Origin of the sequence: Micromonospora sp. C28SCA-DRY-2 (assembly GCF_030519475.1) — a bacterium.
In the GTDB taxonomy this organism is placed as follows: Bacteria; Actinomycetota; Actinomycetes; order Mycobacteriales; family Micromonosporaceae; genus Micromonospora.
In genome coordinates this window covers 224,439-282,109 of the sequence record NZ_JAUMKD010000005.1, presented here as the reverse complement: position 1 = coordinate 282,109, position 57,671 = coordinate 224,439, and the positions used below count along the sequence as shown (strand labels likewise).

Below are 57,671 nucleotides of genomic sequence, written 5' to 3'. Positions count from 1 at the left end.
CCGGGCGGGGCCGCGGCTGGCGGCTGCTCCGGCGCGGCGGGCGGGTCGAGGGGCGGCGCGGTCACCGGACGACCGTAGTCCACGGCCGGCGCGGCCCGGCGCTCTGGTGGTGCACTCCGGGCTACCGCTCCGCCTGGGCGGCGATCACCTCACGGGCCAGCTGCCGGTAGTTGCGGGCGCCGGACGAGGCCGGGTCGAGCGTGGTGATCGGGGCGCCGGCGACGGTCGACTCGGGGAACTTGACGGTCTTGGTGATGACCGTCTGGTAGACCTTGTCGCCGAACGCCTCCACCACCCGCTGGAGCACCTGCCGGCAGTGGGTGGTGCGGCTGTCGTACATGGTGGCCAGGATGCCCTCGAGCTCCAGGTCGAAGTTGAGCCGCTCGCGGACCTTGTCGATGGTGTCCAGCAGCAGCGCGACACCGCGCAGGCTGAAGAACTCGCACTCCAGCGGGATGAGCACGCCGTGCGCGACGGTCAACGCGTTGATCGCCAGCAGGCCCAGCGAGGGCTGGCAGTCGATCAGGATGAAGTCGTACTCCTTGCGGATCGACTTGAGCACCCGGGCCAGGGCCATCTCCCGGGCGACCTCGTTGACCAGCTGGATCTCGGCGGCGGAGAGGTCGATGTTGGCCGGCAGCAGGTGCAGCCCGGCCACATCCGTCTTGATCAGGACGTCGTCGGCCGTGACGTCGTCCTGCATGAGCAGGTTGTAGACGGACAGGTCGAGGTTGTGCGGGTTGACCCCCAGCCCGACCGAGAGCGCGCCCTGCGGGTCGAAGTCGACCAGCAGTACCTTGCGGCCGTACTCGGCCAGCGCCGCGCCCAGGTTGATGGTCGTGGTGGTCTTGCCGACCCCGCCCTTCTGGTTGGCCATCGCGATGATCCGGGCCGGCCCGTGCCGGTCCGTCGGCATCGGCTCGGGGATCGGCTTGCGCATCGTGTAGGCCGCCGGATCCGCCGGCCCCAGGTCGTTGCCGAGCGCGGCCTGCTGCTCGCGGAGCTCCGACGTCCACGTCTCGGCACGGTCACCGTTGCCAGCCATGTCCTCGTTGCCCCCTCCCGACGACCACCCGGCGTCGGAGCCGACCGACGTCCTTCGCGGCGCCGCTGCGCACCCCGGTCGCATCGCCCCGCCAGGTCCGCGCCGATGCCGACTGTACGCCACCGGCCAGCAGGGCGTTCGGCACCCGCTCGGCGTGTCGGCCGGCGCGCTTGCCGGCCCCCGGCGCCCCGACGCCCGCACGTTCACCGGAAGAGTGCTCCCGCCGTCGGCCCGGCCACTCTTCCGGAGCACGGGCGCGGGTCTCCGGGCGGGGCCACCCGCGCGGGTCGTGGCGACGGGCCCGGTCAGCCGCGGGCACGGGGGTGGGCGGTGGCGTACACCTCGCGCAGCCGCTCCACGGTGACCAGCGTGTAGACCTGGGTGGTGGTGACCGAGGCGTGGCCGAGCAGTTCCTGCACCACCCGCACGTCCGCGCCGCCGTCGAGCAGGTGGGTGGCGTACGAGTGGCGCAGGGTGTGCGGGGAGACCGCCTGCGGCCCGTCGACCGGCAGACCGGCCCGCTGCGCCGCGCGGCGCAGGATGGTCCACGCGCCCTGCCGGGACAGCGCGCCGCCGCGGGCGTTGAGGAAGACCGCCGGGGTGCCCCGGCCGGCGGCGGCCAACGCCGGCCGGGCGCGCACCAGGTAGGCGCGCAGCGCCTCGACCGCGTACCCGCCGATCGGGACCAGCCGGGTGCGCCCGCCCTTGCCGCGCAGCAGCGCGGTCCCCTCGGCCGGGTCGAGGTCGTCCACCGCGGCGCCGACCGCCTCCGAGATCCGCGCCCCGGTGCCGTACAGGAACTCCAGCAGCGCCCGGTCGCGCAGCGCGAGCGGCGCGCCGTCGCCGGTGGCGGCCACCGGGCCGGCGGTCTCCAGCAGCCGCACCACGTCGTCGACCGGCAGCGCCCGGGGCAGCCGGCGCGGCGGGGTGGGCGGGCGCACGTCGCGGCTCGGGTCGGCCCCGGCCAGCCCCTCGCGCACGGCGAACCGGTGCAGGCCGCGCACCGCGCTGGCGGCCCGGGCCGCGGAGGACGCCGCCAGCGGCGGGTGCCCGTCCTCGCCGGCGCGCAGCCGGGCCAGGTGCGTCTCCACCATGGCCGGGCCGACGGCGGCGAGGTCGGCGACGCCCGCCGCGGCCAGCGTGGCGAGGTAGCGGTCCAGGTCCCGGCGGTACGACGCCAGGGTGTTCGCGGAGAGTCCACGCTCGACCGTGAGGTGGTCGAGGTAGCCGCGCACGGCGCGGCACAGGGCCGGCGCGGGCTCACCGCCCGCGCCGGCCCCGTCCGGTGCTCCGGTCAGCCCGCCGCCTCTCAGCCCAGCACGTCGGCCAGCGGGAGGACGCCCATGCCGTGCGCCTCGGCAACCGGGCCGTAGGTGACCTGGCCGGCGTGGGTGTTCAGGCCGAGTGCCAGCGCCGGGTCGCGGCGCAGCGCCTCGCGCCAGCCGTGGTTGGCCAGCTCCAGGGCGTACGGGAGGGTGACGTTGGTCAGCGCGTGGGTGCTGGTGTTCGGCACCGCGCCGGGCATGTTCGCCACGCAGTAGAAGATCGACTCGTGCACCTTGTAGACCGGGTCGGCGTGCGTGGTGGGGCGCGAGTCCTCGAAGCAGCCGCCCTGGTCGATGGCGATGTCGACGAGCACGCTGCCCGGCTTCATCCGGGAGACCAGCTCGTTGGAGATGAGCTTGGGCGCCTTCGCGCCGGGCACCAGCACCGCGCCGATGACCAGGTCCGCGTCCAGCACGGCCCGCTCGATCTCGTACGCGTTGGAGGCGACCGTCTGCAGGTGGCCCCGGTAGATCGCGTCGGCCTGGCGCAGCCGGGCGACGTTCTTGTCCAGCAGCAGCACCTCGGACTGCAGGCCGAGGGCGATCGCGGCGGCGTTCATGCCGGAGACGCCGGCGCCGATGACCACGGTCTTGGCCGCGTACACGCCGGAGACGCCGCCGGGGAGCACGCCCCGGCCACCCCCGGTGCGCATCATGTAGAAGGCGCCCACCTGCGGGGCGAGCCGGCCGGCCACCTCCGACATCGGGGCGAGCAGCGGCAGCGACCGGTCCGGCAGCTCGACCGTCTCGTACGCGATGCCGGTGACCTTGCGGTCCAGCAGCGCGTCGGTGCACTCCTTGGACGCGGCCAGGTGCAGGTAGGTGAAGAGCACCTGCCCCTCGCGCATCCGGTGGTACTCCTCGGCGATCGGCTCCTTGACCTTGAGCACCAGCTCGGCGGCGTCCCAGACCTCGTCGGCGCTGGCCAGGATCTTGGCGCCGGCGGCGGCGAACTCGTCGTCGGTGATGCTGGAGCCGACGCCCGCCCCGGACTCGACGAAGACCTCGTGGCCGTGGCGGGTGAACTCGTTGACGCCCGCGGGCGTGATCGCCACCCGGTACTCGTGGTTCTTGACCTCGCGGGGGATTCCGACCTTCACGATGCAGACACCTTCCTTCGGGGCCGCTCTCCCCCGACTGCTCGGCGCCACGGCGGCCCCTTTGCCACCGCGGTCCACCGGTCCCGCCGGCGGCAGTCTAGGCGCGTCGGCACCCGCCGGGGGCCAGCACAGTGACATCCGGTGACCGCCGACGCTGACGAAGTGTCAGGCGTCGCCTCGGCCGGCGGGGGTACGCCGCCTCATCCGTCAGGACAGTGTTCGTCCATTATCGTCCCACTCGCTGGATACCGCTGCGGACAGGACGAGAGTCGATCACTAAGGTGTCGCCTCATGACCACTCCTCCTTACCAGCCCGGGTATCCCCAGGGCGTTTCCGACAAGAGCAAGGTGATCGCGGGCGTCCTGCAGATCCTGCTGGGCTTCTTCGGTGCCGGCCGGTTCTACATGGGCGACACCAAGACCGGCGTCATCCAGCTCGTGGTGAGCATCGTGACCTGCGGTCTCGGCAGCATCTGGGGCCTCATCGACGGCATCCTGATCCTGGTCAACGGTGGTGTCGACGGGCAGGGTCGCCCGCTGCGCGACTGACCCGACCCGGGGACGACGACAAAGGGGCCGTGCGGCGTACCGCACGGCCCCTCTCACGTACCCCGCCGGCGCACCGGCCCGAGGTCCGGGCTCAGCCCGGCACCGGCGCGTCCGCCCGGCGCAGCACCGACCAGCCGGCGTCCCGGGCCCGGGCCGCGGCGAGCAGCCCGGCGACGCAGGACGCGTTGGTGATCTCGCCGGCCAGGACCATGCCGACCGCCTCGTCCAGGCCGAGCCGGACCACCTGCAGGTCGGCCTCCTCGTCGCGGCGCTCGTGCCGGGACTCCGCCGGCACCTCGGTCAGCTCCCGGGCCAGGAAGACCCGGACCAGCTCGTTGGTGAAGCCGGGCGAGCTGTACAGGTCGACCAGCACGTCGAGCCGCCCGGCGACGAGGTCGACCTCCTCGGCCAGCTCCCGGGCCGCCGCGGCGGCCAGGTCCTCGCCGGTCACGTCGGTCAACCCGGCCGGCAACTCCCACAGGTGCCGCCCGACCGGGTGCCGGTACTGCCGGATCAGCACCACCTGGCCGGCGGCGTCGAGCGCCACCACGGCCACCGCCCCGACGTGCCGGACGTAGTCGCGCACCGCGGTGCCGCCGCCCGGCATGGTCACCTCCTCGCTGACCACGTCGAAGATCCGCCCCCGGTAGCGCTCCTCCCGGGAGCGCACCTGGTAGCGGTGCTCGACCGCGCTCATGAGGCGGCCGCCGCCCGGGCGGCGGCCGAACCGCCGTTCTGGGCCGCCGCGCTCGCCGCGGCCTCCAGGTCGACCGGGAGCTGGTCGGCCTCGGAGTAGGTCACCGCCGCCTTCACGAACGCGGCGAAGAGCGGGTGCGGCCGGGTGGGCCGGCTCTTCAGCTCCGGGTGCGCCTGGGTGGCCACGAAGAACGGGTGCAGGCCCCGGTCCAGCTCGACGAACTCGACCAGCCGCCCGTCCGGGGAGGTGCCCGAGATGTGCAGCCCGGCCTTGGTCAGCGCGTCCCGGTAGGCGTTGTTCACCTCGTAGCGGTGCCGGTGCCGCTCGCTGACCTCGGTGCTGCCGTACGCCTCGGCGACCAGCGACCCCTCGGCGAGCTTCGCCGGGTACGCCCCGAGCCGCATGGTGCCGCCCAGGTCGCCCTTGCCGGCGACGATGTCCTCCTGGTCGGCCATGGTGGCGATGACCGGGTGCTTGGCCTCCTCGTCGAACTCCAGCGAGTTGGCGCCGTCCAGTCCGGCCAGGTGCCGGGCCACCTCGATGGTCATGCACTGCAGGCCGAGGCAGAGCCCGAGCAGCGGGACACCGTTCTCCCGGGCGTAGCGGGCCGCGCCGATCTTGCCCTCGATGCCGCGCACGCCGAACCCGCCGGGGATGACGATGCCGTCGACGCCGGCCAGGGCGGCCGCCGCGCCGGACGGGGTGACGCACTCGTCGCTGGGCACCCAGCGCAGCTGCACCCGGGCCCGGTGGCCGAAGCCGGCCGCCCGGACCGCCTCGCTCACCGACAGGTACGCGTCGGGCAGGTCGACGTACTTGCCGACCAGCGCGACGGTGACCGTGTGCCGGGGCTGGTGCACCCGGTCCAGCAGGTCGTCCCAGCTGCTCCAGTCCACGTCCCGGAAGGAGAGGCCGAGCCGGCGCACCACGTACGCGTCCAGCCCCTCGCGGTGCAGCACCTTCGGGATGTCGTAGATGCTCGGCGCGTCCGGGGCGGCGGTGACCGCCTCCCGGTCGACGTCGCAGTAGAGCGACAGCTTCTGCTTGACCTTGTCCGGGATGTCCCGGTCGCAGCGCAGCACCAGCGCGTCCGGCTGGATGCCGATGCTGCGCAGCTGGGCCACCGAGTGCTGGGTCGGCTTGGTCTTCAGCTCGCCGGAGGGCGCCAGGTAGGGCACCAGCGAGACGTGCAGGTAGAAGCAGTTGTCCCGGCCCAGGTCGTGGCGGACCTGCCGGATCGCCTCCAGGAACGGCAGCGACTCGATGTCGCCGACCGTGCCGCCGACCTCGGTGATCACGACGTCCGGCACCTGGCCGTCGTCGTCCGGGTCGGCCATGGCCGTGATCCGCGCCTTGATCTCGTTGGTGATGTGCGGGATGACCTGGACGGTGTCGCCCAGGTACTCGCCGCGCCGCTCCTTGGCGATCACCGCCGAGTAGATCTGGCCGGTGGTGACGTTCGCCTTGCCGGACAGCGCCCGGTCCAGGAACCGCTCGTAGTGGCCGACGTCGAGGTCGGTCTCGGCGCCGTCCTCGGTGACGAAGACCTCGCCGTGCTGGAACGGGTTCATGGTGCCCGGGTCGACGTTGAGGTAGGGGTCGAGCTTCTGCATCACCACGCGCAGCCCGCGCGCGGTGAGCAGGTTGCCGAGGCTGGAGGCGGTGAGGCCCTTACCCAGCGAGGAGGCGACGCCCCCGGTGACGAAAATGTGCCTGGTCGTCCGTGCTGAAGGGGCCAAGGCCTGCTCCCGTGTCGTCCGTCGCGGTCGTGCAGACCGCCGTGCCGATCAGCCAAGTGATCACGCGATCCACGGGATTCCACGGTAACACCTCACCGGCGGTGTGCCGGTGCCGCACCCGAGGTAGGCGCGGTTCGGCGTCGGGCCGGGGCCCCCGGTCAGGAGGTCGCGACCTCGGTGGACGAGCGGGCGGCGCGGCCCCGCTCCCCCGCCCGCGGCTCGCCGGCCGCCGCCCCGGACGACTGTTCCGTGGCGTCCGGAGCCGGCGCGGACGGGTCCGGGGTGGCGTCGGCGGACGGTTCGGCCGGGTCTGGCGTGGCCGGGGAACCGGACGGGTCCGGGGTGGCGTCGGGCGACGGCGGGCCCGGGTCCGGGGCGGCGCCCGCCGCGGCCTCGTCGCGCGGCCCGCCGGCCTCCGGCCGGGTCCGGTCGGTGGAGTGGTCGAGCACCCGCAGCGCGGACAGCGCCGCCATCGGCACCACCAGCGCCCCGGCCGCCCCGGCCACGTCCAGCGCGGAGCCGCCCAGCACCCCGCCGATCACCGCGGCGACGGCGGTGCCCGCCATCGCCGCCCGGACCGCCGGGTAGATGCCGAACAGCCGCATCAACCCACCCCACGGCTGGAGCAGGGCGAACCACACCAGCAGCGCGCCGGCCAGCGCCAGCACGGTCAGCGGGCTGTTGACCAGGGTCTCCACGTTGGCGGTGCTGGACCGGTGCACGGTCAGCCCGCCGGTGCCGTCGCCGAGCGCGGCCAGGAACCGGCCCAGGCTGCCCCGCTCCGGGGCGGGTCGGCGCAGGTCGAGCAGCGCCAGGCCGACAGTCACCGCCAGCCCGGCCATCGCCGCCCAGGCCAGCCGGCTCAGCGTCAGCCAGCCGCCGGCACTGATCACCGCGGCGACGCTCACCCCGGCGGTCAGCGCGATGGCGCCGATCGGGTCGGCGCCGAGGTAGGGGCTGCCGACGACCACCACCGCGGCGCCGCCGACGCTGGCCACCACGGCCGGCCGCCAGGAGCGGCGGACCCGCTGGGCGAGCCAGCCCGCGCTGAGCAGCGCGCCGGCCAGGAACGCCCCGAGCCCGACGGTGCCCAGGCCGGCGTACCGGCCGCCCTCCAGGGCCGAGTAGCCGACCACCCCGTTGAGCTGCAACCGGGCGCCGGTGACCACGTCCAGCCCGACGGTCAGCGTGGTCAGCCCGGCCACCGCGCCGAGCGGGCCGAGGGTCCCCGGGTAGCCGGGGGTGAGCCGGACGGCGGCGGTCGCCCCGACCACCAGCAGCACGGTCACCCCGGCGAACCAGGCGCCCGCGTGCTCGCCCCGCCACCAGGGCACCACGTCGGCGAGCAGGGCCGCCGGCACGGCCAGCGCGGCGGCGATCAGCAGCACCTCGACCACCGCCACGACCCGCCGCGACACCGGCTCGGGGCCGTACGGGCCGGCGTGCCGGCGGGCCCGGCGCAGCATCGGCAGCACCGCCAGGCCGAGCAGCACCTGGGCGGCGGCGAGCAGGGTGAAGTACCAGCCGGCGACCCGCCGCTGGGCGGCGGCCTCCCGGTCGGCGTCGGCCGGCTGGGCGATGGCGGTCGCCAGGTCGGCCGGCCGGTCGCCCACCGACTCGGCGGGCCGGCCCAGGAAGGGCCGCTCGGGCATCGGCCGGCCCAGCGCCGCGAGCGCGGTCGGCGCCAGGTCGACCAGTTGCAGGTAGCCCTCCCGACCGGTGCTCGCCGAGGTGAGCCAGCCGCCCTCCCAGCCCGGCCCGTCGGCGACCGCCACGTGCAGCCGGGACGGCACGTCGGTGTCGGAGACCCCGGCGACGAGCACCAGCGAGCGCGGCGGGCGGGCGGCGAGCACCCGGGCCAGCTGGGCGTCGGCCGCTCGCGCCGCCGCCTGCCGGGCCGCCGGGTCCTCACCGGCCACGGTGCCCAGGTCGACGATGCTCAGCACGCAGGAGCCGAGCAGGACGGCCGGGTCCCGTGGCAGCGCCGCGGCGTACCGGTCGACCCGACCGAACGGCCGGGCGGCCGCCACCGCCGCGCCCGGCCCGACCGCCACCGAGCAGCGCACCGACTCCGACAGCGAGCCCGGGACCGTGCCCCACGGCAGCCGCTCCTGGTTGTGCAGCACGACGCTCTCCTGGTCGGGCAGGTTCGCGCCGATGCCGTCCGGCTGCTCGACGGTGACCGCCGCCGGCGGGCAGGCGCCGGCCTGCCGGCTGCCGTTCCAGGCGGCGTAGCTGCCGGCGCCGAGGGTCAGCCAGCCGTCGACCGGGCAGGTCGGCCGGTGCGCGGAGCGCACCGACAGCGAGCCGATCGAGCCGCGTTGGGCCATCCGCCACAGCGTCGGGGTGGTCCGCGGGTCGACGTCCTCCCAGCGCAACCCGGCCACGCCGACCAGCACCACGTAGTCGGCGGTGCGCTCCGGGGCCTCCGTCTTCGGGCGGGCCGCCAGCGCGGTGACGCCGAGCGCCACCACGACCAGGGTGAGCAGCGCGGGGGCGAGTCTGCGCAGCATCACCGGCGTCCCGTCGAGGGGGCGTCGGCGCCGGGAGTGGCGGGGCCGGCCGCGTCCGGGGCCAGCTCGGCGTAGAGGCCGGCGAGCTGGGCCAGGGTGTCCGCCTCGGTGGGCCAGCCGGCGGCCCGGTCGGCGCCCCGCCGGGCCAGGTCGGCCCGGCGCGCCGGGTCGTCGAGCAGGTCGCGCACGGCCGCGTCGACCGCGTCCACGTCGCCCGGCGGAACCAGCACCGCGGCGTCGCCGACCAGCTCGGGCAGGCCACCCACGGCGGTGGCCACCAGCGGTACGCCGGCCCGCAGCGCCTCCTGCGCGAAGAGCTGGCGGGCCTCCCAGTCGCTGGTCACCACGGCCAGGTCGGCGCCGGCCAGCAGGTCGGCCACGTCGGTGCGGTGGCCCAGCAGGGTGACCGGGGCGCGGGCGGCGGAGATCCGGGCGGCCAGCGGCAGGTACGCCGGGCCGCTGCCGGCGATCACCACGACCGGCGGCGGGGTCCGGGTGCGCCACCGGGCGGCCGCGTCGACCAGCACGTCGTACCGCTTCTGCGGGTGCAGCCGGCCGACGGAGACGACCAGCGGCTGGTCGGCGGCGACGCCGAACTCGGCCCGCACGGCGACCCGGCGGCGGCGCGGCGCGGGCAGGGCCGGCGCGGCGACCGGGGCGAGCCGGGCGTCCGCGGCGCCCAGCGCGGCGGCCCGCGCCACCAGGTCGGCGGAGGCGCCGAGGGTGACCCGGGCGCCCCGGGCGACGATCCGCTCGACCAGCCGGGACAGGCTGCCGCGCAGGCCGCCGGCGAGCACCGCGTTGTGCCAGGTGACCACCAGCGGGACGGCCGGCCGGGCGAGCACCGCGACCAGGCCGGCCCGCAGGCCGTGGGCGTGCAGCACGTCGACCGGCTCGGTGCCGACCGCCCGGCGCAGCGCGGCCACCGCCCGCGCGTCGGCCGGGGTGGGGCTGGCCGGGATCTCCACCGGCTGGAAGCGGGCCCCGGCGGCGGTGAAGTCGAACTGTTCCTGGGTCGCGGCCGGGCCACAGACCAGCACCCGGACGCCGGCGGCGGTCAGCCCGGCGGCCAGCGAGCGCACGTGCTGCCCGACCCCGCCGGTGCTGGAGGCGAGCAGCAGGCCGACCGTCCCGCGCCAGCCGGGAACCGGTGCCGGTTGCGTCACCACGACCCCCTCCGCTCGGCGACCGCCAGCCGCCGGTCGCCCGTCCCGTGCCGTACCGGATTCACCGGGCACGACTCCCGTCGCCGGCCGTCCGGCCCGCGGGCGCCCGCCACGCGCTCACCGGGACACCGTCTCCTTCCCGTCTCCCCGCTCCGGGGGCACCCCGCCGGGCCGCCCCCCGCCGGCCCGCCGCCCCCGGCCGAGCCGGCGCAGCACCCCCGCGAGCAGCGGCTGCACGTCCCGCCGGTCCACCAGCCGGGCCACGGCGAGGAAGACCGCGCCGACCAGGACTCCGGACAGCATGCCCTGCACGAGTGCCGCGAGTGTCGTCGGGGTCCCGTCCCCGGCCGCCGCCAGCCAGTGTGCCGCCGCCGCACCGGCCGCCGTGGCCAGCACGCCGGCGAGCAGCCCGGCGCCACCGGCCCGGGCCGCCCCGGCGAGCGCCGCGGCCCCGGCCGAGCGGCGCACCGCGACCAGCAGCAGCCCGCCGAGGACCAGCATCCCGACCGAGTTCGCCAGCGCGACGGCCGGCACCCGGTCGCGCAGCGGCAGCGCTGCGCCGAGGGCCAGCGCCGCCGCCGGCACCACCAGGAAACCGGCGGCGATCGCGCTGGTCGCCGCCCGGGTCTCGCCCCGGGCGTACAGGGCGCGGCTCAGCAGGGCGAACAGCCCGTAGCCGAGCAGGCCGGGGGCGAAGCCGGCGACCGCGCCGGCGGCGGTGGACGCCGTCGGCGGGTCGAAGAAGAAGTGGCCGACCGGGACGGCCGTGCCGACCAGCGCCGCGGCGCCGAGGAAGCTGAACAGCAGCACCCCGCGCACCGCCGGGGCGAGCGTGGCGCGGTAGCCGTCCTCGTCGCCGGCCGCCCGGGCCGCCACCAGGGTCGGGTAGGCGGCGACCGCCAGCGGCACCGCCAGCACCGCCCAGGGCAGCAGGTAGACGGCCTGCGCCAGGTTGTAGACCCCGGGGTTGGCGGCGGCGCCGTAGGTGACCTGGTTGAGGCTGACGATCAGCGCGATCTGCTGGGCGGTGACGGTCACCGCCCCGGCCACCGCCAGCCCGCCCACCCGGGCGCGGGCCTCGGCGGGGAAGCCGAACCCGAACCGCGGCGCGAGCCGCAGCCGGCGGACCGGGATCAGCAGGGACAGCGAGAGCACCACCACGCCGGCCGTGGTGCCGGCCGCCAGGAACAGCTCGGCGCCCCGGCTCACGTCGGCGACCGTGGCCAGCCGCCCCTCGGCCGCGGTGAACCCGAGGTAGACCACGACCACGGTGAGGCTGGACAGCAGCGGTGCGATCACCGGCCAGGCGAACCGGCGGTGCGCCTGGAGCACGCCGGTGAGCACGATGCCCACCCCGTAGAGCGGCAGTTGCGGCGCGAAGACCCGCAGCATCCGCTCGCCGCTGTGCTGCTGGGCCGCGGTCAGGCCCTCGCCGAGCGCCCCGACCAGCGGCCCGGCGAAGAGCACCACCAGCAGCGCCAGCGGCACCAACAGGGCCAGCGTCCAGCTGAGCAGGGCGCCGGTGGTCCGGGCCACGGTCGCCCGGTCTCCCGCCGCGACCGGCCCGGCCAGCAGCGGCACGACCAGACTGGCCAGCGCCCCGCCGGCGACGATCTCGAAGATGACGTTCGGCACCTGGTTGGCGACGACGTACGTGCCGCCGAGGTCGGTGGGGGCCAGCGTCCAGGTGAAGACGGCGGTCCGGCCGAAGCCGGCGAGCCGGCTGAGCACGGTGAGGACGGCGATGAGCGCGGCCGCTCCAGCGACCCGGCCAGCGCCGGCGAGGGGTGCCGGTCTGGTCACGTCAGTCGGCGCGACGGCCCAGCGCGTCGAGTTCGCGCAGCCCCGGGGTGCGCTGGATGACCTGGGTGAAGCTCACCTTCTCGCTGGCCGCGGTGAGGCCGGCGAGCACGGCGAGCACACCGGCCCGGCCGACCGGGCCGGTGCGGGCGGCCAGCGCCACGCCGAGCAGCGCGCCGAGGGCGTTCGCGCCGCTGTCGCCGAGCATCACCCGCTCGCCGAGGTCGTCGGGGAGCATTCCGGCGGCGGCGCCCACCGCGCCCGCGGCGATCCCGCCGTGCGGGCCGCCGGCCAGCGGCGCGCCGAGCAGCAGGCCGGACTTCAGCGCCCGACCGGGGCGCAGGTCGAGCAGGTTGACCAGGTTGGCGGTGCCGGCCACCACCCCCGCGCCGAGCAGCACGTCCAGGCCGCGACCGAGCGCGCGGTGGCGCTGCCGGCGCGGGTGCGCGGCGATCCGGGGGTCGGTGGCGAGCAGGGCGGCGGCGCCGAGCCCGGCCGCGCCCACCCCGACGATCTTGACCAGGCCGGCGGTGACCCGCCCCTCGCGCAGGGCGGCGAGGTGCCCGGCGAAACCCTTGGCGGTCTTCTGCTCCGGCCGCCCCCCGACCACGTCGTCGTAGAGCCCGACCGCGCCCGCCCCGACCCCGGCGACCAGCGCGGCGGCGCCCGAGGAGGCGCTGGTGGCGCCGAACGCGCCCGCCCCCGCCGCGCCCAGCGCCAGGGCCGGCCCGGCGGCCAGGCTGACCGTGCGGCCGCGGAAGTTCGTCCGGTCCAGCGCCGGCCCGACCGGGGCGGTACGCACCTCGCGCAGCGCGTACCGGGCGGCGGCCGCCCCGGCCCCGGCGATCAGCAGTCGACCCAGCACGCCCACGCCGCTCCCCCGCTCCCCCACTCGGCGGCGGCCGTCGCGCCGCCCCTGCCCGCCCGGTTGCCGGCCGGCAGGCCGGACACCCGGGTACGTCCTTCGCTCACTGGGGCAGTCTAGGCAGCAGCGAGGCGGCGTTGTCGCCGACGCCGTACTGTCCGGCCTTCTTCTCGGTCAACTGCTGCACCAGCGCCAGGGTCGTGACCAGCTGGCCCTGGATGGTGTTGGCGTTGTCGACGGTGGAGATGGTCTGGGTCAGCACCGGGTCGCCACGCACGATGGCCACCAGGTTGCCGCCGGCCGAGCCGGTGCCGCCGACCACGATCGCGCCGGTGCGGTCGAACTGCTCGGCGACCTTGACCACCGACTCGTCCTTCTTGGCCGAGTCCTTGTCGACGTACGGCTGCCCGCTGACCACCACCACGGCCTCCGCCGACCCGGTCACCCGGTCCTCGGTGGTGAGGTAGCCGGCGTTGCTGTACGCGGCCAGCACCGCCCGCCGGTCGGCCTCGCTGACCGGGGCGGCCCCCGGCGACCGGTCGAGCAGCACGCTGGCCAGCAGGGCGCTGGAGGTCTCCACGCCGTGCCCGTTGCCGGGCAGGCCGGAGGTCGGCGCGCTGGTGGGGCGGGCCGCGGTCACCGCCAGCTCCAGCAGGTTGTTGTTGTTGTCCGGGTTGATGAACTTGTCCTGCAGGTCGACCCGGCCGGTGACGTCGGCGCCGGCGAGCTGGAGCATCTTCAGCACACCCTCGGTGTGGTCGCGCCCGGTGGGCAGGCTGAGCACCAGCACGCGCTTGCCGGTGAGCCGGCCGGGCAGGACGACCTGGGCCATCTCGGCCGCGAAGTCCTCCTCCATCTCCAGCTCCCGCTCCAGGTTGTTGACCGTCTGGCGCATCTGCTGGTTGTCCTTGCGCAGCGCGTTGACGTTCTCCTTGAGCGAGTCGGCCACCGGGCCGTTGAGGGCCGCCGTGCCGACCACCAGGCCGATCGCCAACGCCAGGAACACCGCGGTCAGGGACACCACGTGGTAGCGGAAATTGATCACGCTTGCAGCCTCTTGATCGTCGGGGAGCTAGAAGAGCTGGCCGAGCTGGAACACGAAATTGTCCCACCACTCGGAGACCACGCCCAAATACGCCTTGCCGACGGTGGAGACCGCCACGGCGGAGGCCATCGCGGCGACCGCCGAGAGGACCAGCAGCAGCAGCGAGGAGCCGGAGATGCTCTGCCGGTAGAGCCGGCTCACGCCCTTGGCGTCGACCAGCTTGCCGCCGACCTTGAGCCGGGTGAGGAAGGTCGATGCCATCCCGCCGCGCCCCTTGTCGAGGAACTCCACCAGGGTGGCGTGGGTGCCGACCGCGACCAGCAGCGAGGCGCCCTTCTCGTCGGCCAGCAGCATGGCGAGGTCCTCGCTGGTCGCCGCGGCCGGGAAGGTCACCGCCGGGACGCCCAGCCCGGTGACCCGGGCCAGCCCGGGCGCCCGGCCGTCGGGGTAGGCGTGCACGATCACCTCGGCGCCGCAGCGCAGCACGTCGTCGGTGACCGAGTCCATGTCGCCGATGATCATGTCGGGGGTGTAGCCGGCCTCGACGAGGGCGTCCGCGCCGCCGTCCACGCCGATCAGCACCGGCTTGAACTCCCGGATGTAGGGGCGCAGCACGTCCAGGTCGGCCTTGTAGTCGTAGCCGCGGACCACGATCAGGCAGTGCCGGCCCTGGATCTGGGTCTGGATCTCCGGTACGCCGACGCCGTCGAGGAGCAGGTCGCGCTCCTGCTTGAGGTAGTCCATGGTGTTGGCGGCGAACGCCTCCAACTGCACCGAGAGCCCCTCCCGGGCGTCGGCCATCGCCTTGGCCACCGTCTCGGCGTCCTGGAGGCTGCCGTGCGCCACCGGCTCGTCGCCGACGAACACGGTGTTGCCCTCGATCCGCACGACGTCGCCCTCGCGGATCTGCTCGAAGATGCTCTCACCCAGGTCGTCCAGGAGCGGGATGCCCGCGCCGATCAGCACCTCCGGGCCGAGGTTCGGGTAGCGGCCGGAGACCGACGGCTTGGCGTTGAGCACCGCGGCGACGCCGACGGCGACCAGCGAGTCGGCGGCGACCCGGTCCAGGTCGACGTGGTCGATGACCGCGATGTCGCCGGGACGCAGCCGCCCGACCAGCCGCTTGGTCCGGCGGTCGAGGCGGGCGGTGCCGACGATCCGGCCGGGTTCCGGGTTCCGGGTCCGGCGCAACGTGGGTAGACGCATCGTGACCATCCTGGCATGTGAGGCAGGGTTTGCTGTCGCGACATGCCTGAGCAGGGCCGCCTACCCAGGGAAGCACACCGGGGCGCGGCCCGGTGTGCCTGTGGTCACAATCGGCGGGGTCACGGCCGCCTTTCCCGGGCCGCCACCGCCAGCAACTCCTCGGCGTGGGCGATACCCAGATCCGAGTCCGGCAAACCGGCGAGCATCCGGGCCAGCTCGCGGGCGCGCTCGGTGTCCTCCACCACCCGGACCCCGCTGGTGGTGACCGCGCCCCCGGTGTCCTTGGCCACCACCAGGTGCCGGTCGGCGAACGCGGCCACCTGCGGCAGGTGGGTGACCACCAGCACCTGGTGGCTGCGGGCCAGCCGGGCCAGCCGGCGGCCGATCTCCACCGCGGCCTGCCCGCCGACCCCGGCGTCGACCTCGTCGAAGACCAGCGTGGGCGGGCCGCCGGAGCCGGCGAAGACCACCTCGATGGCGAGCATCACCCGGGACAGCTCACCGCCGGAGGCGCCCCGTTGCAGCGGCAGCGCCGGCGCGCCCGGGTGGGCCAGCAGGCGCAACTCGACCTCGTCGCCGCCGTCCGGGCCGACACCGACCTCGACCCCGTTGACCGGCAGCGTCGGCTCGGCCCGCCCGGCCGGGCGGGGCAACACCGCCACCTCGATCCGGGCGTGCGGCATGGCCAGCCCGGCCAGCTCGACGGTGACCTGCTCGGCGAACCGGGCGGCCGCCTCGCGGCGCGACGTCGACACCCGGCCGGCCAGGTCGGCCACCTCGCCGGCCAGCCGCTGGGCCTCCCGGTCCAGCTCGTCGAGGAGCTCGTCGGAGGTGTCCAGGTCGGACAGCCGGGTCCGGGCCCGCTCCGCCCAGGCGATCACCCCGTCGACGTCGTCGGCGTACTTGCGGGTCAGCGCGCGCAGCGCGGCCCGGCGCTCGTAGACGGTCTGCAACCGGGCCGGGTCGGCGTCGAGCGTGGCCAGGTAGGCGGAGAGCTCGGCGGAGACGTCGGCGACCAGGGTGGCCGCCTCCTCCAGCCGCGCCGCCAGCTCGCCCAGCGCCGGGTCGGTGCCGGCCTGCGCCTCCAGGGTGCGCCGCGCGGTGCCGAGCAGGGTGGTGGCGTCGGGCGTGTCGTCGGCCGCCTCCACCCCGCCGGCCACGCACTGCTGGGCCAGCCCGGCCGCGGTGCGCAGCCCCTCGGCGTGCTCCAGCCGCTGCGCCTCCGCCTTCAGCTCGTCGTCCTCGCCGGGCTGCGGGTCGACCCGGGTGATCTCGTCCAGGCCCAGCCGCAGCAGGTCGGCCTCCTGGTTGCGCTCGCGGGCGTTGCGCCGCCGGTCGGCCAGGTCGTCGACCACCCGCCGCCAGCCGGTGTAGGCCTCGCGCAGCGCGTCGAGCAGCTTCTCGTGCTCCGGGCCGGCGAACCGGTCGAGCGCGGCCCGCTGCTCGGCCGGGCGCAGCAGCCGCAGCTGGTCGGACTGGCCGTGCACGGCCACCACCTGCTCGCCCACCTCGCCGAGCATGGACACCGGCATGCTGCGGCCGCCCAGGTGCGCCCGGGACCGGCCCTCGACGGTGACCGTGCGGCTGAGCAGCACCGAGCCGTCCTCGTCCGGCTCGCCGCCCGCGTCGGTGATCCGGGCGTGCACCGTCTCGGCCACCCGGCCGGCCAGCCGCAGCCGCCCCTCCACCACGGCGCGGCCCGGCTCGGCCCGCACCCGCCCGGCGTCGGCCCGGCCGCCGAAGAGCAGGCCGAGGCCGGTCACCACCATGGTCTTGCCCGCACCGGTCTCGCCGGTGATGACGTTCATCCCGCCGGTCAACGGCAGCGTGGTGTCCTCGATGACGCCCAGTCCGGTGATGCGCAGCTCTTCCAGCACAGCACCCGACAGTAGACGCGGCCCCCGACAGTTGACCAGCCGGCGACGCCGGGGGCGGTCGGGGCGTCGTACAGTTCAGCCCCGTGTTGGACGTGATCGGCCTGACCGCGGACGAGGAGGAGCTGTACCGCTGCCTCGTCCAGCTCACCGTGGCCCGGGTCGACGAGCTGGCCCGGCGGCTGCGCCGCCCGCGCGCCGAGGTCGTCGCCCAGCTCGCCGCCCTGCGCGACCGGGGGCTGGTGCTGCCGACCGGACCCGACCCGGACGGGCCGGTGCGGCCGTTGGCGCCCGACGTCGCGCTCGGCGAGGCGCTGCTGCGCCGCCAGGAGGCGCTGGAGGCGGCCCGCGCGGCGGTCACCCGGCTGACCGAGGAGTACCGCGCCGGCCTGCGCCGGCACGACGCCGACCACCTGGTCGAGGTCATCACCGGCGCCGGGGTGCTCCGGGAGCGGCTGCGCGACCTGCAGAACTCGGCGCGCGACGAGGTGCTGTGGTTCTGCCGGGCCAACCCGCTGGCGATGCCCGGCGAGGAGAACGTCGAGGAGTTCGACGCGCTGGCCCGCGGGGTGCGCTACCGGGCCATCTACGAGCGGGAGATGCTCCTCGAACCAGGTGCGCTGGCCGACGTGGAGCGGGGCGTCCGCGCCGGCGAGCAGGCCCGGGTGCTGGACCGGCTGCCGGTCCGGCTGGCCATCGTGGACGCCCGGACGGCGATCTGCCCGCTGGTGCCCGACCGGGACAGCGGCGAGCCGACCGCCGCGGTGATCGGCAGCAGTCAACTGCTCGACGCGCTGATCGCCCTCTTCGAGAGCCACTGGCGGGTGGCGATCCCGCTGCGCTCGGCCACCGCGCCGGCCGGTGGCGACGCCGACGGGTACCAGCCGGACGCCGACGAGGTGCGGCTGCTCTCGCTCTTCGTGGCCGGGGTGCCGGACAAGTCCATCGCCTCGCAGCTCGGGGTGAGCCGGCGTACCGTGCAGCGCCGGCTGGCCGACCTGATGACGGCCGCCGGGGTGGACACCCGCCCCGGGCTGGCCTACCAGGCCGCCCGGCGCGGCTGGCTCTGACCGCCGGCGCCCCGCCACCGGCCGAGCCGCCGCCGGCCCCGCCACCCGAAGGCGGGGCCGGCGGCGGCGACTGGCCGCGGCCCGGTTACCGACCGGCCCTGGCGGGCGGTCGGACGGGCCGGCGGGGGCGTCCGCGCGGGTGAGGGGGGTCGACCCGCACGGACGCCGGCTCAGCGCAGCCCGTACGCGTCGATCACGGTCTGGTCGACGACGTTGCCGGCGCGGTCGGCGGCGTGCACCCGCAGCGACACCGCTCCCGTGCCGGCCGGCACCAGGGCCGTGTAGCGGGTGCCGGAGCCGAGCACCGGCACCGACCGCCAGGTCGCCCCGGCGTCGAACGACACCTCCACCCGCAGGCTGGTGCCCTTCGGCGCCGGTACGCCGGCCGGCTGGCGCAGCGCCAGGCCGAGCCGGTGGCCGTGCCGGCCGGACACCTCGCCGCGCAGGTCGGCCGGCACCTGGTAGTCCACCTGGAGCAGCGGCAACGGCTGCGCGGCGTCACCGGTCGGCCGGGCCGAGCCGAACTGCCAGCTCGTCTCGGTCCGGGTGGCCCAGCGCCACTCCTCCGACGAGCGGCGGGTGGTCAGGTCCAGCCGGTAGCGGGCCGCCTGTGGCGTGGTGGCCACGGGCGCCCAGCCGCCACCGAAGTCGGCGATCTGCTGCCCGTCCCGGCTGAGCCGGGCCTCGACCACGTCCTGCTCCTCGCTGGCGCCGGCGGTGCCGTAGTGCCCGCCGGCGTCGACGAACTCGGGGACCCGCAGGTCCAGGGTGTCCCCGGTACGCCGCGGCACCGGGGCGCCGGCGGCGGCCGGCACGGCCGGCCGGACCACCGGGCCGTACCAGGTCTCGGTGTCCCGGTCGGTGCCGGCGTACCGGCGGGGCTGCTGGGTCAGCCCGCCGAGCAGCCGCCCCCAGCTCGACCAGGTGAGCCGGTGCATCACCCGGTGCTGCCACCACGAGTCCCCGGCGCTGACCCACTCCTGCCGGGTGCTGCCGCTGCGCGCCGTCCGCTGGTCGTCGTTCCAGGAGTACTCCTGCCAGGGACGCCAACCGAACCGCTGCTCCTTGGTCCAGTCCAGCCCGCCGGTGTCGCCGTAGCGCGTGGTCACCTCGGCGGTGTTCGCCGCGGTCACCTTGTGCACGATCCGCTCGGGCACCCGGCCCTTCGACACCTGGAACACGTCGTACAGGTAGGGGCTGTCCACGGTCAGCGTCAGGTCCAGCGTCGCGCGCCCGGTGCGGGCCGCCGCGATCATAAGCTGGCCGTCGTCGTACGCGACCACCATGGCCGGGACGGGCAGCCGCTCGCCGACCGGGTTCCAGACCGTCCACGCGCTCCAGTCCGCCGGGCGGACGATGAGCACCACCGCCACGCCGGCCGCGGCGGCCGCGGCGACCTGCTCCTCCTCCGAGCGCTCCAGGTCGGTGCTCAGCAGCGCCGCGGCGCCCCGGGCCCGGGCCAGCTCGGCGGGGGTGCCGGTGCCGGCCCAGACCAGCGGCAGCTTCCGCCGCCCGGTGGGGGCCGGGGACTGGTGCAGCAGGTTGATGTCCAGCGGGCCGGCCACCTTGCTGACCGTGGCGTCCACCATCGGCTTGACCAGCTGCCAGCGGGAGGAGAACTCGAACTCGCCCGGCTGACCGGGCGGGTCGGGGTCACGTTGACCTGCTGGACGGTGCTGAACGTCATCACCCCGTGGTCGACCTGCCGGCCGTTGCCGAAGACGCGGTGCTCGTAGAAGCTGATCGCCGCGCGCTGCTCCGCCGGCTTCGGCGTCTCGATCCGCACCGGGGTGCCCTTGCGCGGGTCGAGCAGCACGGTGAGGTCCCGGTCGACCATCAGCTCCGGGTCGGTGACCAGGGTGATCTGCTCGTCCAGCGGCGCGCCGTGCTCGATCAGCGCCTGGAGCAGGTACGGCCCCTCCTCGACCTGCACCTGCACGTCGCCGCCGAAGGTGTAGAGGAGCCGGTCCGACTCGGGGTGCTCACCGAAGAGGGTGATGACCGGCGCCGGGCCGGGCTGTCCGGTGATGCCCAGCGCGCGCAGGGTGACGGTGTGCTGCGGGCCGCTGAGGGTGAGCCCGACGGCGGTCCGTACCGAGACGCCGCCCGCGCCGGTCGCCACCAGCCAGCCGCCGTGCGGGCCGCGGTCCAGCCTGGCCGGGTCGGCCTTCAGCGGCACGGCGACGCTGCCGCCGGCCGGCACGGTCACCTCGCTGGCGCCGACGGACACGCCGTCGGCCTCGGCCGCGCCGCTGTCCAGGTTGCGCAGCTCCAGGGCGAGCCGCAGGGTCTGCGCCGCCGCGGTGCCGTTGGTGTACGTGACGGTCCGCTCGGCGGCCGCGTCGCCGGTCAGCCGGCCGAAGTCGGCCGTCGCCGAGCCGTACACCCGCTGGCCCAGCGCCCGGGGCACGTCGACCCGGCCGCCGCCCTGCTCGAAGACGGTCAGCTCGGGGTTGCCCTTCGCCGTGCTGACCAGCGCGTCCTTGAGCTGTGCGGCGGTCCAGTCCGGGTGTTCCTGGGCGAGGATGGCGGCCGCGCCGGCCACGTGCGGGGTGGCCATCGAGGTGCCGGACGCGCCCGTGTACGCCTCCCCGACCGGGGTGCCCATGCCGGTGCCCGCGGCCCGGGCGGCGACGATGCCGACGCCCGGCGCGGTGATCTCCGGCTTCAGGCCGCTGTCGCCGAGCCGGGGACCACGGCTGGAGAAGTCGGCCAGCTGGTCGGCACGGTCCACGGCGCCGACGGTGAGCGCCGCGCTCGCCGCGCCCGGGGTGCCGACGGTGCGGGCCGCGCCCTCGTTGCCGGCGGCGACCACGAAGAGCGCGCCGGTCTGCGCGGTCAGGTCGTTGAGCGCCTGGCTCATCGGGTCGGTGCCGTCGGTGGGGCCGCCGCCGAGGCTCATGTTGACCACCTTGGCGCCGGAGTGGACGGCCCACTCCATGCCCGCGATGATCGCCGACTCGTAGCCGCTGCCGCCGTCGTCGAGCACCTTGCCGACGAGCAGCTTCGCGCCGGGCGCCACGCCCTTGCGCAGCCCGTCGGAGGCCGCGCCGCTGCCGGCGATGGTGGCCGCCACGTGGGTGCCGTGGCCGTGCCCGTCGCGGGCGCTTCCGCTGCCGGAGAAGTCCTGGCTGCCGGCGATCCGGCCGGCCAGGTCGGGGTGGTCGGCGTCGGCGCCGGTGTCCAGCACCGCGACCCGCACCCCGGCGCCGTCCCGGCCGGCCGCCCAGGCCGCCGGCGCGCCGATCTGCGGCACGCTGTGCTCCAGCGCCGGGCGGACCCGCCCGTCCAGCCAGACCTGGGCGATGCCGGCGCCGAGCCGGGCCGGGCCGGCGGCGGCGGTACGACCGGCCGGCGCGGCCCGCAGCGAGGTCCACAGGCCGCCCAGGTCGCCCTTGCCGACCCGCAGGGACGCGCCGTTGATGCTCTCCAGCGGCCGGGCGGCGGTGGCCCCGGCCAGCGGGCGGACCCGGCCGGCGGCGGGCTCCTGGTAGCGGACGATCAGCGGCAGCGCGCCCTGGTCGGCGTCGCCGTACCCGTCGGCCGCCAGTTCCTGCACGTCGAAGAGGTCGGGGTCGAGCACCCCGGCGGAGAGGTACGGCACGACGTCGCTGGGGACGACCCGCACCCCGCCGTCGACCTCGATGGTCTGGAAGGTGACCCGCTCGCGGCCGGGGCCGGGGCGGACGGTGGCGGCGACCCGACCCGGTGCGGCCGAGCTCAGCTCGACCTGGTCACCGGTGATCAGGGTGATCCGGACGGGCGCGGCGCCGCCCGGGGCGGGTGTGCCCGGGGTCGGACCGGTGGGTCGGGCGGGCGGGGCGGCGGACGCCGGGGCGGCGAGTCCGACCACCAGCGCGCCGACCGCGCCGGCGGCGAGCCAGCGTGGGGGCCAGTGCATGGGTGAGCTCCTCTACTCCAGGGCCGGCACCGGTGGGAAACCGACCGATCGGAGTCTGCGACGGAGATCATCGTGTGGTCACTAGCCGCGGTTGCCGCACCGGCGACATGTCGCCAGGTGGACACGCGCGCGAGGCCGGGCGTCGGCCCGGCGTTCACCGGTGGGCCGACGCGAGTCGGGCCGTTTCCGACGGCCGGCGCCGCCGGTCGAGGGCACTGTCGGCAGGCCGGCGCCGGTCGAGCCGGGCTGCCGGGGGCCGGACGGCCGGGGGTCAGCGGCGGGAGCCGCGCCAGCCGTGCACGGGCAGCCCGAACTTGGCCACCAGCCGGTCGGTGAAGGGGCGGGCCCGCAGCCGGACGATGCGCACCGGCAGCGCCCCGCGCCGCACCGTCACCCGGGCCCCGGGCGGCAGGTCGTAGACGCGCCGCCCGTCGCAGCTGAGCACCGCCAGGGTGGTGAACGGGTCGACGGTGATCGCGAAGGTGGAGGTGGGCGCGGTGACCAGCGGGCGGCTGAACAGCGCGTGCGCGCTGATCGGCACCAGCAGCAACGCCTCCACCTCGGGCCAGACCACCGGCCCGCCGCCGGAGAACGCGTACGCGGTGGAGCCGGTGGGGGTCGCGCAGACCACCCCGTCGCAGCCGTAGCGGGACAGCGGCCGGCCGTCCACGTCGACGAGGAGTTCGAGCATCTGCGCCCGCTCGCCCTTCTCGACGCTGATCTCGTTGAGCGCCCAGGACTCGATCGTCGGGCCGCCGTCGAACTCGGCGGTGACGTCGAGGGTCAGCCGTTCGTCCACCGTGTAGTTGCGGCCGACCACGTCGCGGACCGCGCTGTCCAGGTCGTCGATCTCGGCCTCGGCGAGGAAGCCGACCTTGCCGAGGTTGATGCCGAGCAGCGGCACCTTCGCCGGCCGGGCCAGTTCGGCGGCGCGCAGGAAGGTGCCGTCCCCGCCGAGGGCGAAGACGATCTCGGCACCCTCGGCCGCCTTCGGGCCGGTCACCGGGATCACACCGGGCAGGTCGAGGTCGTCGGCCTCCTCGGCAACCACCCGCACCTCGAAGCCGGCCGCGATCAGGTCGGCCGCCACCGCCCGGGCGTGCTCGGTGCTGCGCCGGCGGCCGGTGTGCGTCACCAGCAGGGCGGTCCGGCTCACCGGGCCGTCCGTTCCGACCCGGGCGCGGATCCGCCCCGTGCGTCCCCGCCGCTCGCGACCGCGCTCACCCGGCCACCTCCTCCGTCGCCGCGTCCGGCACGTCGCCGGACGCCGCCGGGCCGCCCGGCCCGGCCGCCACCACGGCCCGCACCCGCTCCGGGTCGGCCGGCGGTGCGTCCCGGCGTAACCATACGAAGAACTCGACGTTGCCGCTCGGCCCGGGCAGCGGGCTGGCGGCCACGTCGGCGAGGCCCAGACCGAGCTGCGCGGCGGCGGCCGCCACGTCCAGCACCGCCTCGGCCCGCAGCGCCGGGTCCCGGACCACCCCGCCCGCGCCGACCCGTTCCTTGCCCACCTCGAACTGCGGCTTGACCATCAGCGCCAGGTCGCCGTCGGCGCCGGTGCAGCCGGCCAGCGCCGGCAGCACCAGGCGCAGCGAGATGAACGACAGGTCGGCCACGGTCAGCTCGACCGGCCCGCCGATGGCCTCCGGGGTGAGCGTACGCACGTTGGTGCGCTCGAAGACGTGCACCCGGGCGTCGTTGCGCAGCGGCCAGGCGAGCTGGCCGTACCCGACGTCGACGGCGACCACCTCGGCCGCGCCGGCGCGCAGCAGCACGTCGGTGAAGCCGCCGGTGGAGGCGCCGGCGTCCAGGCAGCGCCGGCCGGCCACCCGCAGTCCGGGGCCGAACGCGGCCAGCGCGCCGGCCAGCTTGTGGCCGCCCCGGGAGACGTACTCCGAGCTGGGGTCCGCGCCGGTGACCAGCAGCGGGTCGGCCGGGTCGACCATCGCGGCGGCCTTGCGGGCCGGCACCCCGCGCAGCTGCACCCGGCCGGCCTCCACCAGCGCGGCGGCCTGCTCCCGGGAGCGGGCCAGACCACGGCGGACGAGTTCGGCGTCCAGCCGGTTACGACGTGCCATGGGTGGTTCTCCGGTCTCCTCAGGCCTGGTCGATGGTGGCGAGGGTCTCCCGCAGCGTCTCGTAGGCCGCCTCGTACTGCGCGATCTGGTCCGCCGGGGGCAGGCCCGCCGCGTTGGCCATCGCTTGGACGGCGGCGTCGACGGCGGGGTGGCGGGCCTCGCCGGTGTCGTCGATCACCGCCGGGCGCGGCGCGCCCGGTGGTGGCCCGGGTCGGGGGCCCGGTGGTGGCCCGGGTCGGGCGCCGGGCGGCGGCCCGGGGCGCGCCGGGCCGGTCACCGCGGGCCTCGACGGGTCGGCGCGGGCCTCACTCGGCACCGCCCGGCTGTTGCTTGCGCGGCGGCGCCTTCTTCACCGGCCGGGCCGGCTCGGCCCGGCCGGCCTCGTCCTGGGCCGGGGTGATGGTGGCCGGCGGCTTCTTGACCACTGCCTTCTTCGCGACCGCCTTCTTGGCCACGGCCTTCTTGGCCACCGCCTTCTTCGCGACGGCCTTGGTCGGGGCGGCCGTGGTCGGGGCGGCCGGTTCCGCCGCGCCCGCAGCCTCGGCACCCGGCGCCGCCTCGGCCGGCGCGCCCGCGGGCGCGGGGCCCGGGACCGGGCCGGACGGGCCGCCCTTGGCCTCGCGCAGCTGGCGCTCCAGCTCGTGCACCCGCCGGGTCAGCTCGGCGACCTCGTCGGCGGTGGCCAGGCCCACCGCGCCGAGGGCGCGGTCGACCTCGAACCGGACCAGCTTGGTCAGCGCCTCCCGGTTGGCGGCGCCGGTGGAGAGGAGTTCCTCGGCGAGGCCCTGGAGTTGGGCGGCGGTCGCCCCGCCGGAGCCGACGAGCCGGCGGACGGCGTCCTGGGCCTTCTTCCGGGGGGCCTCCGTCAGGCCCATGGCCAGCTCGAGGTAGGCGCGCCACGCGTCCTGCATGCCTGAGTCCTTCCGCGGGGTGGAGGTGTGCAGGTGTCACGCTACCGGGCCCGGCGGAGCACCTCGTGCGGTACGGTGCCGGGGACGGCGTGGCGAGCGGTGAGGGGGCGATGTGGCCAGCGTGGACGAGTGCCGACAGGCGTTGCAGGACCTGGCCGACCGGCTGGACCGCAACGCGGAGACGGTGCGGGAACGGGTCGACCTGGACCGCACGCTGGCCTGCCGGATCACCGACCTGGACACGGCCTTCCACGGGCGGATCGCCGACGGCCGGCTGGTCGAGATGACCGACGGCGACGACCCGAAGGCCAAGATCGCCCTGAGCACCAGCAGTGACGACCTGGTCGCCCTGGTCCGCGGCGAGCTGGACGTGACCCGTGCGGTGGCGTCCCGCCGGGTGTCGATCAAGGCGAGCCCGTTCGACCTGATGAAGCTGCGCAAGCTCCTCTGAGCGCCGGCGTCGGCCCCCGGCGGCTCCGGCTCGGCCGGGCCGCGCTCAGCCGGGCAGGCCGAGCGCGGTCAGGGCCGCGGCCGCCTCCGGCGACCCGGCGCGCACCGCCACCGGCCCGGTGGCCGACCAGGCGGCGCCGCAGAGCGCGGCCAGCGCGTCCAGCGGGCGACCCGACCCGGCCAGGTCCAGCCCGCCGTCGCGGGCCGCCACCGACCAACCCGTGGCGTCCGCCGGGCCCGGCACCCGGACCACGGCCGCCGGGTCGAAGAGCCCCGTCAGGTCCATCGAGACGTACGTGGGCCGGCGCCGCACCGGGGCGGCGAGCAGCTCGGCCGCGCCGCTGACCCCGGTCAGCACCAGCAGGCTGTCCAGGCCGGCCCGCCGGGCGCCCTCGATGTCGGTGTCCAGTCGATCGCCCACCACCAGCGTCCGGCCCCGGCCGGCGCGGCGCGCGGCGGTGGCGAACAGCGCCGGTTCCGGCTTGCCGACCACCACGTCCGGGTCCCGCTCGAGCGCGGTCCGCAGCGCGGCCACCAGCGACCCGTTGCCCGGCAACGGGCCCCGGCCGCTGGGCAGGGTCCGGTCGGTGTTGGTGGCGATCCAGGTGGCCCCGCCCCGGACGGCCACCGCCGCCTCGGCCAGGTCCGCCCAGCCGACCTGCGGGCCGTACCCCTGCACGACCGCGACCGGGTCCTCCTCGGCCGTGGCGACCGGGGTCAGTCCGGCCGCGCGCAGTTCGGCGCGCAGCGCCTCCGCGCCGACCACCAGCACCGCGCTGCCGGCCGGGAACCGGTCGCGCAGCAGTTCGGCGGCGGCCGCCGCGGAGGTCAGCACCTCGTCGGCGCGGGCCGGCACGCCCATGCCGGTGAGCAGGTCGGCCACCTCGCTGGAGCGGCGCGAGGCGTTGTTGGTGGCGTACGCCACCAGCCGCCCCTCGCCGTGCAGCCGGGTGACCGCCTCGACCGCGCCGGGGATCGGCCGGTCGATCAGGTAGATCACCCCGTCCAGGTCGAAGACGACGAGGGCGTACCCGTCGACCAACCGCTCCCCGTCGATCACCGCCGGTCCGACTCCGCGTCGTCCGCCGCGTCGGCGCCGGTCGCCCGGTCGCCGCCGGTCGGCACGCCCGTCGCCGGGCCCGGCTCCTCGCCGGCGGCCCGGAACGTCGCGGCCGGGACCCCGGCCGGCGCGTCGCCGGCGCTGGCCACCGACTGCGCCTCGGCCTCGGTCAGCTCATCCTCGGCCAGGTCGTCCGTCGGCACCTCCGCCGCCTGCGGCTCGTCGCGCCACTCGGCGGCGTCGACGTCCGACCCGTCGCCGGCCGCGTCGCGCTCGTCGGAGCCGGCCTGGTCGGCAGTGTCGCCCTCGTTGAGGCCGGCCTGGTCGCGCTCGTCGGAGTCGGCCTGGTCGGCAGTGTCGCCCTGGTCGGAGTCGGCCGCCGTGTCGCGCGGTCCGGTGCCGGCGAGGTCGCCGGCGTCGCCGGTGAGGTCCGCGTCCGGGGTGGCCGGCACGGCGCCGGGGGCACCCGGGCCGGCGGCGATCTCCTCCGCGGACTCCTCGTCCTCGTCGTCGCCCTCGATCAGCACGCCGTCGAGTTCGAGCAGCCGCTCCGCGGCGTCGGTCTCGCCATCGGTGTCCACCTCGGCGGCCCGGGAGAACCACTCGCGGGCCTCCTCGCGCCGCCCGACCGCCAGCAGGGCGTCCGCGTACGCGTACCGCAGCCGGGCCGCCCACGGCTCGGTCGCCTCGCTGGTCAGCTCGCGGACCTGGAGCATCGCCACCGCGGCGTCCTTCTGACCCAGGTCACCCCGCGCGCCGGCGGCCACGATCAGCAGCTCGATGGCGGTGGCCTGGTCCAGCTTGTCGCGGTCCGCGCCACGGAACAGGTCGATCGCCCGCTCCGGCCGGCCCAGGGCCCGCTCGCAGTCCGCGAGCACCGCCAGGTGGCTCTGCAGCCCGGTCATCCGGTGGTACGTGCGCAGCTCGGCGATCGCGGTCTGCCACTCGCCCGCGTGGTACGCGGCCAGGCCCACCGCCTCGCGGACGGCCGCGATGCGGGACGCGAGCCGCCGGGCGGCCAGCGCGTGCGCCAGCGCCTCGGCCGGGTCCTCGTCGATCAGCTGACCGGTGGCGACCAGGTGCCGGGCGACCGTCTCCGCGACCGGCTTCGCCAGCGAGAGCAGCTCGGCGCGGACGTCCTTGTCGAGGTCGGTCGCGACGATCTCGTCCGGCAGCGCGGGCCCGCGCTCGGCCGCACCGGCCTCGGGACGCTCCCGCCGCTCGTCGCGGCGATCCCCGCCCCGGTACCCGCCGTCGCGGTCCCCGCGGAACCCGCCTTCCCGGCGGTCGCCACCACGGAAACCGCCCTCACGGCGCTCGCCGCCCCGGAAGCCCTCCCGGTCACCGCCGCGGAAGCCGCCTTCCCGGCGGTCGCCACCGCGGAAGCCCTCGCGTTGGGCGCCGCCCTCACGGCGCTCGCCACCCCGGAAGCCCTCTCGGTCGCCGCCCCGGAAGCCGCCGTCACGGCGCTCGCCGCCACGGAAGCCGCCCTCGCGGCGCTCGCCACCACGGGAGTCACGGTCGCCACCGCGGAAGCCGCCCTCGCGGTCACCGCCACGGAAACCACCCTCGCGACGGTCCCCACCACGGAAGCCGCCCTCACGGCGGTCACCGCCACGGAAGCCCTCACGCGGGGCGCCGCCCTCACGGCGGTCGCCACCCCGGAAGCCGCCCTCGCGGTCACCGCCACGGAAACCACCCTCGCGACGGTCCCCACCGCGGAAGCCGCCCTCACGGCGGTCGCCGCCGCGGAAGCCCTCGCGGTCACCACCCTCACGGCGATCGCCGCCGCGGAAGCCGCCCTCGCGGTCGCCGCCCCGGAAGCCGCCCTCACGGCGCTCGCCGCCACGGAAGCCGCCCTCGCGGTCACCGCCACGGAAACCACCCTCGCGACGGTCACCGCCACGGAAGCCCTCACGCGGGGCGCCCTGCGGTCGCCACCCGGAAGCCGCCCTCGCGATTCACCAGCAGGCCGCCCTCGCGGCGGTCCCACCGCGGAAGCCGCCGCACGGCGGTCGCGCCGCGGAAGCCCTCGCGGTCACCCTCCACGGCGATCGCCGCCGCGGAAACCGCCCTCGCGGTCGCGCCCCGGAAGCCGCCTTCACGGCGCTCGCCCGCCGGAAGCCGCCCCTCGCGGTCACCTGCGAGCTTCACCCTCGCGACGGTCACACCGCCACGGGGAAGCCCTCACGCGGGGCGCCGCCCTCACGGCGGTCGCCACGGAAGCCGCCCTCGCGGTCGCCGCCCCGGAAGCGCCTTCACGGCGCTCGCCGCCACGGAAGCCGCCGTCACGGCGGTCACCGCTGACCCTCGCGGTCACCACCGCCCGGAAACCGCCCTCGCGACGTCGCCGCCCCGGAAGCCCTCGCGGTCACCGCCACGAGCCACCCTCACGGCGGTCACCGCCACGGAAGCCCTCACGCGGGCGCCCGCCCTCACGGCGGTCGCCACCCGAGCCGCCGCAGGTGCCACCGACCACCCTCACGGCGGTCACCGCCACGGAAGCCCTCACGCGGGGCGCCGCCCTCACGGCGGTCGCGCCCCGGGCCTCGCGGTACCACCACGGAAACCACCCTCGCGGCCGGTCCCCACCGCGGAAGCCGCCGTCACGGCGGTCGCCGCCGGAAGCCGCCCTCGCGGTCGCCGGCGCACGTCCGCCGGTAGCCGCCAGCAATCGCCATCGCGCGGCCCGCCGCGGAAGCCGCCCTCGCGGCGGTGCGCCGCCGCGCTGGCCGCCCCGGTCGTCCTGGGCACGGCTGTCACGCCCACCCGGGCGGTCGTCGTAACGGCGCGGGGCAGGTCTCCGCCCTGCGGTCCTGAACTCACTGGTACATCGCTACAGTTGCGCCACCTATGGCGCTACGCAGTCGAGGGCCGACGGATGGGGCGGCGGCCTCGGCTGGAGAAGGTAATCCGGCAGGGAGAAGGTGTCCTGCTCCCACACCCTCGCGGTGCAGTACCATCGGCGCTGGAGCAGCTTCCGGGTTCAGATAGCGGCCGGGCGTTTCCCCTCCGCCATGACCGCTAGCCAACTCTATCGACATATCAAACAACACCACCTGTCAGATTGTGTTGTTCGTTGTCGGGAGTTTACTGGTGGACGCGTAGCAGCTTGGTAGTCAAGTCACTCGGCCTGGCTGGTACTGCGATCAGCTACTGAACCCGTTACCGGGCTTACATTTCGCCTATCAACCCAGTCGTCTAGCTGGGAGGCGCACACCCAAAGGGTGGTGGGATACCATCTTGAAGCGAGCTTCCGCTTAGATGCTTTTCAGCGGTTATCCCTTCCAGACGTAGCTAACCAGCCGTGCCCACAAAGCGGGCCTCCTTCCAGCACGCACACCAGAGGTTCGTCCGTCCCGGTGATCCCCGCCGTACTAGGGACAGCCCTTCTCAAGTATCCTACGCGCGCACGGCGGATAGGGACCGAACTGTGTGCCGACGTTTCTAAGAAACCCAGCTCGCGTACCGCTTTAATGGGCAGGCAGCCCAACCCTTGGGGACACCGCTGCACAGCCCCAGGATGCGACGAGCCGACATCGAGTGCCAAACCATCCCGTCGATATGGACTCTTGGGGAAGATCAGCTGTTATCCCAGGGGTACCTTTTATCCGTTGAGCGACACCGCTTCCCACGCAAGTGCCGGATCACTAGTCCCGACTTTCGTCCCTGCTCGACCTGTCAGTCTCTGCGAGTCAAGCTCCCTTGTGTACTTGCGCCAACACCTGATTGCCAACCAGGCTACGGGGAACCTTTGGGCGCCTCCGTTACCCTTTGAGGCAACCGCCCCAGGTGGCTTCACACAGACACTGTCCCTGAACCGGATAACGGTCGAAGTTAGATACCCAAATCAACCAAGTGGTATTTCAAAGATTGCCTCCACCCATACCCTGGCGTATGGACTTCACCGGCTCCCACCTATCCTACACAAGCTAATTCGGATACCAATGTCAAGCTATAGTAAAGGTCCCGGGGTCTTTCCGTCCTGCCGCGCGTAACGAGCATCTTTACTCGTACTGCAATTTCGCCGGGCTGGTTGAGACAGTGGGGAAGTCGTTTACGCCATTCGTGCAGATCCGGAACGCGACAAGGAATTTCGCTACCTTGGGATGGTTATGGATTACCACCGCCGTTTACTGGCGCTTAAGTTCTCCGCTTCGCCCCGAAACTAACAGGTCCCATAACGTTTCCAGCACCGGGCAGGCGTCAGTCCGCCTTTGTCAATTACTTCTTCGCATGGACCTGTGTTTTTAGTAAACAGTCGCTTCCCCCTGCTCTCTGCGGCCATACAACGCGCTCCCACCCGCGCGGGGCGTCTCCGGCCCCCCCCCTTCTCCTAAGTTGCGAGGGCAATTTGCCGGTTCCTTAACCACAGTTCGCCCGATCGCCTCCCGGTATTCTCTACCCTGATACCTGTGTCGGTTTGGGGGTACGAGCCGCTCAGAACTCGCCAGAGGCTTTCTCGGCAGCATGGGATACCGCTGACTTCCACCTGAATCGGCTCGGCATCACGTCTCAGCCTTCATGTGCTGCGGATTTTGCCTACAGCACGGCCTACACGCTTACCCCGGCACAGCCACCGGCCGGGATCAGCTACCTTCCTGCGTCACCCCCATCCCCGGCTTGACTACTACCCGCCGGGTTCCCACGCTCCCCACCCTCAGCGAAGGTCTTGGATGGTTTGGGTGGTTAGCACAACGAGGTTCGTCAGGGGTCGCTCTTTCGCGGGTACGGGGAATATCAACCCGTTGTTGTCCATCGACTACGCCTCTCGGCCTCGCCTTAGGTCCCGACGTCCGGATTGGCGCTGGCCCTGGAACCTTGGTCATCCGGCGGAAGAGGGTTTCTGCGCACCCCTTCTTTCGCCTCATGCCTGCATTCTCACTCGTGCCGCGTCCACAACTCGATCACTCGGCTGCTTCACCCCGGCACGGCAACTCCCCCTACCCACCCACCTGCCTGGCTCGAAGAACTTCGCGAAGTACTTGTGGCCAGTGCCACAGCTTCGGCGGTGTGCCGGGCCTTGCATTGTCGGCGCGGAACCGCCCGACCAGTGAGCACAATACGCACTCTTTAAAGGGTGGCTGCTTCTCAACCCAACCCTCTGGTTGTCCTATGCGACCCCACATCCTTTTCCGCAGCACACGCTTAGGGGCCTTCTTTGGTGATCTGGGCTGTTTCCCTCTCGACTGAAGCTTATCCCCCGCAGTCTCACTGCCGCGCTCTCACTTACCGGCATTCGGAGTTTGGCTGATTTCGGTAGCTTGCCCGGGCCCCCCTAGACCGCCCGGTGCTCTACCTCCGGCAAGAAGCACGCGACAGCGCTGCACCTAAATGCATTTCGGGAGAACCAGCTAGCACTCCACGGGTTTGATTGGCCTTTCACCCCTAACCACAGGTCATCCCCCAACTTTCAACGTTGTGAGGTGGGTTCGACCCCTCCACGCGGTCTTACCCGCGCTTCCAGCCTGCCCATGGCTGAATCCGCTCCGCTTCGGGTCTAGGACTTGCGACTGAATCGCCCTATTCCGGGCTCGCTTTTCATGCAACTCCCCACAGCGGGTTAACCTCGCCACATGCCACTAACTCGCAGGCTCATTCTTCCAAGGCACTTCTTCGTCACCGCGCAAGGCTCCGACGGATTGTAGGCGAACGACGTTTCCAGGGTCCGCCGCTACTCCTGAGAACACCCACAGGAGATCAGCAACTTTTCACCTACCGGACTATCTGCCGTCTACGGTCAGCGCTTTCAGACTGTTCGGCTAGCCACTGACTTTTGTAACTCCTCACACGAGTGTCAGCTCGTGTAGCAGAATCTAACCCCCGCCACGCAACCTGACAGGTATCACACGCAGCCGGTTTAGCCTCCATCCGCTTTCAGCCGCCTACTCACGATCACTCTTTGTTTCTCTTCTACGGGTACTGAGATGTTTCACTTCCCCGCGTTCCCCACACACCTATGTGTTTCAGGTGCGGGTGACTGGACATGTCCAGCCGGTTTCCCCATTCGGACACCCCTGGGATCACAGCTCGGTTGACAGCTCCCCCAGGCCTATCGCGGCCTCCCGTCCTTCATCGGCTCGGTGCCGAAGGCGCAGCCACCGTTGCGCCCTTGACAACTTGACCACAAAGATGCTCGCGTCCACTCTGTTGCAATTCTCAACAAACGCAGCCAACCCACAGCCCACAGCCCCACACCAAACCCGGAAAGCAACCGCCGGCGGTACGCGCTTCCGAGACCAGGCCGCGCCTGGCACATGGTTCGAAGACAACCCAACGGTTGTTCTTGGGACCCAACAGGGTGCTAAACATCCGACTCCAGCAGCGCACCATCGGTTCGTTCCGCACGCACCCCAAGGGGCGTGTGTGCGAACCTCGGCCGTTGCCAGAGCTGAACTCGCCAGTGTCTCCGCCATCGACACCTGCGGTCGGGTGACGCGGGCTCCTTACCGACTTTCGTCGGAAGGTGCTCCTTAGAAAGGAGGTGATCAAGCCGCACCTTCCGGTACGGCTACCTTGTTACGACTTCGTCCCAATCGCCGGCCCCACCTTCGACGGCTCCCTCCCACAAGGGGTTGGGCCACCGGCGCAAGGGCATTTTTCCGGACTTTTCGTGACGTGACGGGCGGTGTGTACAAGGCCCGGGAGGAACGTATTCACCGCAGCGTTGCTGATCTGCGATTACTAGCGACTCCGACTTCACGGGGTCGAGTTGCAGACTTGATCAAGAACTGAGACCGGCTTTTTGGGATTCGCTCCCACCTCACGGTATCGCAGCCCATTGTACCGGCCATTGTAGCATGCGTGAAGCCCTGGACATAAAGGGGCATGATGACTTGACGCACGTCATCCCCACCTTCCTCGAAGTTGACCCGGCAGTCTTCGATGAGTCCCCGCCATAACGCGCGCTGGCAACATCAGACGAGGGGTTGCGCTCGTTGGTTCTAACCAACATCTCACGACACGAGCTGACGACAGCCGTAGCGCACCTGTGACCGCCCCCGAAGGACCCGACATCTCTGCCGGTTTTTGCGGCCATGTCAAACCCAGGTAAGGTTCTTCGCGTTGCATCCGAATTAATCACGCATGCTCCGCCGCTTGTGCGGGCCCCCGTCAATTCCTTTGAGTTTTGGCGCGGCCGTACTCCCCAGGCGGGGCGCTTAATGCGTTAGCTGCGGCACAGGGAACCGGAGAGGCCCCCACACCTAGCGCCCAACGTTTGGCGTGGACTGCAGGCCGCGTCGATACCATTTAGCCGCTTTAACTCTATGAAAAAATTAGTATCATTTACCGAGACCGCGCTGCCACCCCGATGGTACTCTGATATCATTTCACCGCCGCACCGGGAATTTATTACCCCTACCAGACTCTTATTTTGGCTGTCAGGCCCGCGGTTCAGCTGGGTTTTCATTCGACTTTTGATAATACTACAGGAAGACACTTCCCAGCTAATCCAGGACGCTGCTGGTCTTTTTTTTTTTTTTTTTTTTTGGCTGCTGTGATTGGCCAGCAGCTTCTTCATGGTACCCGTCTCCGCTGTCTACACCTTCTGAAAGGGTTTGGTTTCCAGACATCAACCACTGCATTAGCATCAGGCTTCTGTGTGCGATATTCCACTGCACTCCATTCGAGTCCAGGGCCATTCTCGAGTCCAGTGCTTTGATGAGTGCCTGCTCGATGACTGTCCATTGGCATGATGAGCCATCCACCCCACCAACAAGCTGATAGGCCGCAGCAGGCCATCCCAGGCCAGCTTTCCACCACCGGACATGCGACCAGTGGTCCTATTCGATGATAGCCCCGGTTTCCCCGGGGTTATCCAAAACCTAGAGGCAGGTTGCTCACGTGTTACTTTCACCCGTTCGCCGCTTTCAGGCACCCCGAAGAACGCACCCGCTCGACTTGCATGTGTTAAGCACGCCACTTGGCGTTCGTCCTGAGCCAGGATCGAAACTCTCAACAAAAACTTGTCGAACAGCAATCCGACAACAAAAGTGTTGCCCAAAGGAATCCCAACCAACCAACCCCCCAAAGAAGAGTCCAGCAGCCAGTCCGGGGTATAAATCAAGTCGGCACTGGCTTATCAAGCACCCTGTTGAGTTCTCAAAGAACAACCACACACCAGACCAGGAACCCCACACCGTGGAGCCCCACCGGGGCATCCTCTGCGTCCATCCACCCGCCCGCTCTCGCGCCGGGCACTTTACTACGTGCGGTGGTTTCCGCCGTGTCAAACCGGTATTTCGCGGTTTGCCATGCTTCCACCCGATTTCCGGGCACCACGAAGAGCGCGGCTGATAGCCGTTCCGTTCGCGGATTCGACAGGCCGGCCGCCGCGGTCTCCCGCTAGCTCGCCCGGTGCCCTGCCGGTCGTCAACCATACCCGGTCGGTTCCGCCTCACCAAATCCGCCCCTCGGCGAATCCGGGGCACCGCCCGGTCCAGGTCCCGATGATGTCAACCCATCGGAGCCTGAGGTTGTTCCCGCGCTCCGGCCTCTGGACTTTCGCCCTTTTCGTCCGTTCCGCGCTGGCAGAGAAAAAGTTACGCGCCCGGCGGATTGATCGTCAAATCCACCGGGCGCGTCCCGCGTCACACCGTCGACGTACGGCTATCTCTCCACCTCGACCCCGGCGAAGGACCGCTTGCCGCGGCGCAGCACCAGGTACCGGCCGTGCAGCAGGTCCTCGGGGGAGACCCGCGCGTCGACGTCGGTGACCCGGTTGTTGTTCAGGTAGACGCCGCCCTCCGCGATCACCCGCCGCGCCTCCTTGTGGCTCGGCACCAGCCCGGACTCGCGCATCAGCGCGGCGATGTCGGGCAGCTCCCCGCCCACGTGCACCAGGCCCGCCTCGGTGAGCGCGGCCCGCAGCGTCGCCGGGGTGAGGTCGGTGAGCGAACCCCGACCGAAGAGCGCCTGGCTGGCGGCGACCGCCTGGGCCATCTCCCGCTCCCCGTGCACCAGCGCGGTCAGCTCCTCGGCCAACGCCCGCTGGGCCAGCCGCGCCGCCGGACGCTCGGCGGTCTCCTTCTCCAGCGCCTCCAGCTCCTCCCGGGAGCGGAAGCTGAAGAACCGCAGGTACCGGTTCACGTCCCGGTCGTCGACGTTGACCCAGAACTGGTAGAACGCGTACGGGCTGGTCATCTCCGGGTCGAGCCAGACCGCGCCGCCCTCGGTCTTGCCGAACTTCGTCCCGTCCGACCGGGTGACCAGCGGCGTGGTGAACGCCTGGACCGGCCCGGCGCCGCGGCGGCGGACGTAGTCCACCCCGGCGGTGATGTTGCCCCACTGGTCGGAACCGCCGAACTGGAGCTGGCAGCCGTGCCGGCGGTGCAGCTCGAAGAAGTCGTTCGCCTGCAGCAACTGGTAGCTGAACTCGGTGAAGCTGATGCCGCTCTCCAGCCGCGCCTTGACCACCTCCCGGGCGAGCATCTTGTTCACCGGGAAGTGCTTGCCGACGTCGCGGAGGAACTCGACCACCGACATCTCGCCGGTCCAGTCCAGGTTGTTGACCAGGTGCGCGGCGTTCTCCCCGGTGTACGAGACGAACGGGGCGAGCTGGTCGCGGATCCGGGCCACCCAACCGGCGACCACCTCCGGTGGGTTGAGCGTGCGCTCGGCGCTCTCCTTCGGGTCGCCGATCTGCCCGGTCGCCCCGCCCACCAGCAGCAGCGGGCGGTGCCCGGCGAGCTGGAGCCGGCGGGCCGTGGCGACCTGCACGAGGTGGCCGACGTGCAGACTGGGCGCGGTCGGGTCGAAGCCCACATAGAAGGCCGCCCGGGGGCCGTCGAGCAGCGTGCGCAGCTCGTCGATGCCGGTGGAGTCCTGGATCAGGCCACGCCACAGCAGGTCTTCGGTCAGGGAGTCCCGCCCCGGCGGCGGGAGGCTGGTGTCGGTCACGGTCACCGATTCTCCCCCATCCCGGGCGGTGACCCGTACCGGGTTTGCCCAGCCGGTCCCCGATACGCTGGCGTTCCATGATCGAGGAGGGCTGCGTGGAGACGACGGAGATGGCGGGCGGCTTCGTCGCCCTGCTCGGCCTGGAGTTCGACGAGGTGAGCGGGGACCGGGTGGTCATCCGCTGGCAGGTCCGCCCGGAGCTGCACCAGCCGTACGGCATCCAGCACGGCGGGGTGTACTGCGCGGTGGTGGAGACGGCGGCCAGCGTGGGCGGCGCCCTCTGGTTGGCCGACCGCGGCCAGGTGGTCGGCGTGTCCAACCAGACCGACTTCCTGCGCGCGGTCCGCGACGGCGAGCTGACGGCGGTCGGCACGCCCGTGCACCGGGGCCGCAGCCAGCAGCTCTGGCAGGTGGAGATCACCGACGCGGACGCCCGGCTGGTGGCCCGCGGCCAGGTCCGGTTGCAGAACCTCTCCCCCGCCTGACCGCCCCCCGCCCGCCGGCGCGGCGGGTCCGGCGACGCCCGGGTGGGCGCGGGACACGACCCGAGGTCCGGCCGACCGGCGGCCAGACCGGGCCCGTGGGTCAGCCGCCCGCCCGGTCCAGCAGGGGCTCGGCGTCCGGATCCGGGTCGTCGCCGGTGGGCTCGGACCGGCGCAGCCGCACCTCGGCGATCGCGCGGTGCGCGATGCGGGTGACCACCAGGTCCCAGCCGTCGACGGTGACGCTCTCCCCCGCCACGGTGGGAATGTGGCCGAGGCAGGCGAGCACCAGCCCGGCGACGGTGGTGTAGTCACCCTCGGGTCGGCCGGGCAGTTCGACGCCGAGGTCCGGCAGGTCGTGCACCGGGAAGGTGCCGGGCAGCAACAGCGCGCCGTCCGGCTCGGTGCGCACCGCGCCCAGGTCCCGGTCGGTCTCGTCGTAGATCTCGCCGACGATCTCCTCGAGGATGTCCTCCAGGGTGACGATCCCGTCGACGGCGCCCCGCTCGTCGACCACCAGGGCGATGTGCTGGCGTTCCGCCTTGAACTGGCGCAGCGCGTCGACCACCGGCAGCGAGTCGGGCAGCAGCATCGGCGGCCGGACGCAGTCGTCGATCGGCCGGTCGTCCGGCACGCCGACCAGGTCCCGCAGGTGGATCACCCCGACCGCGTCGTCCAGGCCGCCGTGGCGTACCACCGGCGCCCGGGAGTGCCCGGACGCGGCGAGCACCAGCCGGGCGGCCTCCGCGGTGGTGCCACTGTCCAGCGTGAAGACCTGCAACCGGGGCACCAGCACGGCGCGCAGTTGCCGGTCGGCGATCTCCACCGCGCCGGCGATGATGGTCTGCTGTTCCTTGGTGAAGCCGTGGTTGCCGGCGACGATGTCGCGCAGCTCGTCGGGGCTGATCTCGTCGCGCTGCGGTTGCGGGTTGAGCCCCACCAGCCGCACCACCAGGTCGCTGGTGGCGCCGAGCGCCCAGACGGCCGGCCGGGTGACGGAGGCGAGCAGGTCCAGCGGGCGGGCGACCAGCAGCGCCCAGCGCTCGGGCACCTGCATGGCGATCCGCTTCGGGGCCAGTTCGCCGAAGACCAGGGTGACGAAGGTCAGCGCCAGGGTGACCACCACGATGGCGACCGGTTCGGCGGCGCCGCCGAGCGCGCCCAGCAGCGGCACCAGCGGCCGGGCCAGGGAGACCGCGGCGGCGGCCGAGGCCAGGAAGCCGGCGAGCGTGATGCCGATCTGGATGGTGGCCAGGAAGCGGTTCGGGTCGGTGGCGAGGCGGGCCAGCACCCGGCCGGCCCGGCTGGTGCGCTCCAGCCGCTGGACCTGGCTGTCCCGCAGCGAGACCAGGGCCATCTCGCTGCCGGCGAAGAGGGCGTTCAGGACGACCAGGACTCCGACCAGGGCCAGCTGGCTCCCGTAGCTCTGCACGCCCGGTTCTCCCTCGCACGGACCACGCCGATCGGCGCCGCCGGGCGGAGGCCCCGCCGGCGTACGCGCATCTGTGCCCCGCGGACCGGGCGGTGAATCCTGCTTCCGCCGTCCGGGTGACCCGGGCTACGCCCGCCCGCCGGCCGGCGGCGCCGGGAGGTCCAGCACGTACGCGCCGCCCTCCGGGCGGAAGCCGAGCCGGTGGTAGTAGGGGGCGACCATGCCGGGCGGGCTGACCACCCGGCGGAAGCCCCGGTCGGTGAAGAGCCGGCTGCGCCGGTAGACGAACTCGCCCGGGGTGAAGTCCCGGAACCGCTGGGTCACGTAGTCGAGGTCGATCTGGGCCACGCCGCCGGGTTCGGCGTGCGAGAGCACCACGCCGACCACCTCGTCCGCGCGGACCACCATAAAGGCCGAGCGCTCGGCGGCGGTGCCGGGCGGCCAGCGGAAGCCGGGGTTGAACCGGGCGATGTCGGCGCCGTGCACCCGCAGGGTGTGGGCGAGGAACTGGTCGTCGACGCCGACCTCGACCACCCGGTAGGTCTCCTCGTCGTGCCGGGTGGCCAGCATCTTCCGCAGATACCAGACGTTGATCACGGCCAGCACCACGTTGAGCCCGACCATCGGCCAGACGGCCAGCGCGGCGTTGTAGCCGATCAGCACCAGGCAGCCGAGCAGGTTGAGGGCGCGCAGTCGCAGGATGCGCGCCTGCAGCAGCGACCAGACCAGCAGCGCGGAGCCGGCCCAGCCGATCAGATCCAGCCAGTTCACCCCGCGAGGGTAGTGCCCGCGCCGGGCGGTGCCGGCGCCGGGAGCGGGCCGCGGACCGGGCGGGCGCCGCGGCGGCTCAGCCGGTGAGCTCCAGCAGGTACTCCTCGACGTCGTGGCCGCGGCCGGCGGCGTAGCCGTGGTCCTCGCCACAGATGACGAACCCGCACTTGCGCAGCACGGCGAGCGAGCCGGCATTGTCCTTGGCGGCCCGCGCGTGCAGCGGACGCTTGGGCACCTCGCGCAGCAGCGCGGCCAGGGCCCGGGTGGCGTAGCCGCGGCCCCAGTGCTGCCGGTCGATCCAGTAGCTGACCTCGGTGCGCTCGCCCACGGGGAAGGCGTGCACGTGCCCGACCACCCGGCCGTCGACGGTCACGGTGCGGGAGACGATCTCCGGATTGCCGCGCACCCGCTTCCAGTGGGCGGCGAAGCCCTCCCGGTCGGCCGGGTCGTCGACGGTGAAGGCGGCCATCCGGATCGCCTCCGGATCCAGCTGGTGCCGGTAGAACTCCGGCAGGTCGTCGTCGTGAACGGGGCGGAGCTGCAGGTCGGCGGTCACGGGCCCGAGGATAGGACGGGAGTGTGACATCCGGGACCTCCGGCCCGCCAGCCACCCCGTCCGGCCCTGTCCGGGCCGTCGCCGGCATTGCTACCAATGAATCGGATGCCGAGACGGCGGGCGGAGCGGAGGCCGGGATGTCGACGTACGGCAGGGCGGAGGGCGACCGGAGCCGGGCCACGGCGCGGCCGGCCGGTCCCGGATCCGACTCCCGTGAGGAGGTGCCGCGATGACCGCGATCTTCAACCCCACCGGGCCCGCCCCGCTGGCCCCACCGGTCCGGCCGGCGTCCGAGCCGCCCGGCCAGCCGGCGGTACGCGGACCCGTCGGCCCGGTGCTGGAGCTGCCCGGCACGCCCGGCGCCGCGCTGGTGCCGGTGACCCACCAGGGCCGCCCGGTCGGCGCGTTCGTCCTGTCCGGCGGGCGGGTGCGGTACCGGCCGGTGCCGGACCCGGACCGGTTGCTCGCCGCCGGCGCCGGCGTCCTCGCCGCCGGCCTGCTCGCCGCCGGGGTGGTCGCGGTCGGCCGGCGGCGCCCGCCGGCGATCGGCGCGGTGACCATGGGCCCGGGTGGCTGGGTGAGCCTGAAGGGGCTGCCCGCGCCCGGCCCGCGCGCCGCCCGGCCGGCGCGCCCCTGGTGGGCCCGGCTGCTGCGGGCGCACCGCCTCGTCGTCCAACGATGACCTGGTCGGGGTCGGCGGTTCGCCGGCCCCGACCCGCACCGGCCCCGGCGCCTGGCGGGGCCCCGGCCGTCCCGGACCGGACGCGCCACTCGCCCCCCGGTGGCGCTCCGGCCCGGGACGGCCCGTCCGCGGGCGGCATCGGCCCGCGGATGGTCCTCCGGCCGAGTACGGTCGGTGGCATGCGCCTGCCCACCGCCGCGACCACCGCGGGCTCCCTCATCGGCGGGTGGCAACTCGCCCGCCGCACCGGCAACCGTCCCCTCGGCGGCGTGGTCCTCGCCGCGGGCGGTGTCCTGGCCGGACGGGAGTGGGCCCGGCGGACCAGCCCCGCGGTGACGACGGCGCTGGTCGCCACCTACCTCGGGGCGTTCGGCCTGTCGCACCCGCTGGCCCGGCGCATCGGCGCCTGGCCCGCCGTGCTGGCCGTCTCGGCGCTCACCGCGGCCACCGCGTACGCCGTCGCGGACCGCCGCGATCCCCGCTGAGCACCACCCGGTCCCCCGCCGACGGATCGCACCCCGGTGGAACGGCGTGCCGGCCGGCGACGGCGGGCGGACAATGACCCGATGAGGAGACTGGTGGGCAGCGGAGTCCGACGTGCGCGCGGAGTGCGGGCGTCCGGCGCGACGGCGGTCGGCGCCCGGGCGGTCGGCGCGGCGGCGACCGGGGCGGCTGCCGTCGGCGCCCGGGCCGGCGGCGCGGCGTCCGTCGGCGCGCTGGCGATCGGCGCGCTGGCCACCGGGGCCGGCGCCGTGGCGGTGCTGGCCATCGGGCGGCTGGCGATCCGCCGGGCGGTGATCCGCGAGCTGCGCATCGGACGGCTGGAGGTCGACGAGCTGGTCGTGCGCCGCCGGGTGGACGTCCCCGGCGACGACTGACGGCGGCGGGCCCGCGCGGTGCCGCCGGATTGGCCGCCGCGCAGGGCGGGGCCGGTCGGCGCACGGGTGGCGCGGGTCAGCCCGCGCCGGGCTCCGGCGTCGGGTAGCCGTACAGCTCGATCAGCCGGCCCCGGGCGGCGTGCAGCCGGTCCACCACCACGCTCATGAACCGCGTGGTGAGCTGCCGGCCGAACGCGTCGTCGGACTCCATCAGCCGGCGCAGCCCGGCGGCGTTGAACTCCACGGCGGTGCTGCGGCGCACCGCCACCGCGCCGAACTGCCAGCGGTAGGGCGGGAAGAGCCAGGACCAGCCGAGCACCCCGCCCGGCCCGATCTCCTCGATCTCCACGTCACCCCGTCCGGGCACCTCGAAGTCGAGCGCCACCTGCCCGTCGCGGACCAGCCAGCACCGCTCGGCCGGCTGGCCGGCGCGGAACAGCCGGTGCCCAGGGTGCCAGACCACCGGGCGGGCGTACCCGGCCAACCGGGGCAGCCACGGCTCGGGGAGCCCGGCGAGGAAGGGGTGTGCGCGGAGCACGTCGAGGGTGGTCATCGCGTACCCCTCTCCGGTGGGTGTGCCGGACCGGCCGGTCGTCCCATTCGACCGCATCCGGGCCGGCGGCGCGAGGGTGGAGAGCGGGGCGGTGTGCCGCGGGGCGCGCGGCGAAGCGGCGGAGGGTGATGTGGCGACCAGGGTGGACGTGGACGTGGCGGTGGGCACCCCGATCGAGCCGACCGGCGGGCTCGGCTCGGCGGAGGCCGCCGCGCGGTTGCGCGCGGACGGGCCGAACGCGGCGTCGCCGCCGCCCCGCCGGCACCTCGCCGCCCGGATCCTGCACCAGCTCACCGACCCGCTGGTGGCCCTGCTGCTGGCCGCCGCGGTGGTCACCACCGTGCTTCGCGACTACCCGGACACCGCGGTGATCGTGCTGGTCGTGCTGGTCAACACCGCGATCGGGGTGGTCCAGGAGGTACGCGCCGACCGGGCCATCGCCGCGCTCGACCAGCTCGCCGCGCCCACCGCCCGGGTGCTGCGCGACGGCCGGGACGTGGTGCTGCCCGCCGCCGAGCTGGTCCGCGGCGACGTGGTGCGGGTCGAGGCGGGCGACGTGGTCCCCGCCGACCTGCGGCTGACCGAGGCCAGCCGGCTGCACCTGGACGAGTCGGCGCTGACCGGCGAGTCGGTGCCGGTCGGCCGGGACGCCGGCGAGGAGGCCAGCGCCGGCACGGTGGTCACCACCGGCCGGGCCACCGGCACCGTGGTGCGCACCGGCCCGGCCAGCGCGCTCGGCCGGATCAGCGCGCTGGTGGCGGCCACCCGGCCGGCCGCGACGCCGTTGCAGCGCCGGCTGACCTCGCTGGGCCGCGTCCTCGGGCTGGCCGCGGTGCTGCTCTCCGGGCTGGTCTTCGTGATCGGCGTGCTCGGCGGGCGGCCGGTGGTGGACATGGCGGTGACCGCGGTCAGCCTGGTGGTGGCGGCGGTGCCCGAGTCGCTGCCGGCGGTGGTCACCCTCGCCCTCGCCCTCGGCGCCCGCCGGATGGCCGGGGCCCGGGCCATCCCGCGCCGGCTGCACGCCGTGGAGACCCTCGGCTCGGTCACGGTGATCGCCTCCGACAAGACCGGGACGCTCACCGAGGGGCGGATGGCGGTGCAGCAGGCCGTCACCACCGACGGCGCCCGGTACGCGGTGACCGGCCGCGGCTACGCCCCGCACGGCGCGGTGCACCGCCGGGGCGAGCCGGTGGCCGTACCGGAGGAGCTGCGCCGGCTGGCCCGGGCCGGGCTGCTCTGCAACGACGCGACGCTGGCGCCGCCGACCGACGAGCGGCCGGAGTGGACCGCCGTTGGCGACCCGCTGGAGGCGGCGCTGGTCGCCTTCGCCGCGCGCTGCGGCCTCGATCCGTCGGCCACCCGGTCGGCCTGGCCGCGGGTCGCCGAGCACCCGTTCGACCAGGAGCTGCGCCGGATGACCACGGTGCACCGCTCCTGTGACGGCCGGTACCTGGTGGTGTGCAAGGGCGCGCCGGAGAACGTGCTGACCGCGTCCGTGCTGGACGCCACCGCCGAGGAGATCGCCGAGCTGACCGCCACCGCGCACCGGCTGGCCGGCGAGGGGCTGCGGGTGCTCGCGGTCGCGTCCGCTCTGCTGGGCGCGCCACCGGCCGACCCGGCCCGGCCGGCCGGGCTGCGGCCGATGGGGCTGGTCGCCGTCGGCGACCCGCTGCGCGCCGGCGCGGCGGACATCGCCGGCAGCTTCGACACCGCCGGGGTGCGGCTGGTGCTGGTCACCGGGGACCACCCGGCGACCGCCGCGGCGATCGGCGGGCAGCTCGGGCTCTGGCGCGAGGGCGACCCGCTGGTCCGCGGCGATGACGAGGACCCGGCCCGGGCGCATCCCGAGACCCGGGTGTACGCCCGCACCCAGCCGGAGCAGAAGCTGGACATCATCGCCGGTCTGCAGTCCCGGGGGCACGTGGTGGCGATGACCGGCGACGGCGTCAACGACGCCCCGGCGCTGCGCCGCGCCGACATCGGGGTGGCCATGGGCGGCGGTACCGAGGTGGCCCGGCAGGCCGCCGACCTGGTGCTGGTCGACGACGACCTGTCCACGGTGGCCGCCGCGATCGGCGAGGGGCGGCGGATCTACGACAACATCCGCCGGTTCCTGCGCTACGCGCTCTCCGGTGGGGTCGCCGAGATCGCGGTGATGCTGCTCGGCCCGCTGTTCGGGTTGGCCGTACCGCTGCTGCCGGCGCAGATCCTCTGGGTGAACCTGCTCACCCACGGGGTGCCGGGGGTGGCGCTCGGCGCGGAGCCGGCGGAGCCCGGCACGCTGCGGCGGGCCCCGCGCTCCCCGCAGGAGTCCGTGCTCGGCGCGGGCCTCGGCCGGGACGTGCTGGTCACCGGGGCGCTGATCGCCGCCGTGGTGCTCGGCGCCGGGGTGCTCGCCCGGCACTGGGACCGCCCCTGGCAGTCGGTGGTCTTCGTGGTCCTCGGCCTGGCCCAGCTCGGGGTCGCGCTCGCGGTCCGCGCGCCGCGCCCGCGCGGCGCCGGACGCGGCAACCTCGCCCTGCCGGTCGCGGTGGCGGTGTCGGCGCTGCTCCAGGTGGCCGGGGTGCTGCTGCCGCCGCTGCGGGAGCTGCTCGGCACCGCGCCGCTCGGCGCGGCGGAGCTGCTCGCCTGCGCCGCGGTGAGCGTGCTGCCCGGGCTGGTGCTGTGGCTGGCCCGCCGGCCGCGGGCCGCGGCGCCCGGCGCGCCGGGCGGCGGTGACCCGGTCCTCGACGGTGACCCGGTGGTCGAGGGCGAACCCGTGCCGGCGCGGTCGCGCTGATCGGCGACCGGCCGGTGGGGTTCACCCGGCCGGGGGCAGCTCGGCCAGCCGGCCCGCCTGCTCGTGGTACTCGGCCCCGGTGCGCGGGCAGACGTACCGGCCGTCGCCCTTGGCGACCAGCGGTTCGCCCGCCCGCCCCACCCAGCCCACCCGGCGGGCCGGAACGCCGACCATGAGCGCGAAGTCGGGGACGTCGCGGGTGACCACGGCACCGGCCGCGACCAGTGCCCACCGGCCGATCGCGACGGGTGCCACGCAGACGGCCCGGGCACCGATCGAGGCGCCCTCGCCGACCAGGACCCCGACCGCTGTCCAGTCCGCGCCGCTCTTGAGCCGCCCCTGCGGGGTCACCGCGCGGGGGTACTCGTCGTTGGTGAGCACCGCGGCCGGCCCGACGAACACGCCGTCGGCCAGCTCCGCCGGCTCGTAGACGAGGGCGTGGTTCTGCAGCTTGACGTTGTCGCCGAGCCGGACCCCGGGCCCCACGTACGCGCCCCGGCCGATCACGCAGTCGCGGCCGACCGAGGCGTCCTCCCGGATCTGGGCGAGGTGCCAGACGCGGGTGCCGGGACGGATGGTGGCCCGTTCGTCCACGTCGGCCGTCGCGGCGATCCGCACCCCGTCCGGCCGCGCCCGGTGGGCATCCGTCATGTCCGCCTCCTTCCCGCCGCGGCGATCCTATGCGGGCTGGGAACGGTAGACGCTCGGCGACAAAGCCGATGTCAGCAAGCCGACGCAGGACCGGGAACGAACCGTCCGAGGACGGCGGACAACCCGAACGGACCTGTCGACCCCGGCGGCACCGCCGGATTTCCGGCTGCGCTATGGCGTACCGGGCGACGGTGTGGCTAGCTTGCCGGACGGACGTCGCCCACCGATCCCCTCCGCGAACGCGCTCTGTCCCGCCTAGCGAAACGGATGCTCCGTGAACTCATCGCACGTCGCCGCCGACGACCCGATCGGTGTGGCCGTCGTCGGCGCCGGCTACTGGGGGCCGAACCTCGTCCGCAACTTCCAGGCGTCCACCGACTTCCGGCTGCGCTGGCTCTGCGACCTGGACGTGGGCCGCGCGGAGCGGGTGCTGGGCGGCTACTCGACCGTCCGGGCCACCGACGACCTCACCGCGGTGCTCGCCGACGACTCGGTCCGGGCGGTGGCCATCGCCACCCCGGCCGGCACCCACCTGGAGGTGGCGACGGCGGCGCTGCGCGCCGGCAAGCACGTGCTGGTGGAGAAGCCGCTGGCGGCGAGTTTCGCGCAGGGGCGGGCGCTGGTGGCCGAGGCGGAGCGGCGGGGACTGTCGCTGATGTGCGACCACACCTACTGCTACACGCCGGCCGTGCTGCGCATCCGCGACCTGCTGCACTCCGGCGACCTGGGCGAGTTGCAGTACCTCGACTCGGTGCGGATCAACCTCGGGCTGGTGCAGCGCGACATCGACGTGATGTGGGACCTCGCCCCGCACGACCTGTCCATCATCGACTTCATCCTGCCGGCCGGGGTGGCACCGGTCGCGGTGGCCGCGCACGGCGCGGACCGGATCGGGGCGGGCCGCGCCTGCGTCGCGTACCTGACGCTGCGGTTGAACACCGGGGCGATCGCGCATATCCACGTCAACTGGCTCTCCCCGGTGAAGATCCGCACCACCATCATCGGCGGCTCGAAACGCACCCTGGTCTGGGACGACCTGAACCCCAGCCAGCGGCTGTCCATCTTCGACCGGGGGGTGGACGTGGCCTCGGCGGAGGAACTCGGCGACGAACAGCGCCGGGACATGCTGGTGTCGTACCGCTCGGGAGACATGGTGGCGCCGGCGCTGACCGAGCGGGAGGCGCTGCGCACCATGGTCGAGGAGTACGCGCGGTCGATCCGCAGCGGCACGCCGGCCCTGACCGACGGGCGGGCCGGCCTGCGGGTGATCGCCATCCTGGAGGCCGCCTCGCGCAGCCTCGCCGACGGCGGAAGATCGGTCAACCTCAGCGAGTGGATCGACGCGTGATGCGGCGCGTCGGTGCACCCGCGCTGCCCCGCGGGGCACGGACGGAAGCGGAGTGTCGGCATGAGTGCCGTTGAGATCGCCGGAGCGCGTGCCCTGGTCACCGGTGGCGCGGGCACCATCGGCTCGCACGTGGTGGACCAGTTGGTCGCCGGCGGCGCGGCCGAGGTGGTGGTGCTGGACAACTTCGTCCGGGGCCGGCGGGAGAACCTGGCCCACGCCCTGCCGCACGGCAGCGTCCGGCTGGTCGAGGGCGACATCCGCGACGCCGGGCTGGTGCACGAGCTGACCCGGGGCCGGGACCTGGTCTTCCACCTCGCCGCCATCCGGATCACCCAGTGCGCGGAGGAGCCGCGACTGGCCAACGAGGTGCTGGTCGACGGCACGTTCAACGTGCTGGAGGCCGCGGCGGCCGCCAAGGTGCGGAAGGTGGTCCTCTCCTCGTCGGCCTCCGTGTACGGGCTCGCCGACGAGTTCCCGACCAACGAGCGGCACCACCCCTGGCACAACGACACCTTCTACGGCGCCGCGAAGGCGTTCAACGAGGGGATGCTGCGCAGCTTCCACCGCATGTACGGCCTGGACTACGTCGCCCTGCGGTACTTCAACGTCTACGGCCCCCGGATGGACATCCACGGGCTCTACACCGAGGTGCTGATCCGCTGGATGGAGCGGATCGAGGCCGGGACTCCCCCGCTGATCCTCGGCGACGGCCGGCAGACGATGGACTTCGTGCACGTCGCCGACATCGCCCGGGCCAACATCCTGGCCGCCCGCGCGGACGTGACCGACGAGGTGTTCAACATCGCCAGCGGCACCGAGACCAGCCTGGTCGAGCTGGCCCGGGCGCTCAGCGAGGTGATGAAGTCCGACCTGGCGCCGGAGCACGGCCCGGCCCGCGCGGTCAACGGGGTCACCCGCCGGCTCGCCGACACCACCGCCGCCGAGCGCGGGTTGGGCTTCCGCGCCGAGATCGGCCTGCACGAGGGGCTCCAGGGGCTGGTCGACTGGTGGCGGGCCGAGAAATGAGCGGCCCGCGCATCCCGGTGATGATCCCCCGGCTCGGCGAGGAGGAGGCGCAGGCCGCCGCCGAGGCGGTCCGCTCGGGCTGGGTGGCCCAGGGGCCGCGGGTGGCCCGGTTCGAGCGGGAGTTCGCCGCGCGGGTGGGCGCCGGCCACGGGGTGGCGGTCAGCTCCTGCACCACCGCGCTGCACCTGGCGCTGGTGCTGCTGGAGATCGGCCCGGGCGACGAGGTGATCGTGCCGTCGTTCTCCTTCATCGCCACCGCCAACGCGGTGCGCTACGTCGGGGCGGAGCCGGTCTTCGCCGACGTGGACCTCGCCACCGGCAACCTGACCGTGGCGACGGTCGACGCGGTGCGCACCCCACGCACCCGGGCGGTGATCGCGGTGCACCAGGGCGGGGTGCCGTTCGACGTCGCCGCGCTGCGGGAGGCCGCCGCCGGCTGGGCGCTGCCGCTGGTCGAGGACGCGGCCTGCGCCGCCGGCGCCACGGCGTACGGGCGGCCGGTCGGCGCCGGCGCCACCGTCGCGGCCTGGTCGTTCCACCCCCGGAAGCTGCTGACCACCGGCGAGGGCGGGATGCTCACGGTGGACGATCCGGAGTGGGCCGCCCGGCTGCGCCGGCTGCGCGAGCACGGGATGAACGTCTCCGCCGCCGATCGGCACGCCAGCGCGCAGCCGGTGCTGGAGGCGTACCTGGAGACCGCCTTCAACTACCGGATGACCGACATCCAGGCGGCGATCGGGCTGGTCCAGCTCGGCCGGCTCACCGAGCTGGTGGCGCAGCGGCGCGCGCTCGCCGCGCGCTACCACGACCTGCTCGCCGGCATCGAGGGCCTGGTGCCGGTCCGCGACCCGGCCCACGGCGAGACCAACTACCAGTCGTTCTGGGTGCTCGTCGACCCGGCGTACGGCGTGGGCCGCGACGAGGTCCTCGCCGAGCTGGCCACCGCGGGCGTGTCGGCCCGGCGCGGCATCATGGCCGCCCACCTGGAGCCGGCGTACGCCGACGTGACGCCCGCGCCGCTGCCGGTGACCGAGCGGCTGACCCGGGACTCGCTGATCCTGCCGCTGCACCACGCGCTGACCGAGGCCGACCAGGACCACGTGGTCGGCGTGCTGCGCAAGCTGGCCCGTTGATGCGCGACCTGGTCATCGTCGGCGCGGGCGGGTTCGCCCGGGAGACCGCCGCGGCGGTCCACGCGGCCAACGAGGCCCGCCCGACCTGGCGGCTGCGCGGCTTCCTGGACGACGACCCCGCGCTGCACGGCACCGTCCGCGCCGGGACACCGATCCTCGGCGGCACCGACCGGCTGGCCGACCTGCCGGAGTCGGCGGTCGTCGTCTGCGTCGGCAGTCCCCGCGACTACCGGGCGCGGCAGCGGATCGTCCGGCGGCTCGGCCTGCCGGCGCGGCGCTACGCCACGATCGTGCACCCGTCCGCCGTGGTCGGCGCCGGCAGCGTCCTCGGTCCCGGCACCGTGCTGCTGGCCGGTGCGGTGCTCACCGCGGACGTGACCGTCGGCGCCCACGTCGCGGTGATGCCGCACGCCGTGCTCACCCACGACGACCGGGTGCACGACCACGTGACCATCGCCTCCGGCGTCCGGCTGGGCGGCGGCGCGGTGCTGCGGCTCGGCGCGTACGTCGGCGCCGGCGCCCTGCTGCGCGAGGGCGTCACGGTCGGCGAGTGGTCGCTGGTCGGGATGGGTTCGGTGGTGCTGCGTGACGTGCCGCCCGGCGAGGTGTGGGCCGGCAACCCGGCCCGGCGGCTGCGCCCGGTCGAGGAGCCGGGGGCAGCCGAGCACGGGCCGGCGCCGGCAGCGTCGGTGGCGGCGGTGGGGGAACTGGCCGTGACGAGGGTTGTGGGGAGCTGACCATGCCGGGAGTACCGCTCGTGGATCTCGCCGCCGCGCATGCGGAGGTGGCGGAGGAGGTGGAGGCCGGCTTCAAGCGGGTCATCGCCGACACGGCCTTCATCGGCGGCGCCGAGGTCGCCGCGTTCGAGAGGGAGTACGCCGCGTTCAGCGGGGTGCCGCACTGCGTCGGGGTGGCCAACGGCACCGACGCGCTCGAACTGGCGCTGCGCGCCGTCGGCGTCGGGCCCGGCGCCGAGGTGATCCTGCCGACGAACACCTTCATCGCCACCGCGGAGGCGGTCGCCCGGGCCGGCGCGCGACCGGTGCTGGTCGACTGCGACCCGGAGACGTACCTGATCGACGTCGAGGCGGCGCTGGCCGCGGTCACCCCGGCCACCCGGGCGGTCGTCCCGGTGCACCTCTACGGGCAGTTGGCGCCGGTGGAGCGGCTGCGGGCGGGCCTGGCCGGCCGCGCCGTCGCCGTCGTCGAGGACGCCGCGCAGTGCCAGGGCGCCACCCGGCACGGGCGCGGGGCCGGCAGCGACGGCATCGCCGCGACGAGCTTCTACCCGGGCAAGAACCTGGGCGCGTACGGCGACGCGGGCGCGGTGGTGACCGCCGACGCCGAGCTCGCCCGGACGGTCCGCACGCTGGGCAGCCACGGCGGCCTGACCAAGTACGCGCACGACATCGTCGGGGTGAACAGCCGGCTGGACGGGCTCCAGGCGGTGGTGCTGCGCGCCAAGCTCGCCCGGCTGGCGGCCTGGAACGCGGCGCGGCGGGCCGCCGCCGCCCGGTACGACGCGCTGCTGGCGGCGGTGGACGTGACCCGCCCGGTGACCCTGCCGGGCAACGAGCACGTCTGGCACATCTACTGCGTCCGGATCCCGGGCGACGGTACCCCGGCCCGGCGGGACCGGGTGCTGGCGCGGCTGAACGCGGCCGGGGTCGGCGCGGGCATCCACTACCCGGTGCCGGTGCACCGCACGCCCGCGTTCGCCGATCTCGGTCACCGGGAGGGGGCGTTCCCGCGGGCGGAGCGGATCGCGTCCGAGCTGCTGTCGTTGCCGATCTACCCGCAGATCACCGCGGACCAGCAGGAGGCCGTGGTGGCGGCGCTGACCGCGGCGCTGGCCGGCTGACGGGTCGGGAGGGGCCGCCGGCCGGGGCGTACCGCGCGCGGCCGACGGTGGGCGGCCCGCCGGATGGCGGGTCGGGAGGTGGGAAACCGTGTACGTGACGCTGCGGGACCGGCCGGGGGACACCGGTCCGGACCGGCCCCGGACCGCCCTGCGCCGCGTCTCCGGCACCGTCGTGCTGCTCGGCACGGTCAGCCTGCTCACCGACGTGTCCTCGGAGATGGTGGCCTCGGTGCTGCCGCTGTACCTCACCGCCGTGGTCGGCCTGAGTCCGGTCGCGTACGGCTTCCTGGACGGCGTCTACCAGGGCGTGAGCGCCCTGGTGCGGATCGCCGGGGGCTACGCCGGCGACCGCGGCCGGCGGCCGAAGTGGGTGGCCGCGGCCGGCTACGGGGTCTCCGCGCTGAGCCGGCTGGCGTTGCTGCCGGCGGCGGGCTTCGCGGCGGTCACCGCGGTGGTCACCGCCGACCGGTTGGGCAAGGGCCTGCGCACCGCGCCCCGGGACGCGCTGATCGCGGCGGCGTCCCGGCCGGAGGCGCTGGGGCGGGCGTTCGGCGTGCACCGCACGCTGGACACGATCGGCGCCGCCGCCGGCCCGCTGGTCGCCTTCGCCCTGCTGGCCACCGTGCCGGGCAGCTACGACTCGGTCTTCGTGGTCTCGTTCGCCTTCGCGGTCGCCGGGCTGGCGGTGCTGGTGCTGCTCGTGCCCGACCTGCCGACCGCGTCCGGCGCGGTCCGCGCCGGCGTGCGCCGGGTCGTCACCCAGGTCGCCGGGGTACGGCTGCGACGACCGCTGCTGGCCGCCGCGCTGCTGGGCCTGGTGACCGTCGGCGACGGCTTCCTCTACCTGACCCTGCAGGACCGGGACGACTTCGCCGCCCGTTGGTTCCCGCTGCTGTACGTGGGCACCAACGTCGCCTACCTGGCCCTGGCGGTGCCGCTGGGGCGGCTCGCCGACCGGGTCGGCCGGGGCCGGGTGTTCGTCGGCGGGCACCTGGCGCTGCTCGGCGGCTACCTGGTCGCGGCGCTGCCCCGCGGCGGCGTCGGGCTCACCGTCGTCGTCCTGCTGCTGCTCGGCACCTGCTACGCCGCCACCGACGGCGTGCTGGCGGCCCTGGTGAGCCGGCTGGTGCCGGCCGACAGCCGGGGCACCGGGATCGCCGCCGCCCAGACCACCGTGGTGCTGGCCAGGTTCGCCGCCTCCGTCCTGTTCGGACTGGTCTGGCAGCTGTACGGCCCGCGACCGGCGCTGGTGCTCTTCGCCGTGCTGCTGGCCGGCGTCGTGCCGGTGGCCGTCCGGCTGCTGCGCGGCGCCGACCACCCGGCCACGCCGGCCAGCCCGGGAGCCTCGGAGCGAGAGAGCGGAGTGGCGACATGAGCGAGCCGACGGGTGGGCTCGGCCCGCGGGCGCGGTTGGCCGTGCTGGCGGTGGTGCTGCTGGTCGTGGCGGTCGGGGCGGGCGGCTACGTCTGGCGGGTCCGGCAGGACCAGGTGGTGGTGCGGGCGGCGGCGACCGGCGCGCCGACCCGCGCCGACCTGCCGGCCGTGCGGAGCGAGCCGCACCTGGTGTTCCGGAACACGGCCCTGGGCCCCGACTACGGCCGGGTGGCGTTGGTGCCGCTCGCGGCGCCGGCGGGGCCGCGCGCGGTCACCGGGGCCTCCTGCGAGCGGGTCCACGCGACCCGAGCCGAGGCGCTCTGCCTCGCCGCCGACCGCGGCCTGGTGACCACCTACCGGGCGCAGGTGCTCGACGCCGACTGGGCGCCGCGGCGGGACCTGCCGCTGGTGGGCACGCCGAACCGGGCCCGGCTGTCCCGGGACGGGTCGCTGGCGGCGACCACCACGTTCGTCCAGGGCGACTCGTACGCCAACCCGGGGCAGTTCTCCACCCGCACCCTGGTCAGCCGGGTCGACGGCGAGGTGCTCGGCGACCTCGAGGAGTTCGCGCTGGTCGTGGACGGGAAGCGGGTCACCGCGATCGACCGGAACCTGTGGGGGGTGACCTTCGCCGACGACGACCGCTTCTACGCCACCGCCGCCTCCGGCGGGCGGACCTGGCTGGTCGAGGGCAGTCTCGCCGCGCGCCGGGTCACCGCGCTGCGCGAGGACGCGGAGTGCCCGTCGCTGTCGCCGGACGGCACCCGCGTCGCGTTCAAGAAGCACGGCGACCTGCCGCCGGGGCGCTGGCGGCTGGCCGTGCACGACCTGAGGACCGGCACCGAGACGCTGCTCGCCGAGACCCGCAGCGTCGACGACCAGGTCGAGTGGCTGGACGACCGGACAGTCGTCTACGGCCTGCCCCGCGCCGACGCCACGTCGGCCTCCAGCGACATCTGGGCCGTCCCGGCCGACGGCGGCGGGCAGCCGCGGCTGCTGGTCGCCGACGCCTGGTCGCCGGCCGTGGTCCGGTGACCGGTGCGCCGACCGGTGGCCGGACGGGTGTGCCGACGGGTGCCCGCCGACCGGGCTCAGGACGACGGGGCGAGCGGCTTGCCGTCGCTCCACACGTTGTCCTGCCACACGTTGCCCGGCGCCGACCGGGCGTAGGAGGTCACCGGCCCGTACGAGCCGCACCGGCCGTTGCCGCCCCGCTCGAAGACGTTGCCGGTGACCACGATCCCGCTGACCTGCGTGCCGTACCGCTTCTTCTCGTCGAAGCCGCCGTAGAGGCAGTAGGACATCTGGTCGGAGGCGACGAAGAGGTTGTCGCGGATGGTGTAGTTCGCGTTGGGCCCGAAGTCGCCGAAGATGGACACGTCGGCAGTGCAGCCGCCGCCGCTGGCGTTGCCGCGCCGGTCGCAGGCCAGGGTGTTGTGCACCAGCCGGATGTCGCTGCCCCCGTTGGACAGGAAGGCGTTGAGGTGCCAGTCCTCGCCGTCGGGCAGGTACTGGCCGTGCAGCCAGGAATCCTGGACCAGGCAGTTGCGGTAGCAGTTGACGCTGGTCTGCCCGCCCCGGATCTCGGAGCGCAGCACGGTGAGGTTCTCGAAGCCGACGGTGTGCTCGTAGGCCTGCCCGCCGTCGACCTCGGAGTCCTCGACGCGCAGCGAGTGCTCGCCGCCCTCCAGCCGGATCGTGCCGTCGACGCGGCTGGACCGGATCACCACGTTCGCCGCCTTGACCAGCAGCGAGCAGCGCACGTGCCGGCGCTCGATCACCGTGCCCGCCCGGGTGATGGTGCACGGCCCGGAGTACCGGTCCAGCCGCACCCCGTCGGGCACCCCGGTGTTGCCGGCGCCGGGGAAGTCCGCCGACCCGGTAGCGGCGGACGGTGTGGCGCCGGCCGCACCGGTGGGCCGGGCGCCGAGCCGTTCGCTGGCGCGGGGCGCCGCCGACAAGGTCGCACCGTCGGGCCCGTTCGCCACCGGCTCGCTCGGCTCCCCTCCCGTGGTGGCGGCCCGGTCGGTGTCCCGCTCGGCCACCGCCGCGACCGTGCCGCCGGCGGCCACCGCGGCCAGCAGCGCCAGGGCCGCGCCGAGCGCCACCCGGCGACGCCGTCGCCCGCCCGGCGCGGCGAGGCCGGCGGCCGGCCGCGTGGTCTGCCGCACGCCCGGGTCGCCGGCTACGGCCGGCGGTCGGCGACGAAGGCGGCGAGGCTGCCCAGCGTCTGGAACAGCTCGGCGGTCACGTCCCCGTCGTCGACGGTGAAGCCGAACCGCTCCTCGATCGCCGCAACCAGTTCGAGCACGGCCATCGAGTCCAGCTCCGGCAGGCTCTCCAGCAGCGGTGTCGACGCGTCCAGCCCGGCCGCCCGGTCCTCGATGCCGAGCACCGAGACCAGGACCTCCCGGACCTCGTCGAGGGTTTCCGCGTGCGTGACGTCCACAGCTTCTCCTTCTCGGGCGATCAGACCAGGACCTCGGCCGGGGCCGGGTGACTGAGGAAGGCGGTCGGGCTGGCGGTGAGCCCGTACGCGCCGGCCTGGAACAGGACGATGAGGTCGCCGACGTCCGCCCGGGGCAGCGTGACGGCGTCGCCGAGCAGGTCCAGCGGGGTGCAGAGGCAACCGACGACGGTCACCGTCTCGGCCGGCTCGGCGTCGACGCGCTCCGCCACCGCGATCGGGTAGTTGCGCCGGATCACCTGGCCGAAGTTGCCGGAGGCGGCGAGCTGGTGGTGCAGTCCACCGTCGACCACCAGGTAGGTGCGGCCCCGGGAGACCTTCCGGTCGACCACCCGGGTGACGTAGACCCCGCACTCGCCGACGATGTAGCGGCCCAGTTCGACCACCACCCGCGCCCCCGGCAGCCCCTGCCGGATCGGCCCGCGGGCCAGCTCGGCGAGGTTCGCCCCGATCGCCGGGAGGTCCAGCGGCCCGTCCCGCTCGGCGTACGGGATGCCGAAGCCGCCCCCCAGGTTGAGGTAGCGCACCGGCAGCGGGGACTCCTCGGCCAACCGGAGCGCCAGCTCGACGGTGCGGCGCTGGGCCTCGCAGAGGCTGTCGGCGCGCAGGTTCTGCGAGCCGGCGAAGACGTGGAAGCCGAGGAACTCGACGTCGGCGTTGGCCAGTTCCTTGAGCAGCGCGGGCACCCGCTCCGAGTCCACCCCGAACTGTTGCGGTCCGCCGCCGAGGCGCATGCCGGAGCCCTTGACCGCGAAGTCCGGGTTGACCCGCACCGCCACCCGGGGCCGCAGCCCGAGCAGCCGGCCCAGCGCGGCGACCCGGTCGGCCTCGTTCTCCGACTCCATCTCGATGGTGACCCCCGCCGCGATGGCCTGGCGCAGCTCCGGGTCGGTCTTGCCGGGGCCGGCGAAGCTGACCCGGTGCGGCGGCATCGGCGTGTCCAGCGCGGTGCGCATCTCCAGGGCGGAGGCGACGTCGAAGGAGTCCACCAGCCCGGCGAGGTGCTGCACCACGGCGGGCATCGGGTTCGCCTTCACCGCGTAGCTGAGCTGGACCTCGCCCGGCAGGGTGGCCCGCAGCAGCGCCACCCGGTCGCTGAGCAGCCGCCGGTCGTACGCGAAGAAGGGCGTGCCGCCGACGCGCTCGGCGAGGCGGTCGACCGGTACGCCGCCCACGGCGAGCCGGCCGGCGTCGCGGTCGAAGGCGGCGGCGGGATGGTGGGTCACGAGGTCAACTCCCGGCGTAGCAGGTTCCGGTCGAACTTCCCGTTCGGCGACCGGGGCAGCGCGGGGCGCACCACGATCTCCCGGGGCAGCATGTACGGCGGCAGCTCCCGCTTCAGGGCGGCCAGCAGCGCCGCGCGGTCGAGGTCGGCGCCCTCGGCCGGGCTGGCCACCAGGACCACCCGCTGGCCGAGCACCGGGTCGGGCAGGCCGAGCGCCACCGCGTCGCGGGCGAGGCCGCTGTCGTAGACGATCTCCTCGATCTCGGTGGGGCTCACCCGGTAGCCGGAGGTCTTGATCATGTCGTCGCCCCGCCCGACGAAGTAGAGGAAACCCTCCTCGTCGCGGACCACGGTGTCGCCGGACCACACCGCCGGCTCCGGCAGCAGGTTCCCGTCCCGGCCGGGGGCGGGGCGGAACCGCTCGGCCGTGCGCACCGGATCGTTCCAGTAGCCGAGGGCGACCAGCGCGCCCCGGTGCACCAGCTCGCCCTCCTCCCCCGGCTCGCAGCAGGTGCCGTCCGGGCGGACCACGAGGATCTCGGCGTTGGGGATGGCCTTGCCGATCGAGTCGGGCCGGCGGTCCACCTCGGACGGGTCGAGGTAGGTGGAGCGGAACGCCTCGGTGAGCCCGTACATCAGGTAGGGCCGCGCGGCGGGGAAGACGGCGCGCAGCCGCTCCAGGGTGGCCTTCGGCATCCGGCCGCCGGTGTTCGCGAAGTACCGCAGGTGCGCGCTGGCCTCCGCCGGCCAGCTCTGCCCGGCCAGTTGCGACCACAGCGGCGGTACGCAGGTCAACCCGGTGACCCGGTGCCGGGCGCAGAGGCGCACCACGTCGCCGGGGAGCAGGTAGTTCATCAGCACCACGTGGGCGCCGACGGTGAAGGCGGTGGTGAGCTGGCTGAAACCCGCGTCGAAGCTGAGCGGCAGCACGGCCAGGATCACGTCGTCGGCGGAGTTCGCCAGGTAGCCGCTGACGCTCGCCGCGCCGGCGAGCAGGTTGCGGTGCGAGAGCACCACGCCCTTCGGCTTGCCGGTGCTGCCCGAGGTGTAGAGGATCGCGGCCACGTCCACGTCGATCCCGCTGCTCTCGGGCGGGACCGGGTCGCCGTCGCGCAGCGCGGCCCAGGCGGTCACCGTACGGCGGTCGGTCCCGTCGCCCGCGCCGCCGACCAGGACCACGTGCTCGACCGACTTGACCTGCTCCAGTTCCTCGCGCAGCAGCGCGTACCGCTCCGGGGTAGTGACCAGCACCCGCACCGCGCAGTCGGCCAGGATGTGGCCGACCTGCCGGGGTCGCAGCACCGGGTTGACCGGGACGAAGACACCGCCGGCCGCGGCGGCGCCGAAGACCGCCTCGACCGCCTCGATCCGCTTCTCGGTCCACACCGCCACCCGGTCGCCGCGCGCCAGGCCGAGCCGGCGCAGGCCCCCGCCGACCGCGGCCACGCCCCGCCACAGCCGCGCGTAGCTGACCGTGTCGTCCTGGTAGGTCAGTGCGGGGGCCTCGCCCCGGCGGGCGGCCGCGTCGGCGACGAGCTGGTGAAGCTGAGTAGGCATGTGGGGGGTTCCGTCCCTCTCGTCCGGGCGCCGGGTCACCAGCTGAGGCAGACCAACTCGCTGTAGAGGTAGTCGACGTCGTCGGGGTCGAGGCTGTCGCTGCGGAACATCTTGCGCCGGGTGTCCGGCAGCAGCACCGACAGCGGCGGGCGCGCGCCGACCAGCCGCAGCTCCGCGAGGGTGGCGACAACGCCGTGCCGCAACAGCAGGTGGCGCAGCAGCGGCCGGTGCATCCGGCGGAACAGCGCCGGGTTGCTGACGTGGAGGATCGACGCGAACAGCGGCAGGCTCTTGCGGCGGTCGCGGCGGAACACCACGTAGCTGGACTCGTCGCCGTCGACCAGCACGACGTGCCGGGCGGCCGGGGCGTCGGCGTGGTCGAGGTAGTGCGCCAGCTCGTGCCCGGTCAGCGTCCGGCGGATCACCTCCGGGTCGGAGCTGACCACGCGACGGCCGGGCAGCGAGGGCCAGGGCAGGTTCGGCAGCAGCACGGTGGTGGTCGGCAGGAAGCGGAACCCGAGCCGGGTGTTGATCGGTACCACGTTGCCGCTCGGCGAGAGGTCGGTGAAGTGGTGACCGGGCTGGGCCAGCAGCGCCTTGAG

The 57,671-nt window shown here is 74.3% G+C and carries 47 protein-coding genes, 2 rRNA genes and 1 pseudogene (2 of these 50 cut by a window edge); 15 read left to right on the top strand and 35 right to left on the bottom strand.

Features of this window, described 5'->3' with window-relative positions:
• The 4 genes from Q3W71_RS21995 to ald form a co-directional block, all read right to left on the bottom strand.
• Positions 1-83 carry the 5' portion of a ScpA family protein gene (locus tag Q3W71_RS21995; RefSeq protein WP_302921270.1) on the bottom strand. Its footprint begins 1,033 nt before the window's first position, so the window shows 83 of its 1,116 coding nt (coding positions 1-83); it begins with the start codon at positions 81-83; its stop codon lies off the left edge, out of view.
• Between the two features lie 38 nt (positions 84-121).
• Entirely contained in the window at positions 122-1,045 is a 924-nt protein-coding gene (locus tag Q3W71_RS21990; protein ID WP_109906553.1) for a ParA family protein, read from the bottom strand.
• 305 nt (positions 1,046-1,350) lie between these two features.
• Positions 1,351-2,343 (bottom strand): site-specific tyrosine recombinase XerD, encoded by a 993-nt coding sequence (locus Q3W71_RS21985; RefSeq protein ID WP_302921468.1) that lies wholly within the window; start codon positions 2,341-2,343, stop codon positions 1,351-1,353.
• 11 nt (positions 2,344-2,354) lie between these two features.
• A complete protein-coding gene (gene ald / locus Q3W71_RS21980; RefSeq protein WP_302921267.1) occupies positions 2,355-3,470 on the bottom strand; it encodes an alanine dehydrogenase in 1,116 nt (371 codons plus the stop codon).
• 225 nt (positions 3,471-3,695) lie between these two features.
• Here ald and Q3W71_RS21975 point away from each other — a divergent pair, with 225 nt between their 5' ends.
• Positions 3,696-4,019 (top strand): TM2 domain-containing protein, encoded by a 324-nt coding sequence (locus tag Q3W71_RS21975; RefSeq protein ID WP_368051032.1) that lies wholly within the window; start codon positions 3,696-3,698, stop codon positions 4,017-4,019.
• A gap of 91 nt (positions 4,020-4,110) precedes the next feature.
• On the opposite strand, the gene Q3W71_RS21970 is transcribed toward Q3W71_RS21975, so the two are convergent.
• From Q3W71_RS21970 to recN, 10 genes are all read right to left on the bottom strand, one after another.
• Positions 4,111-4,716 carry an NUDIX domain-containing protein gene (locus Q3W71_RS21970; RefSeq protein ID WP_302921265.1) on the bottom strand — a complete coding sequence of 202 codons (606 nt, stop codon included), beginning with the start codon at positions 4,714-4,716 and terminating at the stop codon, positions 4,111-4,113.
• On the bottom strand, positions 4,713-6,455 hold the full coding sequence (locus Q3W71_RS21965; protein ID WP_302921264.1) for a CTP synthase: 1,743 nt from the start codon (positions 6,453-6,455) through the stop codon (positions 4,713-4,715). The genes Q3W71_RS21970 and Q3W71_RS21965 overlap by 4 nt, the downstream gene beginning before the upstream one ends.
• 158 nt (positions 6,456-6,613) lie before the next feature.
• Positions 6,614-8,968 carry a hypothetical protein gene (locus Q3W71_RS21960; RefSeq protein WP_302921263.1) on the bottom strand — a complete coding sequence of 785 codons (2,355 nt, stop codon included), beginning with the start codon at positions 8,966-8,968 and terminating at the stop codon, positions 6,614-6,616.
• Positions 8,968-10,134: a glycosyltransferase family 4 protein gene (locus tag Q3W71_RS21955; protein WP_302921262.1), complete on the bottom strand. Its 1,167-nt coding sequence runs from the start codon at positions 10,132-10,134 to the stop codon at positions 8,968-8,970. Before Q3W71_RS21955 ends, Q3W71_RS21960 begins: the two co-directional genes overlap by 1 nt.
• 117 nt (positions 10,135-10,251) lie before the next feature.
• Entirely contained in the window at positions 10,252-11,937 is a 1,686-nt protein-coding gene (gene murJ / locus Q3W71_RS21950; RefSeq protein WP_302921261.1) for a murein biosynthesis integral membrane protein MurJ, read from the bottom strand.
• Between the two features lies 1 nt (position 11,938).
• Positions 11,939-12,805: a hypothetical protein gene (locus Q3W71_RS21945; RefSeq protein ID WP_302921259.1), complete on the bottom strand. Its 867-nt coding sequence runs from the start codon at positions 12,803-12,805 to the stop codon at positions 11,939-11,941.
• A complete protein-coding gene (locus Q3W71_RS21940) occupies positions 12,781-12,906 on the bottom strand; it encodes a hypothetical protein (protein WP_302921258.1) in 126 nt (41 codons plus the stop codon). Before Q3W71_RS21940 ends, Q3W71_RS21945 begins: the two co-directional genes overlap by 25 nt.
• Positions 12,903-13,844 carry a copper transporter gene (locus tag Q3W71_RS21935; protein ID WP_302921256.1) on the bottom strand — a complete coding sequence of 314 codons (942 nt, stop codon included), beginning with the start codon at positions 13,842-13,844 and terminating at the stop codon, positions 12,903-12,905. The genes Q3W71_RS21940 and Q3W71_RS21935 overlap by 4 nt, the downstream gene beginning before the upstream one ends.
• A 27-nt stretch (positions 13,845-13,871) precedes the next feature.
• A complete protein-coding gene (gene steA / locus Q3W71_RS21930; protein ID WP_302921255.1) occupies positions 13,872-15,050 on the bottom strand; it encodes a putative cytokinetic ring protein SteA in 1,179 nt (392 codons plus the stop codon).
• A 119-nt stretch (positions 15,051-15,169) separates the two neighbouring features.
• Entirely contained in the window at positions 15,170-16,927 is a 1,758-nt protein-coding gene (gene recN, locus Q3W71_RS21925) for a DNA repair protein RecN (RefSeq protein WP_302921254.1), read from the bottom strand.
• An 83-nt stretch (positions 16,928-17,010) separates the two neighbouring features.
• Here recN and Q3W71_RS21920 point away from each other — a divergent pair, with 83 nt between their 5' ends.
• Positions 17,011-17,994 (top strand): helix-turn-helix domain-containing protein, encoded by a 984-nt coding sequence (locus tag Q3W71_RS21920; RefSeq protein WP_302921253.1) that lies wholly within the window; start codon positions 17,011-17,013, stop codon positions 17,992-17,994.
• 1,429 nt (positions 17,995-19,423) lie between these two features.
• Here Q3W71_RS21920 and Q3W71_RS21915 read toward each other — a convergent pair.
• From Q3W71_RS21915 to Q3W71_RS21895, 5 genes are all read right to left on the bottom strand, one after another.
• Positions 19,424-21,895, bottom strand: coding sequence for a S8 family peptidase (locus Q3W71_RS21915; RefSeq protein ID WP_302921252.1), 2,472 nt, complete (start codon positions 21,893-21,895; stop codon positions 19,424-19,426).
• Between the two features lie 271 nt (positions 21,896-22,166).
• On the bottom strand, positions 22,167-23,051 hold the full coding sequence (locus tag Q3W71_RS21910) for an NAD kinase (protein ID WP_088994705.1): 885 nt from the start codon (positions 23,049-23,051) through the stop codon (positions 22,167-22,169).
• 64 nt (positions 23,052-23,115) lie between these two features.
• Positions 23,116-23,973: a TlyA family RNA methyltransferase gene (locus Q3W71_RS21905; protein WP_302921251.1), complete on the bottom strand. Its 858-nt coding sequence runs from the start codon at positions 23,971-23,973 to the stop codon at positions 23,116-23,118.
• 19 nt (positions 23,974-23,992) lie between these two features.
• Positions 23,993-24,250 (bottom strand): hypothetical protein, encoded by a 258-nt coding sequence (locus tag Q3W71_RS21900; protein ID WP_302921250.1) that lies wholly within the window; start codon positions 24,248-24,250, stop codon positions 23,993-23,995.
• Positions 24,251-24,278: 28 nt separating this feature from the next.
• A complete protein-coding gene (locus Q3W71_RS21895; protein WP_302921248.1) occupies positions 24,279-24,884 on the bottom strand; it encodes a phasin family protein in 606 nt (201 codons plus the stop codon).
• Positions 24,885-24,996: 112 nt separating this feature from the next.
• On the opposite strand from Q3W71_RS21895, the gene Q3W71_RS21890 reads away from it, so the two are divergent.
• The gene (locus tag Q3W71_RS21890) at positions 24,997-25,335 is read left to right on the top strand and encodes an SCP2 sterol-binding domain-containing protein (protein ID WP_088994709.1); all 339 of its coding nucleotides are present in this window, start codon (positions 24,997-24,999) and stop codon (positions 25,333-25,335) included.
• Between the two features lie 45 nt (positions 25,336-25,380).
• Here the strand turns inward: Q3W71_RS21890 and Q3W71_RS21885 are convergent, their stop codons facing one another.
• The 6 genes and pseudogenes from Q3W71_RS21885 to tyrS all read right to left on the bottom strand — a co-directional run bounded on the left by Q3W71_RS21885 (position 25,381) and on the right by tyrS (position 36,294).
• Positions 25,381-26,394 (bottom strand): HAD-IIA family hydrolase, encoded by a 1,014-nt coding sequence (locus tag Q3W71_RS21885; RefSeq protein ID WP_302921247.1) that lies wholly within the window; start codon positions 26,392-26,394, stop codon positions 25,381-25,383.
• Positions 26,395-26,756: 362 nt separating this feature from the next.
• Positions 26,757-27,518: pseudogene (locus Q3W71_RS21880) on the bottom strand (tetratricopeptide repeat protein); the annotation flags it as partial.
• Between the two features lie 790 nt (positions 27,519-28,308).
• Positions 28,309-28,548 (bottom strand): hypothetical protein, encoded by a 240-nt coding sequence (locus tag Q3W71_RS21875; RefSeq protein WP_302921245.1) that lies wholly within the window; start codon positions 28,546-28,548, stop codon positions 28,309-28,311.
• 961 nt (positions 28,549-29,509) lie between these two features.
• Positions 29,510-32,520, bottom strand: a 23S ribosomal RNA gene (locus Q3W71_RS21870).
• Positions 32,521-32,871: 351 nt separating this feature from the next.
• Positions 32,872-34,358, bottom strand: a 16S ribosomal RNA gene (locus tag Q3W71_RS21865).
• The 16S and 23S rRNA genes sit together here, the layout of an rRNA operon.
• 646 nt (positions 34,359-35,004) lie before the next feature.
• A complete protein-coding gene (gene tyrS / locus Q3W71_RS21860; RefSeq protein WP_302921467.1) occupies positions 35,005-36,294 on the bottom strand; it encodes a tyrosine--tRNA ligase in 1,290 nt (429 codons plus the stop codon).
• Between the two features lie 77 nt (positions 36,295-36,371).
• Between tyrS and Q3W71_RS21855 the strand changes: the two genes are divergently transcribed.
• Positions 36,372-36,779 (top strand): PaaI family thioesterase, encoded by a 408-nt coding sequence (locus tag Q3W71_RS21855; protein WP_302921244.1) that lies wholly within the window; start codon positions 36,372-36,374, stop codon positions 36,777-36,779.
• Between the two features lie 100 nt (positions 36,780-36,879).
• Here Q3W71_RS21855 and Q3W71_RS21850 read toward each other — a convergent pair whose 3' ends face one another.
• From Q3W71_RS21850 to Q3W71_RS21840, 3 genes are all read right to left on the bottom strand, one after another.
• Positions 36,880-38,208, bottom strand: a complete 1,329-nt coding sequence (locus Q3W71_RS21850) for a hemolysin family protein (RefSeq protein WP_302921243.1) — start codon at positions 38,206-38,208, stop codon at positions 36,880-36,882.
• A 126-nt stretch (positions 38,209-38,334) separates the two neighbouring features.
• Complete coding sequence (locus Q3W71_RS21845) at positions 38,335-38,979, bottom strand: hypothetical protein (RefSeq protein WP_302921242.1); 645 nt, start codon at positions 38,977-38,979, stop codon at positions 38,335-38,337.
• 76 nt (positions 38,980-39,055) lie between these two features.
• Positions 39,056-39,535, bottom strand: a complete 480-nt coding sequence (locus Q3W71_RS21840) for a GNAT family N-acetyltransferase (RefSeq protein WP_302921241.1) — start codon at positions 39,533-39,535, stop codon at positions 39,056-39,058.
• Between the two features lie 229 nt (positions 39,536-39,764).
• Between Q3W71_RS21840 and Q3W71_RS21835 the strand changes: the two genes are divergently transcribed.
• The 3 genes from Q3W71_RS21835 (at position 39,765) to Q3W71_RS21825 (ending at position 41,095) form a co-directional block, all read left to right on the top strand.
• On the top strand, positions 39,765-40,217 hold the full coding sequence (locus Q3W71_RS21835) for a hypothetical protein (protein ID WP_302921240.1): 453 nt from the start codon (positions 39,765-39,767) through the stop codon (positions 40,215-40,217).
• A 179-nt stretch (positions 40,218-40,396) separates the two neighbouring features.
• The gene (locus Q3W71_RS21830) at positions 40,397-40,702 is read left to right on the top strand and encodes a hypothetical protein (protein WP_302921239.1); all 306 of its coding nucleotides are present in this window, start codon (positions 40,397-40,399) and stop codon (positions 40,700-40,702) included.
• An 81-nt stretch (positions 40,703-40,783) separates the two neighbouring features.
• Positions 40,784-41,095, top strand: coding sequence for a hypothetical protein (locus Q3W71_RS21825; protein ID WP_302921238.1), 312 nt, complete (start codon positions 40,784-40,786; stop codon positions 41,093-41,095).
• Between the two features lie 76 nt (positions 41,096-41,171).
• Here the strand turns inward: Q3W71_RS21825 and Q3W71_RS21820 are convergent, their stop codons facing one another.
• A complete protein-coding gene (locus Q3W71_RS21820) occupies positions 41,172-41,648 on the bottom strand; it encodes a cyclic nucleotide-binding domain-containing protein (protein WP_302921237.1) in 477 nt (158 codons plus the stop codon).
• Between the two features lie 130 nt (positions 41,649-41,778).
• On the opposite strand from Q3W71_RS21820, the gene Q3W71_RS21815 reads away from it, so the two are divergent.
• Positions 41,779-44,427 (top strand): cation-transporting P-type ATPase, encoded by a 2,649-nt coding sequence (locus tag Q3W71_RS21815; RefSeq protein WP_302921236.1) that lies wholly within the window; start codon positions 41,779-41,781, stop codon positions 44,425-44,427.
• Between the two features lie 21 nt (positions 44,428-44,448).
• Here the strand turns inward: Q3W71_RS21815 and Q3W71_RS21810 are convergent, their stop codons facing one another.
• A complete protein-coding gene (locus Q3W71_RS21810) occupies positions 44,449-45,078 on the bottom strand; it encodes an acyltransferase (RefSeq protein ID WP_302921235.1) in 630 nt (209 codons plus the stop codon).
• A gap of 274 nt (positions 45,079-45,352) precedes the next feature.
• On the opposite strand from Q3W71_RS21810, the gene Q3W71_RS21805 reads away from it, so the two are divergent.
• The 7 genes from Q3W71_RS21805 to Q3W71_RS21775 all read left to right on the top strand — a co-directional run bounded on the left by Q3W71_RS21805 (position 45,353) and on the right by Q3W71_RS21775 (position 52,855).
• Positions 45,353-46,426, top strand: a complete 1,074-nt coding sequence (locus Q3W71_RS21805) for a Gfo/Idh/MocA family protein (protein ID WP_302921234.1) — start codon at positions 45,353-45,355, stop codon at positions 46,424-46,426.
• A 60-nt stretch (positions 46,427-46,486) separates the two neighbouring features.
• Entirely contained in the window at positions 46,487-47,452 is a 966-nt protein-coding gene (locus Q3W71_RS21800; RefSeq protein WP_302921233.1) for an NAD-dependent epimerase/dehydratase family protein, read from the top strand.
• Complete coding sequence (locus Q3W71_RS21795) at positions 47,449-48,585, top strand: DegT/DnrJ/EryC1/StrS aminotransferase family protein (protein WP_302921232.1); 1,137 nt, start codon at positions 47,449-47,451, stop codon at positions 48,583-48,585. Before Q3W71_RS21800 ends, Q3W71_RS21795 begins: the two co-directional genes overlap by 4 nt.
• Positions 48,585-49,322: an acetyltransferase gene (locus tag Q3W71_RS21790; protein WP_302921231.1), complete on the top strand. Its 738-nt coding sequence runs from the start codon at positions 48,585-48,587 to the stop codon at positions 49,320-49,322. Before Q3W71_RS21795 ends, Q3W71_RS21790 begins: the two co-directional genes overlap by 1 nt.
• Before the next feature lie 2 nt (positions 49,323-49,324).
• Positions 49,325-50,446 carry a DegT/DnrJ/EryC1/StrS aminotransferase family protein gene (locus Q3W71_RS21785; RefSeq protein WP_302921230.1) on the top strand — a complete coding sequence of 374 codons (1,122 nt, stop codon included), beginning with the start codon at positions 49,325-49,327 and terminating at the stop codon, positions 50,444-50,446.
• An 88-nt stretch (positions 50,447-50,534) separates the two neighbouring features.
• Entirely contained in the window at positions 50,535-51,821 is a 1,287-nt protein-coding gene (locus Q3W71_RS21780; RefSeq protein WP_302921228.1) for an MFS transporter, read from the top strand.
• A complete protein-coding gene (locus tag Q3W71_RS21775) occupies positions 51,818-52,855 on the top strand; it encodes a hypothetical protein (RefSeq protein ID WP_302921227.1) in 1,038 nt (345 codons plus the stop codon). Before Q3W71_RS21780 ends, Q3W71_RS21775 begins: the two co-directional genes overlap by 4 nt.
• 56 nt (positions 52,856-52,911) lie before the next feature.
• Here Q3W71_RS21775 and Q3W71_RS21770 read toward each other — a convergent pair whose 3' ends face one another.
• The 5 genes in view from Q3W71_RS21770 to Q3W71_RS21750 are tightly spaced (at most 35 nt apart) and all read right to left on the bottom strand, a layout consistent with a single transcriptional unit that may run on beyond the window.
• Positions 52,912-53,991 (bottom strand): hypothetical protein, encoded by a 1,080-nt coding sequence (locus tag Q3W71_RS21770; RefSeq protein WP_302921226.1) that lies wholly within the window; start codon positions 53,989-53,991, stop codon positions 52,912-52,914.
• 14 nt (positions 53,992-54,005) lie between these two features.
• Entirely contained in the window at positions 54,006-54,269 is a 264-nt protein-coding gene (locus Q3W71_RS21765; RefSeq protein WP_302921225.1) for an acyl carrier protein, read from the bottom strand.
• A gap of 20 nt (positions 54,270-54,289) precedes the next feature.
• Entirely contained in the window at positions 54,290-55,513 is a 1,224-nt protein-coding gene (locus Q3W71_RS21760) for a pyridoxal-dependent decarboxylase, exosortase A system-associated (RefSeq protein ID WP_302921224.1), read from the bottom strand.
• Positions 55,510-57,069, bottom strand: a complete 1,560-nt coding sequence (locus Q3W71_RS21755; protein WP_302921223.1) for an acyl-CoA ligase (AMP-forming), exosortase A system-associated — start codon at positions 57,067-57,069, stop codon at positions 55,510-55,512. Before Q3W71_RS21755 ends, Q3W71_RS21760 begins: the two co-directional genes overlap by 4 nt.
• 35 nt (positions 57,070-57,104) lie before the next feature.
• Positions 57,105-57,671: the 3' portion of a hypothetical protein gene (locus Q3W71_RS21750; RefSeq protein ID WP_302921222.1), read on the bottom strand. 168 nt of this gene lie beyond the right edge of the window; 567 of the gene's 735 nt are visible here — the last part of the coding sequence; its start codon lies off the right edge, out of view; its stop codon occupies positions 57,105-57,107.

What these genes read in the sequence shown, in the direction of transcription:
- Q3W71_RS21970 (WP_302921265.1), bottom strand. Translation starts at nt 4,716, where the DNA reads ATGAGCGCGGTCGAGCACCGCTACCAGGTGCGCTCCCGGGAGGAGCGC.
- steA (WP_302921255.1), bottom strand. Translation starts at nt 15,050, where the DNA reads ATGCGTCTACCCACGTTGCGCCGGACCCGGAACCCGGAACCCGGCCGG.
- Q3W71_RS21905 (WP_302921251.1), bottom strand. Translation starts at nt 23,973, where the DNA reads ATGGCACGTCGTAACCGGCTGGACGCCGAACTCGTCCGCCGTGGTCTG.
- Q3W71_RS21830 (WP_302921239.1), top strand. Translation starts at nt 40,397, where the DNA reads ATGCGCCTGCCCACCGCCGCGACCACCGCGGGCTCCCTCATCGGCGGG.
- Q3W71_RS21855 (WP_302921244.1), top strand. Translation starts at nt 36,372, where the DNA reads ATGATCGAGGAGGGCTGCGTGGAGACGACGGAGATGGCGGGCGGCTTC.
- Q3W71_RS21990 (WP_109906553.1), bottom strand. Translation starts at nt 1,045, where the DNA reads ATGGCTGGCAACGGTGACCGTGCCGAGACGTGGACGTCGGAGCTCCGC.
- Q3W71_RS21785 (WP_302921230.1), top strand. Translation starts at nt 49,325, where the DNA reads ATGCCGGGAGTACCGCTCGTGGATCTCGCCGCCGCGCATGCGGAGGTG.
- Q3W71_RS21825 (WP_302921238.1), top strand. Translation starts at nt 40,784, where the DNA reads ATGAGGAGACTGGTGGGCAGCGGAGTCCGACGTGCGCGCGGAGTGCGG.
- Q3W71_RS21960 (WP_302921263.1), bottom strand. Translation starts at nt 8,968, where the DNA reads ATGCTGCGCAGACTCGCCCCCGCGCTGCTCACCCTGGTCGTGGTGGCG.
- Q3W71_RS21835 (WP_302921240.1), top strand. Translation starts at nt 39,765, where the DNA reads ATGACCGCGATCTTCAACCCCACCGGGCCCGCCCCGCTGGCCCCACCG.
- Q3W71_RS21755 (WP_302921223.1), bottom strand. Translation starts at nt 57,069, where the DNA reads ATGCCTACTCAGCTTCACCAGCTCGTCGCCGACGCGGCCGCCCGCCGG.
- Q3W71_RS21810 (WP_302921235.1), bottom strand. Translation starts at nt 45,078, where the DNA reads ATGACGGATGCCCACCGGGCGCGGCCGGACGGGGTGCGGATCGCCGCG.
- Q3W71_RS21895 (WP_302921248.1), bottom strand. Translation starts at nt 24,884, where the DNA reads ATGCAGGACGCGTGGCGCGCCTACCTCGAGCTGGCCATGGGCCTGACG.
- Q3W71_RS21775 (WP_302921227.1), top strand. Translation starts at nt 51,818, where the DNA reads ATGAGCGAGCCGACGGGTGGGCTCGGCCCGCGGGCGCGGTTGGCCGTG.
- Q3W71_RS21795 (WP_302921232.1), top strand. Translation starts at nt 47,449, where the DNA reads ATGAGCGGCCCGCGCATCCCGGTGATGATCCCCCGGCTCGGCGAGGAG.
- Q3W71_RS21800 (WP_302921233.1), top strand. Translation starts at nt 46,487, where the DNA reads ATGAGTGCCGTTGAGATCGCCGGAGCGCGTGCCCTGGTCACCGGTGGC.
- Q3W71_RS21915 (WP_302921252.1), bottom strand. Translation starts at nt 21,895, where the DNA reads ATGCACTGGCCCCCACGCTGGCTCGCCGCCGGCGCGGTCGGCGCGCTG.
- Q3W71_RS21820 (WP_302921237.1), bottom strand. Translation starts at nt 41,648, where the DNA reads ATGACCACCCTCGACGTGCTCCGCGCACACCCCTTCCTCGCCGGGCTC.
- Q3W71_RS21790 (WP_302921231.1), top strand. Translation starts at nt 48,585, where the DNA reads ATGCGCGACCTGGTCATCGTCGGCGCGGGCGGGTTCGCCCGGGAGACC.